Below are 57671 nucleotides of genomic sequence, written 5' to 3' on the forward strand. Positions count from 1 at the left end.
GGTCGGAATCCAAAGATTCCTCCTACTCGATTATCATTTATTATGGCATTTTTTTGCCAAAATATTGATACGGATTCAATTTAAATATTTTCTATAAAGGGATTTGAGATGATAAAGCTTGCTCAAATCCTTTTTTAAATACCATTAGTACAAATTGTTTCATACGAAATTGCTATATGGTATAACACATACAAAAGAAGATAAACCTCTCATATAGCTGCTATATTTATGTTCAATGACAGACAGCAAAATCTAAATCTGATAAAAGATATGACTTTATCTATTAATACAATTTTTGTTTATTCAAAATTCACCTTTAATCTCAACCAATGAATCAGTATGACATTAAATGCACATTTAATAGCGCTTACAATAAATTAATTTTACTGAAAAAACTATTCTAGTTTTGATAACTAGTTGACAAAGTTATATATATAATTTAATATCTCATTATTGACTTTAACATATGTCAAATAAAATTAAATCTAATCGTATTTATAAAACGATAACCTTTTTATTAGGATATGAATAGTAATTATATAAATACGCTAAAGTATGGAGGAATATAAAAAATGACTACATTTGAAAAAATTCAAGAATTAATCACTGAACAATTAGACTTAGAGGCTGATGAAGTAAAAGCGACTACAAATATCCGTGAAGATATTGATGCTGACTCTTTAGACTTATTCCAAATCATCAATGATATCGAAGATGAATTCGATATCGAAATTGAAGATGAAGAAAATATCAATACTGTTCAAGATTTAGTTGACTACGTAGAAGCAAATAAATAGTTTTTACTTAAAGATGAGTCAATTAAGAGAGGAAGTAATCCTTTAGTGAAAACAGATTTTTGGGAACGCATAGGTGTTGAATACCCAATTATTCAAGGCGCAATGGCTTGGGTTGCAGATGCGGATTTAGCATCAGCAGTTTCCAATGCTGGTGGACTTGGCGTAATTGGTACTGGACATGATTCTGTTGATGTTGTAAAAGCCAAAGTTGAAAAGATGCAAACCTTAACCGATAAACCATTTGCTGTAAATGTCATGTTATTAAATGAACATGTAGAAGAAGTAGTGGACTATATCTGTCAATCAGGTGTTAAAACCATCACAACTGGGGCTGGGTCTCCCGGGAAATATATGGATCGGTTCAACGCAGCCGGTATTTCAGTTATCCCTGTGGTCGCTTCTGTTGGTCTTGCAAAACGTATGGAACGTGAAGGCGTTCATGCAGTGATTGTTGAGGGGATGGAATCGGGTGGACATGTCGGTAGACAAACGACTATGGCTTTATTACCACAGGTGACCAAAACTTTAAATATCCCAGTCATTGCGGCGGGTGGTATTGGTGATGGTCGTGGCATGGCGGCAGCTCTAATGTTAGGTGCTGTCGGTATTCAAGTAGGTACACGTTTTGTAGTTGCAGATGAATCTAATGCGCATGATAATTTTAAAGAAAAAATTATTAAGGCGAAGGATATTGATACTGTACTGACAGGTGAATCTACTGGGCATCCAGTTCGTGTGTTACGAAACAAATTGACCAAAGAATATCTTAAAGTAGAAAAAGAAGAAGCGAGTAAAGCTAATCCAGATTGGGACAGACTTGAGGCACTTGGATCAGGTGCTTTACGTCGAGCTGTTGTTGAAGGAAATTTAGACACGGGTTCATTTATGGCCGGACAAATTGCCGGATTAGTAGATAAACGTGAAACAGTTTCAGAAATAATTCAATCATATATGACGGAATGTACAGAAACAATTGCTGCTCGAGCAAGTGAATGGCTTTAAAGCTGAGAAATAAAATTGACAATATGTGAGCAGTGGGATGGTATATGCATTTCACTGCTTTTCTATTAAGAGGAGAACAATATGACAATAGCTTTTTTATATGCTGGTCAAGGAGCACAATATACGGGTATGGGTCAAGACTTACTAAGTCATCATCCTGAGATTGCTTCTTATTTTGATCAAGCATCTGAAGTATTAGGGTACTCGATACAGGATCTATGCTTCCAAGAAGGTACGCAATTAAATCAAACTGAATATACACAACCCGCTATCTTAACCGTATCAAATGCTTTCACAGCTTTACTAAAAAAAGCAGGTATTAAAGCTGATTATCTAGCAGGATTAAGTTTAGGAGAATATACAGCGCTTGTTGAAGCTGGTGTATTATCTTTTGCAGATGCGGTAGATTTAGTGAGTCATCGTGGGCGTTTTATGCAAGAATCAGTTCCTATAGGTATTGGAAAAATGGTTGCTGTTATGAAAGCTGAACGGACGTTAATAGAAGATATCTGTCAACAAGTTCGTGAAGAATCTGGCTTATATGTAGCGCCAGCTAACTATAATACCCCTAAGCAAATCGTTATCGGTGGTGACGCTGATGCAGTAGACACAGCAGTTAGTCAGTTGACTAATGCAGGCGTGAAAAAAATGGTCGAATTAAATGTTTCTGGACCATTCCATACAGCTCTTCTAGCGGATGCAAGCGACCAACTAGCAGATTACTTAGAAAAATTTACCTTTAATGCACAAGTATTACCAGTTATTTCAAATACAACTGCTCGGCCACATGAAGACGGTTTAGTGAAAGACTTGTTAATTCAACAGGTGATGAAACCAGTTAAATGGTCTGATTCTATTGAATATCTAGTTGAAGAAGGGGTCGACACGGTCGTAGAAATCGGACCAGGTAAAACCTTATCATCTTTTATGAAGCAAATTAATAAGGATATTAAAGTTTACCGCGTTGAAGACGAAGAAACCCTGCAAGCTACTATTGCAGGATTGAAAGGATAGCTTTATGACAGTGAATACACAAGAATTAAAAAAGACAGTCTTAATTACAGGTGGTAGCCGCGGAATTGGGGCAAGTATTGCACATAAATTCGCAGATCAAGGCTACAATATTGTGATTGTTTCACGTTCAGGATCATCTGAAGATCATTTAAAAGCTTTAGAAAGTAAAGATATCACTGTAAAAGATTTTAAGGGTGATGTAACAGATGTAGATTTTGCAAAAGAAATTATGTCTTTCATCAAAACGAACTTCCAAACCATCGATGTATTAGTCAATAATGCGGGTATCACTCGCGATACATTGCTAATGCGAATGAAAGAAGCAGATTTCGATGCAGTAATCGATATAAACTTGAAAGGTACTTTCAACTTTATCCAAGCTGCAAGTAAGCTGATGATGAAGCAACGCCAAGGGGCAATTATTAATATTGCTTCTGTTATTGGGCAAATGGGCAATGTCGGTCAAGCTAATTATGCTGCTTCTAAAGCAGGAATCTTGGGCTTAACTAAAGCTGCCGCTCGTGAATTAGGTATGCGCGGTGTTACAGTAAACGCTATTGCACCTGGTTATATTGAAACAGAAATGACCGACGAAATTCCTGAAAAAGCGAAAGCAGAAATGTTAGAAAATATTCCCTTACAAAAACTTGGACAACCATCGGACATCGCAGAAGCAGTATACTTTTTAGCTACGCAAAGCTATATTACAGGTACTACGCTTGACGTTAACGGTGGATTGTATATGAATTAGGAGGCAACAAAAAATGACAAACAGAGTAGTCGTAACAGGTCTAGGTGCAATTACACCTATCGGAAATGACGCAAAAACATTCTGGACTAATTTAAAAGCTGGTGTACATGGCTTTGGTCCCATTACAAAATTTGACGCAAAAGACCTGAATGCAAAATTAGTAGCTGAAGTAAAAGACTTCAATCCAAAAGATTTTATGGACCGTAAGGAAACAAAACGTATGGACTTATATAGTCAATACGCGGTAGCTGCAGCGATTGAAGCTGTTGCTGATGCTGCGTTAGACATTGAAGCTTCTGATGTTGATAGAATTGGTGTTTACTTAGGTACTGGTATCGGTGGTATTCAAGAAATTGAAAAAGGTGTACTGAAAATGCAAGAAAAAGGGATTAAACGTGTAAATCCTTTATTTGTGCCGGTATCAATTTCAAATATGGGTGCTGCAAATATTTCTATGCATTTTGGTTTAAAAGGACCAGCTTTAACAATGGTTACGGCTTGTGCATCTGCTAATAACGCCATCGGTGAGGCTTTTCGTTATATCAAACATGGTTACGCAGATATCATGATTGCTGGTGGTGCAGAAGGTGCTATTAACGAGATTGGCTTGGGTGGATTTGATAACTTAACAGCAACAAGTGATTCAACCGATCCAGATCGTGCGTCCATTCCATTTGATCAGAATCGTAATGGTTTTGTAATGGGTGAAGGAGCAGGTATCTTGGTACTAGAATCATTAGAATCTGCTCACGCACGCGGTGCAAAAATATATGCTGAAATCGTTGGCTACGGTGCTACTTCTGATGCATATCACTTAACAGCGCCATCTGAAGATGGATCCGGTGCTGCAAAAGCTATGCTAAATGCGTTAGAAGAAGGAAATATTTCTAAAGAGGAAGTTTCTTATATCAATGCTCATGGAACAAGTACACCAGCTAATGATTCTTCTGAAACAGTTGCGATTAAACGGGCATTTGGAGAGGAATTGGCTTATAAGATTCCGGTTTCATCTACGAAATCATCCATTGGCCACTTATTAGGTGCCGCTGGGGCGGTTGAAGCTATTGCTAGTATTATGGCGATTAAAGATTCATTTATTCCAGCAACTTTGGGTTATAAGAATCCAGATCCTTTATGTGATTTAGATATTGTACCAAATGTTGGCCGCGAGCAAGAAGTAAATGTAGTTGTCAGCAATACATTAGGTTTTGGTGGACATAATACAGTAATTGCCTTTAAAAAGGTTGGTGAATAAAGGTGAATCATGAAGAGATTAAAGACTTGATCGATCAAATTGACCAGTCGTCTATTCAAGAGTTTTCATTTCAAACACAAGCGGACGCTTTATACATTTCTAAAATTAAAGAACGTCAAACTGTAACTGAAAAAGAATCAAATACAGGAGTTGACCAAGTTTCAACAAATGTGGAGCGTGTTAGTAGCGCTGATGAAGCGAAAGAAGTAGCCGGTCCCCAGGTAGCAACCATTGCTCAAGATGAAACTGTTACTAATAGTACACCAGTTGCAAAAGCTAAAACAATTGATAGCCCACTAGTTGGTGTCGTCTATCTAGCAAAAAATCCGGATCAACCACCCTATAAAAAGGTAGGCGATCATGTTGAAGCTGGTGAGACTGTTTGTATTGTTGAAGCAATGAAAGTAATGAACGAAATCCCAGCTGACATTTCTGGAACGATTATGAATGTCTTAGTAGAAGATGGTCAGGTTGTAGAATTCGGCCAACCGTTATTTGAAGTAAGTGAGTAATTTTCTAAAGGAGTATAGAAGCATGACTAAATATGCAGAACGTAAAGAACCTGTTTTAACAGCGATGCAGGTACAAGAAATTATCCCTAACCGTTTCCCGATTTCTTTTGTAGACCGTGTGGATGAAATCATCCCTGGTGAAAAAGTTGTGGCACGTAAAAATGTAACAATTAACGAAGAGTACTTCATTGGCCACTTCCCAGGGAATCCTGTAATGCCTGGTGTTTTACAAGTTGAAACAATGGCTCAAGTAGGATCAATTCCCTTATTATCACAACCCGATTTTAAAAATAAAATTGCTTATTTGGCTGGCTTAAATAATGTAAAATTTCGTAAAAATGTTGTACCTGGAGATGTACTTGAGATCACGGTTGAAATTGTGAAATTAAAAAAACGTATGGGTATCGGTAAAGGAACAATTCGTAATGAATACGGTGAAGTGTGCTCTGAAGCTGAGATGACCTTTATCATTTCTAACGTAGATAAAGTTGACTAGATTGTGGCATTCGCCTGAAACAAGGCGAATAGCATAGAATAAGAGGTATTTGATGATTAATAAAGTATTAATAGCGAATAGAGGCGAAATTGCGGTCCGTATTATTCGTACATGTATTGAAATGGGGATCGAAACAGTAGCTGTTTATTCATCTGCTGACAAGGATGCCCTACATGTGAAATTGGCTGACGAAGCAATCTGCATCGGAGGGCCAAAATCAGTCGATTCTTATTTGAATATGCAAGCCATTCTTTCGGCAGCTGTGGTAACAAACGTTCAAGCTATCCACCCTGGTTTTGGTTTCTTGGCTGAAAATAGTAAATTTGCGAAGCTTTGTGCAGAAATGAATATTGAATTTATCGGCCCAAGTCCTGAAGTAATTGACTTAATGGGTGATAAACAAAATGCCCGAAACACCATGAATGCCGCTAAAGTGCAAACAGTACCAGGTTCAGATGGCATTTTAGAAAGTCCTGAAGCAGGGATTGAAATTGCCAAAACAGTTGGTTATCCAGTATTACTTAAGGCGACCTCTGGCGGTGGTGGTAAGGGTATGCGGATGGTCCACGAAGAGAGTCATTTTGTAGATGCTTACTATGAAGCGTCACGTGAAGCGAAAAATGCTTTTGGTGATGATCGTTTGTATATGGAAAAAGTCATCTTTCCAGCCCATCATATTGAAGTTCAAGTATTAGGTGATAAGTTTGGGAATGTCATTCATTTAGGTGAACGTGAATGTTCGATACAACGTAACCATCAAAAAGTTATCGAAGAAACACCAAGTCCATTTATTACAGAAAAAACACGTGCTCAGGTGACGCAGGCAGCGGTTCGGGCAGCAGAACAATTGAATTATGAGTCTGCTGGGACGATTGAATTTCTAGTAGATGCGGACCAAAACTACTATTTCATGGAAATGAATACGCGTATTCAGGTTGAACACCCTATTACAGAAATGGTAACTGGGGTTGATATCGTAGCCCAACAGTTGCGCATCGCTTCTGGTTTACCTTTGGCATATGAACAAGAAGATATTACCTTTACTGGGCATGCGCTAGAATGTCGAATTAATGCTGAGATGCCAGAGAAAAACTTTATGCCATCTTCAGGTACTTTTGAATTTGCACATTTTCCAGCGGGTGGTTTAGGTATTCGAGTAGATTCTGGTGTTTATGCTGGTTATCAGCTGCCACCTTATTATGACTCGATGGTGGCTAAATTGATTACTCATGGAGATAATCGTCCGCAAGCAATTAATCGAATGCTACGAGCTGTGTCAGAGATGACAATCGACGGCGTAGCTACAAACCAGCAATTTCAATATGACCTACTATTTGATGAAGCTTTCTTAAAAGGAAATTATACGAATGATTACTTAGAAGCGAACTTCTTACCTGAATGGATAAAGCGTCATCAAGCATAGAATATCATGAAAGAAAGTAGATGAATTATGGCATTAAAACGCAGAAAAGCATATATTCCTATGCCAGAGGAAGACCATTCAAAATTATCTAAAGATCCAAATAATCAAGCTTTTGTGCCAGACGGTATGTGGCAAAAATGTCCTCAGTGTCACCAAACGATCTTAACAGATGACCTTGGAACCGAGAAGATATGTCCGTATTGTCAATATCACTTTAGAATTTCATCGAGTGAAAGACTGACTAATATTGTAGATAAGGGCACTTTCATTGAAATGTTCCAGTTGAAAGATGGTCGTAATGATGATCCGCTAGATTTTCCTGGCTATCTAGAGAAGAAGGAAAAAGCACGTGCTACAACTGGTTTAGATGATGCAGTATTAACCGGTGTTGGTAATATTTTCGGTTACCGGACTGCTATCGGTATCATGGATTCTTTCTTCATGATGGGGTCTATGGGTACAGGATTAGGTGACAAAATTAATGAATTGTTCAATTATGCAACTGAGCATCAACTACCAGTAGTCCTTTATACAGCCTCTGGTGGTGCACGAATGCAAGAAGGGACTTTGTCATTAATGCAGATGGCAAAAGTTTCCATAGCAGTTCAAAATCATAGTAAGGCGGGTTTGTTATATATCCCTGTTTTAACTGATCCTACAACGGGAGGCGTAACTGCTTCATTTGCTATGGAAGGAGATATTACAATCGCTGAACCAGGTGCCTTAATTGGTTTTGCAGGTAAGCGTGTAATTGAACAGACTATTAGACAACAACTACCGGAAGGGTTCCAAACGGCAGAGCATCAATTACAACATGGCTTTATCGATATGATTGTTGAACGCTGGCGCCAAAAAATTGTGCTTGCAGAACTATTGCAAATGCACGGCGTAGCAAAAGGAGGTGCTCGATTTGAAAGTTAGTATGAAACAATTATTAAAAATGGTCGAGCAACCAAATGCAGAAATAACACATAAAGTGCCCGCTGAAGTTGTGACAGCTTCACGTGATATTAATCGGTTAACAACATCAGAGCTAGCAAATAAGATTTGTGATATCTTTTATGAGATGCATGGTGATCGTCGTTTCGGTGATGATGGTGCTATCGTTGGTGGGGTTGGTCAAATGAACGGGCGAGCAGTTACAATCGTTGGTACTGAGAAAGGACATACTGTCCAAGAAAATATCAAACGAAATTTTGGCTCACCACATGCAGAGGGTTATCGAAAAGCAATCCGTTTATTTGAACAGGCAGAGAAATTTAACCGACCAGTTATTACCATTGTGAATACATCCGGTGCCTTTTGTGATGTTGAAGCAGAAGATCGAGGTATCGGTCAAGCAATTGCTGAATCTATGCAAACCATGGCAGGGCTATCTGTGCCTACAATTACCATTCTGATGGGAGAAGGAGGCTCTGGTGGTGCGTTAGCTTTAGCAGTTTCAAATAAGGTATGGATGATGGAAAATGCAATGTACTCAGTTCTTTCCCCAGAAGGATTTGCGACTATTTTATGGAAAGATCCTAGTCGCGTACCTGAAGCTAGTGAGTATATGAAATTTACAGCACCAGACTTGTTAGGGTTTAAAGTGATTGACCAAATTATCCCAGAGCATTATGGAAAAAAAGCGTTAGATCACGATGACCAAGCGCAATTGATTAAAGAGATGTTATTGAAAGAAATTGACCAACAATCAGCTATGTCAAAATCAGACTTATTAGCTGCAAAAGAAGCTAGGTTTAATCAGTTCTAATTGGATATAGTTTGTTATTTTTAAAAGAAGGAGGGACTTGAGGCGACCCCTTCTTTTTTTATTTAACAGATAAAAATATTCATCAATTCTCTATTATGATAAGATAAGCTAGAAAGAGAAGTCTTTAATAGGCTGATTCCCAATAAAATAATAAATAAGAGGACGTATAATGAAAAGACAAAGCCATGACTTTAACCGGTCATTTAAATTAGATATTGAAGAAAGCATTCAGTGTATAAAAGCAGGAGAGATGAGTGAGTCTCTAAAGTTGCTACTGATTGCGCGAAAAAAGAGAAAAAGTGTCGTTGATTTTAGAAATTATACCATCGGTGTATTATATGAAGAAGCGTTAGAAAATGACTTGGTAGATATTTTCTCATTACTGATTGAAGTTTACGGTGAAGGTGTATTGGCTGATCCAGATTTAATTGATGTAGAAGCTGAAGTTGATTGGAAGTCTTTCTATCAATTTATTCAAAAAGTGATCCAAGGGCAAGTGAAAGTAAACTTACCACAACATGGGTATTTATCGCCAATTATGCAAATCATCATTGTGCCAGAAATGATGAATAAGTTGGCACAATTTGAACTGTCTAATGACGAAGATGCAAGCAATGTTGAAGCCTTATATGGGTTACAAAAACTCTTTGATCAATTAGTGGCTAGGGATAAACCATTAACCATTCTTGAAAAAGCGCAAGTAAACCATTTATTGGAATTAAGTGATGATGTATCTATTGAAAAACTACTTGGATTATTAAATCGTGATCGAGATTTCGTATTTCAATCTGATATCTTACTGTATATTCTCCATCATTCTCCTCAAGATCAAGAAATTCGTTTAAAGAATATCTACGATGAAACGCGGACAATTTCACTGACTGATTTATTCGAAATCGAAAATCATCCGCATTTTTTAGCGTTAGTTTCCTATGTAGAAGAAGCATATATTCACGAACCATATCGGGTGGCTTATTTGATGGAGAACATATATGATATTTATACCGTTATGTATCCGTTTGTCGATGAATTAATACAAATTGACCCGGAAGATATGGTAGAAGCTATTGGACAATTGATGGAAAGCGGTGATCCACTATCAATTGATAATCAAGTTATTCAAGATATTTACCAATATTGGTTCTATGAGTATATGCAACATTTTGCGAGCTTTGAGTAATTTTCATAAGTGAGCGCTTTGTATCAAGCGATGATTGAGTGAAGGGGTGATAAGATGTTAAAAATAGCAATAGATGGCTCAGTAGATGGTCAATTTGGCCCAGCAGGAGTTGGTATTGTTTTAGTGCACAATGGTCAACAAAACCAATTAAAATTCCCTTTAACTGTGGAAATGGATAACCATGAAGCAGAATTTCGTGCTTTATTATATTTATTAAACGAACTTGAAAATCGTGATTTACAAAATGAATGGATACTTTGTCAAACTGATTCAAAGATAGTATTTGATGCTGTAAATAAACGATTCCATAAACGTGAACCTTATAAAAGTCTATTAAAAGATATATTAGAAAAACTAGATCATTTTTCTATGTTCACACTTAAGTGGGTACCTGATCAAGCAAATAAAGGTGCAGATAACTTAGCGCGCCAAGCAATGCACGAAGCTAAAAAAATGAAAAATACGTAAAGAGAATAGCCAGCATATGTATGCACATAATACCTTATCATTGGCCTTAACTCATACAAAAAACCAGAATGAAAGCATCTTATCAACTTTCATTCTGGTTTTTAATATAGTTATATAAGGTGCCTATTCTATATCAACTTTTTTAGGGCGAGGTTTACGCGCACCCCAATATTGGAACAAGTCTGTTCGGATCGCACCATTATATAATTTACGTTTTTTAGTAGCTTTTTCCCCGTAGTACTCTTCAAAGTTCAAGTCAGAAGTTAAGATATATTTACTCCAAGTTTTCATTGGGCGATAAAGATTTCCCATTTGTTTATATAACTGGTGAACGTAATCTTCATCGTTTAATCGTTCTCCATATGGTGGGTTAGCGACAATGACACCATATTCTTTCTTAGTAGTAAAGTCTGATAGTTGCATTTGTTTAAATACAATCTGGTCTGCCACACCAGCAGCTTCAGCATTGGCTTTGGCAATTTCTATCATGCGATGGTCGATATCAGCTCCCATGATATCTAATTGAATATCGTGACGAATGACTGCCTTAGCCGCCTCACGAGCTTTTGAAAATTCACGGTTATTAAAGATATCCCATGATTCAGAAACAAACTCGCGGTTGATACCTGGCGCAATGTTTTTCCCAATTAAGGCTGCCTCAATTGTGAAGGTACCTGAACCACATGTTGGATCATAGAATGGTTTATCAGGGAACCAATTTGTTAATTTCACTATGGCTGCAGCCATATTTTCTTTCAGTGGTGCGCCACCTTTTTCTGTACGGTAACCACGTTTAAATAGTGAAGAACCTGTTGTGTCAATGGTGATCAACGCCTCATCTTTATGAATACTCACTTCGATAGGATATTTAGCACCTGTTTCTGGTAGCATACCGCGTCTATGATAGTGGTCACTAAGTCTATTCACAATCGCTTTTTTCACAATTTTTTGAACATTAGGCACGGAATGTAATTTTGAATTCACAGATTTACCTGATACCGGAAATTCAGCGTCCATAGGTAAGATATCTTCCCACGGAATAGCCTTAGTGGATTCAAATAATTGATCGAACGTTATGGCTTTAAAATCGCCCATTACGATCTTAATACGGTCAGCGGTACGTAAGTTAATATTGGTACGCGCAATGTCATCAAGGGTTCCTTGAAAGCGAGCACGCCCATTTTCAACTTGTACTTCGTAACCCATGTCACGTAATTCTCTGCCGACTAAAGCTTCAATTCCTGCAGCAACAGTTGCGATAAGTGGATATGTTGTCATAATGTACTCCTTTTTTAGGTGGTTACTCTTCATTTCTTCTTCAAAGTTAGTTTACCACGAATTCGTCTCAATAAAAAAAGGTTGGAAAAGAATCCAACCTTTTGCCTGTTTGTAAATTTCGATAAGCCATGTTCTGTTCCCCGATATCACAGGTTTAATACCGGTTCGGTAATCATCTGTCTACTAAATCATTTAGTCTCTTATTCCGTTTATTTCCAGTCAAAGAGCGCCCCTACCAATGTTTGGGTTGCTCGCTCGAGGGGTTTACCGCGTTCCATTCAACTATTTTCATAGTTGACTCGTCTCTGTGGCACTTTCAAACTTACTTGCACATAGTCCAGTGACCTTAGTGGGTTCAGTTGCCGTCAAATGAATGCTTTAGCTTATTTTTTCGCTAAACACGAACACTACAAGCGTTTCAGCTTGTGCGAGCATGGACTTTCCTCAGGTATATGCATATACCCGCGATTACCTGAAATTTACAACTTCTAATGATAGCACGAAATTATATATTATACTAGTTATTTTCAAAAATAATCGTATGATCTTTTGCGTCTTCATCGTTATCATCACTAGTATCCGCTGTTGGACCAACTTTAGGGTTTTGGCCACCGAAAACAGCTTTTTCTAATTTAGACAAGCGACGTAAAATATCATAATTGGTCGTACCTTTTGTTTGGGGGATTGAGGTCGATTTTGAACGTTGATTTGTAGAAGCACGGCTACTATCGCTTGAACTAGCTGAGTGTTTAACACGTTCTAACTCATTTTTTAGTGAGGCAATTTCTTTTTCATATGACTCATAGTCACGAATAATTAAATCCAAGAATTCATCTACTTCTTCCGTGTTGAAACCACGAAGGGCAGGTTTAAATTCTTTCTGTAAAATATCTTTTGTCGTTAAGTTACGATCGGCCATTTAAATAACACCTCATCATTTATATTTCTAGATTCTATTATAGCACAGCTTTCACTATTTGTAATAAATGTAATATAATAATAGTTTAAAATTGTATCAAAATTTATAGTAGACTTTTATTGTTTATGTAGGCTAGCGAACACTGACTCGGTAGTTATTTTTATGTGTGTATATTATAATAAATGAAAAAGACGAAAGTAGGGAATTAGAAGATGCAAACCGTATACGCATTTCTTGAAGAAGCTTTGCAAAATAGTCATATTGACTTTCCATGGCGTCTATCCTATGTATCAGTATCCAAGCAGGTGGTTTTACAAACGTATCTACCAGTGGTAACGAGTGAAGATATTACTTTCTTAAATAAACATAATCAGCCATTGAATGGAATTGGTTACTTGGAGTTGAAATTTATTTTCACAACTGATTACAAGGAGATTGAAAGTGAGCACGAGACTTTTATTATCCAACCCAAAGATGCGCAATACTTCCAAAAAGGTCATCTAGAAATACTGGCACAGGAGATTAGCCATTTATTATATGAAGCTAGGTTACAAATTAAAGAACTTATTGCTGGTGAAAGAATGACGGTGGAGATGCAATGGCCTACTAAAGAAATCGACCAAATGATCGCTACAAGGAGAACGATTGGTCGTTATGATGAGACCTTATTACATTTAGGAGATGATACGAATGACATGGTATGAATTAACAATTGAAACAGATAATAAAAGTGAAAACTTGCTAACAGAAATTCTTTGGGGATTAGATTCAGCAGGAGTATCTATTAAAGATGAGCAAGATTATATTGATTGGTCAGATGATGGTTTCGGTTCTGTTAAAAATGATCAGCCAGCACCAGGTACATACGAAAATAATCCGGTTGTGCTAGGTTATTTCTCAGCTGATAAAAATATTGAAGATATCATCAATGAGATTAAAAAGTACCAAGCGAACTACAATCAAGAATTACCTGCTGACCAACAAATTGTCATTCATGACATTCGTTACAGTCCGTTAGAGGATAATGATTGGGAAACGGCTTGGCAAGCATACTATGAACCCATTCATGTGTCTCGTTTTATGGATATTGTGCCAATTTGGGAAAAAGATGATCAACCATTGGACCCACAGAAGACCACATTATTCTTAGATCCTGGTATGGCTTTTGGTACTGGTTCTCATGAAACAACTAAACTTGCCTTACGTTTATTAGAAATTGCCATGGCTGGTGGTGAAGATGTTATTGATGTTGGCACAGGATCAGGTATATTAGCTATTGCAGCAAAAAAATTAGGAGCCAACAAGGTTGATGCATATGATTATGATGGATCAATTTTAGATATCACACGTAATAATTTTGCCTTAAATGATGTAGAAGACGCTATTAAATTAGCACAAAATAATATCCTAAATGACATCAATACTCAAGTAGACATCATTACAGCAAATATCTTATTTGAGATTCTTGAACCGCTTATTCCGCAGGCTTATAACAACTTGAAATTGGATGGGCAATTAATCTTGTCAGGTATTTTTGAAGATAAGAAAGAGGATATGCTAAGTTTATTAGCGGATAATAATTTTACAGTAGATATTATCATGCATATGGGTGAGTGGTACGGTATTTTAGCTCACAAAGGGAAAGAATAATATGCAAAGATATTTTATTGATAACAAAACTGCACAAGTAGATGAACGAATTGAGATGGACAAAGAAGCGACACACCATATGTTAAATGTCATGCGGATGCAGATAGGTGACCAAGTGATCCTTGTTACTCAAACTGAACAGGTATTTATCGGTGAACTTATTGGCAATGAAGAAAAAAAAGCGATTCTTCGTCTAGTTGACTACCGAGTAGAAAATAAAGAAATCCCGATTGATACCACACTCTTTGTTGGACTGCCAAAAGGGGACAAACTTGAATTCATTGTACAAAAAGCAACCGAATTAGGCGCTCGACAAATCGTACCAGTTTCAATGCGCTATTCTGTGACTAAATGGGATCAAAAAAAAGCTGGCAAAAAAATAGCTCGTTTGCAGAAGATTGCAAAAGAAGCAGCCGAACAATCTCACCGAACCTTTGTACCCATAATTGAAGATCTTCATAGTGTGAGTATGGTAAAAAACAGACTTTCTGACTTTAATCAGGTTTGCATTGCCTATGAAGAAATCGCAAAAGAAGGTGAGAAAAGCAATTTAGCTCAGACCTATGCCACACTTAAACCTACAGACAAGATTGCCTTTATCACAGGCCCTGAAGGAGGCATTCATCCAGACGAAATTGCTAGCCTGACCGAAGACTTAAATCATGTACATTTATGTGGTTTGGGACCAAGAATTTTACGAACAGAAACGGCCCCCTTATATTTATTATCAACCTTATCTTTTGCAACTGAGTTGTTAGGATGGAATTAAAGGCTTGATAGGTTTTCTAAGCCATTTATGTGGTAATATAGTAATCACATACAACTCATATAATCTAGGAAAGTAGGTGGTAACATGCCGAATAAAAAGAATTATACAAAAGCTGAAGTATTAGCTTTATGTGCAACATACATGTCAGAATCGAAAGTTGACTACGTCAAAAAAGCAGCCGATTTCGCAGAACGCGCGCACATTGAGCAAATCAGAAAGTCAGGCGAACCTTACTTTGTCCATCCAGTTCAAGTAGCGAGTATTCTTGCTGAATTGAAAATGGATCCAGATACTGTAATTACGGGGTTCTTGCATGATGTTGTAGAAGATACCGGGATTTCTTTAGATGATATTGCCTACTTCTTTTCTCCAACAATTGCCACTCTAGTTGATGGCGTGACTAAATTAGGGAAGTTTAAATATAAGTCACATGAAGAACAATTAGCAGAGAATCACCGTAAAATGTTATTAGCTATGGCCAATGATTTACGGGTAATCATGGTGAAGTTAGCCGACCGCTTACATAATATGCGCACATTAAAGTGGCATAGACCAGAAAAACAAGTCATTATTTCAACAGAAACATTAGAAATCTATGCACCACTAGCAGATCGTTTAGGTATGAATCAAATTAAATGGGAACTTGAAGATACAGCTCTACGCTATATAGATCCAGAATCTTACTATTCAATTGTCCAATTGGTAGATTCTAAACGAGATGAGCGAGCTGAGTTTATTCAAACAACAATTGATGAATTAGAGGCTCAGGTTGAAGGTGCTATTACAGGCAAGTTTGAAATCTACGGGCGACCAAAACACATTTATTCTATTTATCGCAAAATGAAAGATCAAGATAAAGAATTTGACCAAATTTTTGATTTACAAGCTATTCGTGTTTTAGTGGAATCAGTCCGAGATTGCTATGCAGTGCTTGGGATTGTACATACCAACTGGAAACCGTTACCAGGGCGTTTTAAAGATTATATTGCTATGCCTAAGGCGAACATGTATCAATCTATTCATACAACAGTTGTTGGTAATCAGCCAAGTCCAGTAGAAGTGCAAATCAGAACCTACGAAATGCATGAGGTAGCTGAGTATGGGGTGGCGGCACACTGGGCATATAAAATGGGTAACCATGACAAGGTAGAAGCATCACCTGTAGATGCACAATTAGATTGGTTTAATCAAATCGCAGAATTAAAAGATGACTCTAATGATGCAACGGACTTTATGGAAAGTGTAAAAGAGGATATCTTCCAAGATAAAGTCTATGTATTTACCCCAACTGGCGATGTCACTGAATTACCAGCTGGCTCATATCCGTTAGACTTTGCTTATTCTATTCACTCAGAAGTGGGGAATAAAACAGTTGGAGCCAAAGTAAATGGTAAGATTGAACCCTTAAATTATCAACTGAAAAATGGGGATATTGTTGAAATTTTAACGTCACCTAATTCTGCAGGGCCGTCACGTGATTGGGTGAACCTTGTAAAAACATCACGTGCCCGCAATAGAATCAAACGTTTCTTTAAATTACAAGATCGAGATCAAGCAATAGAACAAGGCCGACATGCTCTTGAAGAAACACTTGAAAACCATGGTTTTAAGCTTAAAGAAGTTTATAAGAAGGACGACATCAATAAAACACTGGCGCGCTTTAATTTTTCAACTGAAGAAGACCTATTCGCAGCGATTGGATTCGGAGAATTATCTTCAACTGCAGTAGCCAACCGATTAACTGAACGAGAAAGACGGTTAAGGGCTGCAGAGAAGAATCGAGAATCTGTTGAAGAAACCTTAAAAGAGAGTGGCGAACAGAAAAAATTAAGCAAATCACAAAAGCAACCTAGTCATGTAAGACGTAAGGAATCTAAATCGAGCTCAGGTGTAATTGTTGAAGGATTAGACTCATTACTTGTACGCTTAGCGCATTGTTGTAATCCGGTACCTGGTGACGATATTGTTGGCTACATTACTAAAGGCAGAGGTGTTTCCGTACATCGTAGAGATTGCAAAAATGTAAAAGTTTCTGAAGATGAAAAAAATCGCCTAATTCCAGTTGAATGGGAGGATGCTAGTAAAAATGTGGATAACCAATATGAAGTGGAAATTGTGGTTGAAGGGGAAGACCGGTCTGGTTTCTTAAATGAAGTTTTACAGGTTATTACCCCAATAGCAGGATCCGTAACGAATATTAATGGTAATGTGAATCATGATGATAATTCTGTCAAAGTGAGGTTGCGTTTTGTTATTCAAAATGTCAATCAATTAGATAAGATAATCGATCGGGTGAAAAATATTCCGGATGTTTATTCAGTTGCTCGTGCAAAAGAATAAAATGGTTATGCAATGAAAGTTTTATGGAGGGTTTGAATGCGAATTGTCATACAAAGAGTTACTCAAGCTAACGTAGCGATTGATGATAAGATAATTGGCAAAATTGATAAAGGATTTGTAATTTTAGTTGGTGTTCATGATGATGATACGGCGGAAACTGTTACTTACATGGCCAGAAAAATTGCGAATATGCGTATTTTTGCCGATGAGGATGATAAATTGAATCTAAATATTGATCAAGTTTCTGGAGAAATTTTATCTATTTCTCAGTTCACACTTTATGCCCGAACAAAGAAAGGGAATCGACCATCTTTTATTGATGCCGCAAAACCTGACCACGGTAATAAAATCTATCAGTTATTAAATGAAACCTTGCGTGAAGACTTTGGTTTAAAAGTTGCTGAAGGTGAATTTGGTGCTGATATGCAGGTCTCTCTTATTAATGATGGACCTGTGACGATTATCTTAGATTCAGAAGAAACATAAAAAAATGAAGGTGAGACAAAAGTCGTTTAGAATTGACGTACTGAACCAAAAGGCGAACAATAATGAAATATTATTGGAGACATTTGGGAAGTATCGGACAACGCTGACTTTTGGCACCCAATTATAAATGTTCTTATATAGCAAAGAGAGGCTGAGACATTTTTGTCCCAGCCTCTTTTTTGATTATATCTATATCAATTATTGATAGTAAATCGTTAATGCATTATAAATTGAATCAGCAACTTGGTTCCAGTAGCCTTCTTGACTAAATACAGCGACATCACTAGGTGTAGACATATAACCAAGTTCAATTAGGACACCTTCTCCAGATAAATCACGGATGACTTGGAAGTCACCGAACTTAACCCCATTGGACTCTAATGCAGATTGTTCCATTAACTGTCCTTGAATTGCTTGAGCAACCGGAATAGAGTTATCACCATAATGGTATACAGTGGTTCCTGATGCCCCTGTCGTTTCAATGGCATCATAGTGGAAAGAAATCATCAAGTCAGCATTTGCTTGGTTTGCAATATAAGGAATATCAGATAAAAGAACATCTGAATCATCATCTCGAGTCATAATGACGTTTACCCCAGCTGCTTCAAGTCGTTTTTTAACGGTTAGGGCCGATTGAAGTGTAACTTCTTTTTCATATAGACCATCTGTTACTGCACCTGGATCAGTGCCCCCATGTCCAGGGTCTAAAACGATTGTTCGGCCAGCTAAACTACTAGTTGACTCAGCAGCTTTTGCAGCATCTGCCATAGCAGTAGAGTCGCTGTCAGATAACCAGTTAACGATATAGCCTTCAGTGCCATCTACTGAACGTACATGGTAGTATTCATTCTCTTGGCCAAGGTATGCAAACTGTTCGTTTAGCGCACCTTTAGCTAAGATATCAGAATCCTTATCAGCTTCACTTCGGATATTCACACCATCTGCTGTTGCTGTAACGGTGAAATCATAATCCGTTAAGAATTCATCATAAGTTGATTGCTCTTCTTCTGTGATGGTTGTATCCCCTTCGTAAGCAATTGTTCCTGGTGTGATATCGATTTCGGATTGTTTTACCCAACCGATTTCACCAGCAAGTTGAATCTGAGTCCAACCATCTGCTTGATGCAAAATTTGGTATTTCTCATTTTTATCAGTGGTCATTAAAATCGTAGCATCATCGGTATTGTCTTCATAAATATTCATTTCATCTTTTAAAGTTGTAGCAATAAAATCTGTTGCATCAATATCTTGGTTATCTGCTAGCCATGTAGGTATCCAACCGATTTCGTTGTTGTCTAATAACACGTAATACCAATTGTTTTCTTGGCTTAATATCCGGTATGGATTTTCACCTTCAATTTGTCCTTTAATATCGTATGTGATACCTGGCCCTTCCCGAAGGTTGACAATGGTGGTTGATAATTCTCGATAAGATGATTTATTGTATTGATATAATTGGAAAGAGGAGAGACCAACGATTCCAGAAATGAAAATAAGGTAAAGTAGATAGGCTACCTTATTTTGTTGGAAGTGGTTCTCAAAATGATCTGTCAATTTGTGTACACCTCTGTCATTTACCGGATTGTCCGGTAGATAAAGTTATATTTTTTCTAAAATTTGGCATTACTATCATTCAGTTTACCGTTCTTAGAATGAATGAACAACTACAAAATTTCACATCTTGACACTTTTTTTATTTTGATATAATATTAGAGCGAATAATCCGATGATAGAGCAAAAATAATTGTCGACATTTATAGAGAGAGCTAAGTGGTGAGAATGCTCAATGTCATTTATTTTTAAACACTCTGGAGGAGAATAGTGCAAAGCTATTCCGTCACGCACGTTACGCGTCGAGCGACAGCTAGAGCTGTTGAAATTAAGGTGGTACCACGATGTTCACTCGTCCTTATATTCTAGATAATGGAATGTAAGGGCGTTTTTATTTTTTATTTTAAAGGAGGGGTATTGTGATTCAACGACCAAAAGGGACTGCTGATATCTTACCTGAAGATATGAATCTATGGCATTATATTGAAGAGACTGCCAGAAGAGTATTAGACCAATACCGTTATTTCGAGATTCGTACACCCATGTTTGAAAGCTATGAGTTATTTTCCCGTGGTGTAGGAGAGACAACAGATGTAGTGTCTAAAGAAATGTATGACTTTTATGATAAAGGTGACCGCCATATCGCCTTGAAACCTGAGGGAACTGCACCGATAGTTCGGGCATATGTGGAAAATAAACTTTATGCACCAGAACAAGTGAAGCCTTATAAAGTTTATTATATGGGACCAATGTTCCGTTATGAAAGACCACAGAGCGGACGTTTACGCCAGTTTCATCAGATTGGGGTAGAGGTATTTGGTGAAGCAAGCGCTGCTAAAGATGTTGAAACGATTGCTTTGGCAATGGATTTATTTAAATCACTCAATATTCAACACATTAAATTAGTGATCAATTCGCTTGGAGATATAGATTCACGATTAGCGTATCGTCAAGCACTTATTGACTACTTAACACCATTTACAGATGAATTATCAGAAGATTCAAAAACACGTCTACATAAAAACCCGTTACGTGTGCTAGATTCTAAAGATAAGAAAGATATTGAGATTGTTGCTAATGCACCATCGATTCTAGATTACCTTTCTGAAGAATCGACAAAACGTTTTAATGAAGTACAATCTTTATTGACTGCTTTAGGTATTGAATTTGAAATAGATTCAAATATGGTTCGTGGTTTAGATTACTATCAAGATACTATTTTTGAAATCATGTCTGAAGACAAAGTATTCGGTGCCCAAACTACTATTTGTGGTGGTGGTAACTATGATGGCTTAGTTCAAGAAATTTCAGATGGTAAAGAGTCTGTACCTGGATTTGGTTTTGGGTTAGGTATTGAGCGTTTGATTTTATTGATGAAAGCTCAAGCGGTAGCAGTACCTGAAATGCATGCATTAGATGTCTATGTTGTGAATATCGGTGAAGGAACAGATGAAGCGGCTATGAAGATCATGCAGCATATTCGTCACGCAGGTTTCTCAGCAGACCGGAATTTCTCTGGTGCTAAACCTAAAAAACAATTTAAAGATGCTAATAAATTAGGAGCAGATTTAGTTGTGACCATTGGTAAATCCGAATTGGAAAATAATCAAATCACGATTAAGCACATGGCGTCTGGTAAAGAGGCTGCTTACCCGTTAGAAAGATTTGCCAACGATTTTACCGAAATTTATAAAGAATTAAATAAATAGATTTAAATTAAAAGGAGCTGCATATAATGCAACGAAGTGTGTATTGTGGAGATGTGTCTAATGAATTTATTGGACAAACTGTTACATTAAAAGGATGGGTACAAAAACGTCGTGACCTTGGGGGCGTAATCTTTGTTGATTTACGTGACCGTGAAGGTATCGTTCAAGCTGTATTTAATGTAGAAAACTTAGGTGACCAATTTTCGGAAGCTGAACGTTTACGTTCGGAATATGTAATTGAAGTTACCGGTGAAGTCGTATTACGTGGTGAAGGGTTAGCTAACCCGAAAATCAAAACTGGTGATATTGAAGTGATGGTTTCAGATTTAACAATCTTAAACATTTCAAAAACACCTCCATTCCCTGTGGAAGATGATATTGATGTAAATGACGAAATTCGTATGAAATATCGTTATGTTGACTTACGTCGTCCAAAAATGGCAAACAATATGAAATTACGTCATCAAGTGGTATCTACTATTCACCGCTACCTTGATGATCAAGAATTTATCGAGGTAGAAACACCATATTTAACAAAATCTACGCCTGAAGGTGCTCGTGATTATTTAGTACCATCACGTGTACACCCTGGTGAATTTTATGCTTTGCCACAATCACCACAATTATTTAAACAATTGTTGATGTCAGCTGGTATGGATCGCTACTATCAAGTAGTACGTTGCTTCCGTGACGAAGATCTACGTGGTGACCGTCAACCTGAATTTACACAAATTGACTTAGAAACTACATTCTTAACGCAGGAAGAAATCCGTGATTTAGTAGAAGGTATGTTAAAAACAGTCGTTAAACGTACGAAGAATATTGATATCACCGAAAACTTCCCAATCATTACTTATGACGATGCAATGGCTCGCTATGGGAATGATAAACCAGATACGCGTTTTGGTTTAGAATTAGTAGAGATATCAGATATCGTTGATCAATACGAATTTAAAGTATTCAATCAAGCAATTGAGAATGGTGGTATGGTTAAAGCCATCAATATTAAAGGTGCAGGGGATAACTATTCTCGTAAAGATTTAGATAATTTAACGCCATTTGCATCTACATACGGTGCTAAGGGTGTTGCTTGGATCAAAGTTACGGATGAAGGTTTATCAGGTCCTATTGGGAAATTCTTCAAAGACAACCCAGCACCATTAATGGAGCGCTTGCAAGCTGAAACTGGTGATATCTTAGTGTTCGTAGCTGATAAAGAATCAGTAGTGAACCAATCATTATCTGAAATTCGCCTGAAATTTGGTCGTGAATTAGACTTGATGGATAAAGATCAATTTAACTTCCTTTGGGTAACAAACTGGCCATTGCTTGAGTATGATGAAGATACAAAACGCTTTAACGCTATGCACCACCCATTCACTATGCCAAATGAAGAAGATATTGATAAGTTAGCTGAAAATCCAGAAGATGTATATGCTCAAGCATACGACATTGTATTAAATGGTTATGAAATCGGTGGTGGATCACTACGTATCTACCAAAAAGAAATGCAAATGCAAATGTTTAAAGCTTTAGGATTTACAGAGGAATCTGCCGCTTCACAATTTGGCTTCTTATTAAATGCATTAGACTACGGTTTCCCACCACATGGCGGATTAGCCTTAGGTTTAGACCGTTTAGTAATGTTATTAGCGGGCGAAGAAAATATTCGTGAAGTCATTGCTTTCCCTAAAAATGGACGCGCATTTGATCCGCTGACTGAAGCACCTAGCCAAGTATCAGAACAACAATTAGAAGAGTTATCATTATCAGTTACAACTATTGATTTTGACTAAAAAGCAGTGATGCTTTGAAAGCATAAACTTAAATTTTTCTAATACCACAATTTTGAAGAGTAAATATATGTCATATGGTAGAATATACTTAGACATATATTTACTTTTTTCATTTGGAGGAGGATTAAATTAATGAGTAAAAAATCATGGATACTAGCAATTGTAGCTGTCATTATTCTTGCACTAGGAGCTGTTGGAAATCAGTTGACCAGTCAAACAAATATGAATAATCTATTTGCCGAGGGTTCAAAAGCCTTCTCAACTTCACAAAATACCATTGAAGCTGGTGATGCTCATCGTCAAGTAGCTGTCCTTGAAGTTGATGGAACAATAATGGACAATGCTGGGGCTGGCTATTTTTCTGAGGGGATGGATTACCAAGGCATTCTAGAAGCAATCGAAGAAATTAAAGAAAATGATGAAGTTCAGGGATTATTACTAACCGTTAATTCACCAGGTGGTGGTGTGTATGAAAGTACAGAATTATATAATGCTTTACTGGATTTAAAAGAAAGTCGTGATTTTCCAATTTATGTTTCCATGGGCCAAATGGCCGCATCTGGCGGTTACATGATTTCTATGGTAGGGGATCAAATTTATACAGATAATGAAACGACAACAGGTTCCATTGGGGTCATCATGCAAGTACCAAACTTCTCAGGATTCATGGAAGAACATGGACTTTCTATGGATACTTATAAATCAGGTGCCATGAAAGATTTGGGTTCGTCTTATAGAGGCGCTTCTGATGCTGAGAAGGATGTGTTGAATAGTTTTATTCAAGAAAAATATAATCGATTTGTTGATATTGTGGCTAATGGTCGTGGCATGTCTACGGATGATGTTAAAAAATTAGCTGATGGCCGCATTTATACTGGTAGTCAAGCTGTAGAAAATGGCTTAGCTGACCAAATTGGTTATGAAAAAGATGCGTTAGCAGCGCTTAGAGCAGACCATAACTTAGAAACCGCTAGTGTTGTAGATTATACACCGACTTCTGCAACATCATGGATAACAAGCTTCACGTCACTATTAACGGATAAGCAGCTATTCACAGGACAAGCAGAAATGAATGCAGCTGATGAAATGACACAAATTTTAGAGGTTTTAGAAGATACCTCAACACCTCAATTCTACTATATGTATGGAGGTGAGTAAGATGTTTAAACGACGAGAAAAAACTAAAAAGCATCAGGAAAGCGTTGAATTACCGAAACTGAACGAACGTCTATATGAAGGGACTGTAGAAACAGATTTTAAGGAGAAACGCCGTAATCGTAAAGTGAAAACCTTGCAAGCTTCACCACAAGAACTTTTTTCGAACTATCGTCGTAATTTAGAAGCAGACATTACTTCAGGTTATGCACGTAATCTTTACGGCGGTTTCTGGATTCGTCTTGTTGCTTTTATAATTGATTTAGTCATTGTTTACGCTCTACGGTCTTTAGTTACAGGTGTATTAAATGCCGTTTCTTCAGGTATGTATAGTAATTTACCGGTAGCTATTACATACCTAGTTGATCAATTTGTATTCATTGCTTACTTTACCTTATCCACATACTGGACGAATGGCCAAACGATTGGTAAAGGTTTACTAGGCCTGCAAGTTGTCACTAACAAACAGAACAAGTTATCTTTTATGACTTGCTTAGTTCGAGAAGGATTAGGGAAAATTATTTTAACAACAATACCATTTTTAGGGTTGATGGTTGTTTTCTCAAATAAACGTCAGAATTTTATGGACTATTTTACAAATACAAATGTTATTTCATTGGGTCAATTTGCCATGTTATTTGAAGAGAATGCAATTTAAAGAAAAGGTAAGCGTCCTGATTAGTTGAATCAGGGCGTTTGTTCCTTAAGTCAGGTGTGCATGAATAACTTAAATTCACTCCAGAATGAAGGTGAGGCAAAAGTCGTTTAGGATTGCCGTACTGGACCAACAGCCGAACAATATCGAAATGTTATTGGTGCTTTTAGAAAGTCTCGGTCAATTTTGACTTTTGAAACCCGATTATATACATCTTTGACCGCTTCCAACCTTAGCGTCGGGCCTCGCAACCTTCATTTAATACTTGATTTATTCCTTTTATGCGTTATAATGATGTCAACATAAATGAAAAAACCTTTAACTTGCGTCCAGAGAGACGAAGAAGGCATCATACGTCCAGTTTTAACCAAATGGGGGAGAGACTACTTCTTTTTGCGTACGCAAGTTAGGAAGTAGTCTTTTTTTCTTACTTAGAGCAAAAATGGAGGTCATACTATGGTAAAAGTCATTATGAATGAAAAAGAGATTAGCCGCGCTTTGACACGTTTATCTCATGAAATTATCGAACGTTACAAAGGTATTGATCGTTTAGTACTGGTTGGGATTGAAACTAGAGGTGTGCCACTAGCTGAACGTTTAGCTACTAAAATAGAAGCAATCGAAGGGACTGTTCCTGTTGAAAAAATCAATATTGAAGGTTACCGTGATGACGCTAAAGAGATTATTGAAGTAGCAAAAGACGGTACAGATTTAACCGGTAAAAAAGTTATCTTAGTAGATGATGTATTGTATACAGGTCGTACAACGCGGGCAGCTTTGGATGCTTGTGTTGATTTAGGACGACCTGCTGAAATTTCTTTAGCTGTGCTAGTTGATCGTGGACACAGAGAATTCCCAATTCGCGCAGATTTTGTCGGAAAAAATATCCCAACTGCTAGCGAAGAAGAGGTTGTTGTCGCATTAAAAGAAGTTGATGAAAAAGATGAGGTTTTAATTAAATAACCATAGTGTATTACTTTAAGTGGGTCCGAGAGGCTACAAGTGATTTTACTATGTGAACTAATTTTTTGGGGATTAGTATATTCACTTAGTGAAGTGCTTGTGGACAGGGGTCTATGGGCATTTTTTTTATGAAAGTAGGTATATTGATGCGACATTTTTTATCTGTAGAGCAATTTACGAATGAAGAATTTATGATGCTAGTGAGACGTGCATCTGACTTTAAACATGGACGAGATCGTTTTAAAAGTGACCGAACGATCGTTAATATGTTCTATGAAAATTCAACGAGAACAAAAATGAGTTTTGAAATGGCTGAGCACAAAATTGGCATGCACCAAATGAACTTTGATGTAACGACATCATCAGTAAATAAAGGGGAGTCTTTGTATGATTCCGTATTAACCATGCAAGCAATTGGTGCAGATGTAGTGGTTATCCGTCATCCAGATCCTAACTATTCTGATCAATTGGTTAATTTAGATGTACAAGTGGTGAATGCGGGTTCAGGAACTGGCCAACATCCTTCACAGTCATTGCTCGATATCATGACAATCTATGAAGAATTCGGTGACTTTACTGATCTAAATGTCGCTATTATTGGAGATATCATGTATTCACGAGTAGCAGTATCTAACATGATGATGTTAAATCAACTAGGTGCGAATGTCATTTTTGCTGGTCCAGATCAATACTTCGATAAGCGCTACGAAAAATATGGTGAATGGATGTCAGTGGATGCTGCTGTAAAAGCAGCCGATGTGGTAATGATGCTTAGGGTTCAATTAGAACGTCATCCTAATGGTGATAAACCTTTTGAGAAAAAAGACTATCATGAGCGATTTGGGTTAACGCGTGAACGGTTCCAAACGATGAAAGATCATGCAATCATAATGCATCCAGCGCCCGTTAATCGGGACGTAGAGATTGCTGATGAATTAATAGAATGTAAGAAAAGTCGCATAGTTTCACAAATGTCGAATGGTGTTTTTGCGCGTATTGCTATTTTAGAATGGGTATTGAAAGGAAGATATGATGAGCTTAATAATCACAAATGGTAAACAAGTAACGAAAGAGAATCAATTAGTTGATATTCATTTAAAGATTGATGGGGAAAAAATTATAGCAGTAAGTGACAAATTAGATTTTGAAGTTGCAGACTCAGATCAGGTGATTGATGTTGACGGGAAACTTGTGACACCGGGATTAACAGATGTGCATGTGCATTTTCGCCAGCCAGGTTTTGAAGACAAAGAAACGATTTTAACTGGAAGTCAAGCAGCTGCGCGGGGTGGATTCACACGTGTCGCAGCTATGCCTAATTTAAATCCAGCTCCTGATACACCAGAAAAGTTATCAGCAATTCAAAAGCTGATTGACGAAGATGCAGTAATTGAGGTCTTACAATACGCACCGATTACAGCTGATTTAAAATCAGATGACTTGGTGGATATGGCCAAAATGCCAGAAGCATTTGCCTTTACCAATGATGGGTTTGGTGTGCAAACGGCTGGCACTATGTACTTAGCTATGAAAGAAGCTGCTCGCTTACATAAGCCCATCGTAGCCCATACTGAAGATGAGAGTCTATTATTCGGTGGTGTAATGCATGAGGGAATCAAGAATAAGGAACTTGGTTTACCAGGTATCTTAAATGCAACAGAATCTAGTCAAATTGCCCGTGATATTCATTTAGCAGAGGAAACAGGTGTTCATTACCATGTTTGTCACGTATCCACAAAGGCATCTGTCGCGGCCATTCGTGACGGTAAAGCACGAGGTGTTCATGTGACAGCAGAAGTCGCACCACATCATTTAATTCTAAATGAACTAGATATCCCAGCTGACGATGCTACTTATAAGATGAATCCACCTTTACGCGGTGAAGAGGATCAAGCAGCTTTATTAGAAGGTTTATTGGATGGAACCTTAGATATGGTCGCTACTGACCATGCACCGCACACTTTAGCTGAGAAGGCCAACGGTTTTATGGGTTCACCTTTTGGAATTGTTGGTATTGAAACAGCGTTTGCAGTGATGTACACGCATTTTGTGAAGACAGGTGTCATGTCTTTAGCCTTTTTACTTGAAAAGATGACTATAGCACCAACTGATGTATTCGACTTACCCTCAACTACATTATCAGTTGGGAGTTCAGCAGATATTGCAGTTTTTGATCTAGCACAGGCCTATACAATTGATCCAGCAGATTATTTATCAAAATCACAAGTGACACCTTTTAATGGTGAAGAAGTATATGGTATGTGTGTGTTGACTATCTATAAGGGAAATATTGTTTATCAACAATAATGCGTATCAAACGTTATTTAAGGAGGCTATTATGTCACGTTTAAGCGTCAAATTACCAGGTTTAGAATTAAAGAATCCAGTAATGCCAGCGTCTGGCTGTTTTGGTTATGGAGAAGACTTTGCAGACAAATATGATTTAAGCATTTTAGGTGCCTTAGTGGACAAATCAACAACTGTAGAAGTTAGAAAAGGAAATCCATATCCTCGTTACTACCACTCAGGAGAACGCATTCTAAATTCAGTTGGACTCAAAAACCCTGGAGTAGAAAGTGTTTTAGCAGAAAAATTACCTAATCTAGCACAATTTGATGTACCCATTATTCAAAGCATAGCTGGATCAACAGTTGAAGACTATGTTGAAGCTACTAAAGCTTTATCTAAAGCTGAGAATGTAAAGGCTATTGAACTAAATATCTCTTGTCCAAATGTTAAATTAGGTGGTCTACAATTTGGTACTGATCCAGAAGTAGCAGCAGATTTAACTAGACAGGTAAAAGCTGTAACGACTTTGCCTGTTTATGTAAAGTTAACGCCTAATGTAACAGATATTACGGTAATTGCAAAAGCGGTGGAGGCTGCGGGTGCTAATGCCCTTGTGATGATCAATACAATTACTGGTCAAACATTCGATCTCCAAACAAGACAACCTGTTTTAGGTGGATTAACTGGTGGCTTGTCTGGGTCTTCCTTGAAATATGTGGCCTTAAGAATGGTACGTCAGGTTGCACAAGTAGTAGATATTCCTATCATTGGTGTAGGCGGTATTGGAAATATTGATGATGTATTAGAAATGATAATTGCTGGAGCAACAGCTGTTCAAATAGGCTCTGCTAACTATGCCAATCCAATGATTTGTAAAGAAATTATTGAAGGGCTACCCGCACGTATGGATGAACTGAATATTAAAACTATTGAAACACTGATAGCTGAAATGAAAGTAATGATAAAAAAATAATTCTATGAATAGCTTTTTGAAGATACAAAAACGCGCATGATTTTTAACCTCATGCGCGTTTTGTGCATATATTCTAAAATTCATTGGTTATTTATTGTATTTCTTGACTTTTTGTAGAATTGAAAAACATGATGATTAATGTTGCAGTTTCTTCAATAGACCGGTCTGCCACATTGATTACAGGGCAATTCAATTCCTCATATAATTTATTCGCATATGCTAGTTCTTTTTCAATTCGAGCATCATTTGTATACAGACTCGCATCTTCAATACCATATGACCGCATACGTTCACGCCGGAATTTATTTAATACATTCACATCATTAGTTAAACCAATGATTTTGGATCTTTCAATCTCATAAATGATGTCTGGAATTCTAGACTCTGGCACGAGGGGTAAGTTAGCTACTTTATATCCCATATTTGCCAGATACATACTCAAAGGGGTTTTTGAAGTTCTAGATATACCAAGCAAGACAATATCAGCATCTATAAAACGTTTTGGTTGTTGACCATCATCATTGTTAACTGCAAACTCTAACGCCTCTATACGTTTGTAGTATTCATCGTCTAATTGGTGGCGAATACCAGGCTTTCCGGAAGGCTTCACATTTGTTTGATGCACAATTTGATCCATTAATTGGTCAAGGACATTTAAATAAAAAATCCCTGCCATTTCACAGTAATCTTCAGCAATTTGGTTGAGATCTTTATTGATAAAAGAAGCAACAATTCCTGCTTGTTCAATTTTTGCTTGTTTCAAAATTGGTAACAGCATATCATCATGCTGGATGAATGGATAATTGGTCACGTCAAAGTCGACGGCGGGAAATTGTACTGACACACTTTGGAAAATATCATTCACTAGAGATCCAACTGCATCTGAAATAAGGAAATACTTTGGCTTTTGTGGTATATCTTGACTCATCGTTTTGCCTCCAAAATGGTTTTATTATGTATATTCTACCACAGAAAAGTTGCAGATAGCATTTGAGTTAAATTGATTTGAATTCGAATAGCGATTATGTTAGTGTTATATTACGAATTCGAAATAAAAGATGATAATAGTATTTATATTATAGGAGCGACAAAAATGACAAACGATTTATTGGGTATTCATCATGTAACAGCGATTACTTCCAGCGCAGAGAAGAATTACCAATTCTATTCAGGCATCTTAGGTATGCGTTTAGTTAAGAAAACGGTTAACCAAGATGATATTCATACTTACCATACTTTCTTTGCAGATGATGAAGGGAATGCGGGGACAGATTTAACTTTTTTTGATTTCCCAGGTGTTCCAAGTGGTTATTATGGTACAAATTCAATTTCTCGTATTGGTTTGCGAGTACCGAATGATGAAGCTTTAGTTTATTATGAAGAGCGATTGAAATCATTTGACATTCAAACAGAAGAGATTCAAAAAGTTTATGATAAAAAAGTGCTCCGCTTCGAGGATTTTGACGGTCAAAGACTACAAATTTTCTCAGATGAAAATAATAAGGGGGTTCGGCTGGAAAACCATGGAAAAACGGTTCAGTACCAACTGATAAAGCAATTTATGGATTAGGGCCGATTGAAATTTCGGTATCTTATTTTGAGGACTTTGGAAAAATTCTTGAAGAAATTTATGGTATGAAAAAAATAGCAGATGATGGTAAACAGGCTTTATTTGAAGTCGGAGACGGTGGTAACGGTGGTCAAGTAATTTTACGTAAAGATTTAGTTACACCACCCGGGTTACAAGGCTATGGTGAAGTCCATCATGTTTCATTCCGTGTAGCTGATCATGATGCCATTCAACATTGGGTGAATAAATATCAACAAATTGGCTTACCAAGTTCGGGATTGGTCGATCGTTTCTTCTTTGAAGCCTTATATGCCAGAATTGGAGATATTCTAATTGAAATTTCTACAGACGGACCTGGATTTATGGGCGATGAGCCATATGAAACGCTTGGTGAGTCATTGTCCTTACCACCATTTTTAGAAGAAGAACGTGCGCATATCGAATCACAAATTCGCCATTTCGATACGACACAGCCCAATGATTATGGCTTCAAATCGTAATCAATACGTGTTAGAATAAGTGGGAATTGGAGTGATAACTATGAATTTTGTAGAGGATTCTATGCAAGCCCTACACGAAGCTGGTTTTAAATATACGAAAAAACGTGCTGATATGTTAAATGTCTTCGATGAAGAAGGTGCCTATTACCTTAGTGCAAAAGAGGTGCAACAACGATTAGAAAGCCTATACCCAGGTATTTCTTTCGATACTATTTATCGTAATCTAAAATTATTTGAAGACCACCATTTTTTAGAGACGTCAGAGATAAATGGTGAGATGGTATTTAGAAAGCATTGTGATCCACATTTAGGTCACCACCATCATTTTATTTGTACGAATTGTGGTAAAACGATCGCTATCAATTCATGTCCTATGACGTTCTTTGCAGACCAATTACCTGGCTGTGAAATTATAAGCCATACAATTGAAATACAAGGATTGTGTAGTGAATGTAAGTAATGTTGCTCCTTTTAAAAAGTTTAGGAGATATTTCCGCTCTTTATTATAAAGAAACCAAATTGAATTAATATAAAGTCCCCATTTAGCTTCTATTTCTACTGTAACAACGTGTAAAAAAATTCAATGATTATTCGATTAACCAATAAAATGACGTAGGGATAATTGACTTTATTTATTTAATGACGTATAATTCACTAGAACGTTTTTTCAAGTATGAAAGAACGATTTGTAGTAACGAGGGGAGGGAAATGTCATGTCAAAAACTGTAGTTCGTAAAAACGAATCACTTGACGACGCTCTTCGTCGCTTCAAACGTTCAGTTTCAAAATCTGGTACAATACAAGAAGCACGTAAACGTGAATTCTACGAAAAACCTTCAGTAAAACGTAAGAAGAAATCTGAAGCGGCTCGTAAACGTAAATTCTAATTGTTTACCTCACTTAAAAGAGACAGCTCATGGCGTTATTAGACCAACTAAATACCGATATGAAGGTAGCCATGAAAGCTAAAGATAAATGTAAGTTATCTGTTATCCGGATGTTAAAGACAGCAGTTCAAAATGCTGAAATTAACAAAGTAATACCTTGTCTGTGGATGAAGAAATTGAACTTTTGGCTCGCGAGTTGAAGCAAGGAAAAGAGTTGGAAGTAGGATTCCGTCAAGCAGATCATGTAGAATTAGCAGATAGCGCGGTTGCTGTAATTGCATTATCGAGAATATTTGCCAGCACAATTATCAGAATCTGAATTTGATGAAGGCGTTAATCAAGTTATTGATGAAGGTGGCGCAACATCTATGAAAGATTTTGGTAAAGTAATGCAAACTGCTGTGGCTAAATTTAAAGGCCGAGTTGAAGGTAATGCAATGCAAACAGTAGCCAAAAAATATTTAAGTTAATTTATTTGAATATAAAAAGGAAGTCATTTGACTTCCTTTTTTATTGGTCAAAAAATTGAGTTTTAATATTATAAATGAGAAATTCATTAAAATAAAATTAAAAAATAGCTTGAAATCACTTCTTTTTTTTGATAAATTGTATTTAGTAATTTGAAAGGGGTGACAACAATGCGTCAATTTAGAATATCCTCCATATATATGATGCATGCTGACGTATTTGTTGCGTCTCCATTTAATTCAAAACAAGAATTATTATCATTAGCTAAGTAGGATTCTTCTCTAGGAGAGTCCTTTTCCACGTGAAACGGGCTCTAGCTAATGAAACGGCGGCCTGTTGACGGTCGTCGTTTTTTTATTAGTTGAGGCCGAAAGCTATAAAGAATGGTAAAAATCTGGAACTTGAGTGGAAACTTTTTTCAAATCAATAAGATCTATAAAGATGAAGGAGCGATTTTGATGGATTTAGGACTAAAAGGTAAAGTAGCAGTCATAACCGGGGCAAGTAGAGGTATCGGATTTGAAACAGCAAAAACACTGGCTGAGGAGGGTGCACACGTTGTGATTACAGCCCGCCACGAGGAAAGATTAATTGAGGCACAAACAGCCATTAAAGAAGCTACGGGGGTTGAAGTAGATTACGCAGTAGCTGACGTTACAGATTTATCCGCTGTCCAAAAGGCAATTGCGGATACTGCATCCAAATACGGGACTATCGATATCTTAGTCAATAATGCGGGTGGCCACAGAGCGGGCTCATTTGAAGAAGTAGATAATGATGCCTGGCGATTTGATTTAGAAATCAAAATTATTGGTGTGGCGAATTTTACACGTGAAGTACTCCCCTATATGCGAAAGCAAGCGTCAGGGTCTATTATTAGTGTTTTATCAAATTCAGGAAAGACGCCAGGTCCAAAATCAGTTCCAACCTCACCAGCCCGCTCAGCAGGACTTGCCGTCATCAAGGAATTGAGTAAGGAGTACGGTGAATACAATATTCGTGCAAATGCGGTATGTATTGGTTATATCCGAAGTGAGCAGGTTGAAAATATGTGGCAAAATGACCCGGAAAAACCCACTTGGGAAGAGTTTTCAAAACAAAAAGCCAAGGATACGCATACGCCAATGGGCCGTGTTGGTGAAACAGCAGAAGCTGCTAAAGTGATTAGTTTTCTTGCTTCAGATGCTGCTTCTTATGTTAGTGGTACAGCAGTGAATATTGACGGTGGCGCATCTGACGCCATGTAAAATGGAGGATAACAGTTTATGATGGATCAAGAAATTATTTTCGCAAGTCAAGCACTTTATCAAGCAGATAATCATAAAATCCCCGTAAAATATGGGAAGTTCGGGATATTGAATGAGGAAGACGGATACCGTGTTCAACAAGCCGTTTTAGATTTACGAAAAGAGGCTGGTGAACAAGTTGCGGGATATAAAATTTCTTTGTCAGCAAAAATTCAACAGTCCTTCTTTAAGACTTCAACTCCTTTATATGGTGTCATGACAGATAAAGGCGTTTGGGGTTCGGATATAGATCTAAGCAAATTTATGGGGCCATTGTTAGAATTTGAAATGATATTCAAGGCTGAAGAAAGGATTTCGCCTGACGATTCTGTTGAGACGATCATGTCTAAATGTAAGGTGGCGACAGGATATGAAATTCCTGATTGCCGTTATGACAACTGGTACGGGAATATTTCAAAATTTGAATTGATTGCCGATGGCGCAGCCAATGCAGGTGTAGTAGCTGGTGAATATGTCAAACGAACTTATCAAGAAATTGATGACGTGATAGGGACAGTAACACTAGATGGTCAACCATACACTCAGGGTTCTTCAAAAGAGGTGATGGGTCACCCAGCATATTCAGTCCAATGGTTGGCACAAAAATTAGCTGAAATTGGTCAAGCTATTGAACCAGGCATGTTTGTAGCTTCAGGTGCCGTTAATATGCCTAAAGTCATTGAACCAGGTGTTTATGTTGGCCAATTTGAAGGTCTTCCCCCAGTAACCTTATTTGCAAAATAAACAAAAAAATATCGAAAAAAGCATTGGCTATTCCGAAATTTAGAAAAGCCGATGCTTTTTTATCTATTTGACTTATTGTGATTTAATAGCCTTTTTCTTTTGAAACAACATTGACGGCTAAGTCGCCCTTTTCTGCGTAAGCTTTTAAGTTAGCATGGAATATCTTATATGTTTCGATGGCAAAGTGTTCTACTTGACCAGTCATATGTGGTGTAACATCAATTTTTTCATGAGTCCAGAAAGGATGGTCTCTAGGCAGTGGTTCCTCATTAAAGACGTCTAAAGCAGCGTAAGCAATGCGGTCATTTTCTAGAGCATTAATCAGGTCTTCGTCGACCACAGCAGACCCACGACCAACGTTAATAAATAGTGGTTGATTCTCTTGACGATTAAAGAAATCGGTATTGAAAACAGCTTGTGTGGCGTCTGTTTCTGGTAAGACGTTGACGATGATATTGGCGTCAGTCACTTGCTTAAATCCGTCCGCTGTTTTCACTGTTTGATCAAAGTGGTCTACATTGCGACCTGACGTATTCACACCGACTGTTTCTAAACCGAATGCTTGGCCGATACGGGCTATTTCTTTCCCCACATTACCAGCACCAAAAATCAACATTTTTTTCTCAGGTAATGACATATGTTTTGCATATGCCCAGTGCTTTTCTTGTTCACGCGCTTTATAAATGTGTAAACTGCGATAGTAATTTAAAATATAACCAAATACCGTTTCAGCTATTGGTGTTGCATGGATACCGCTCATGTTAGTAATTTGAATATTTTGATCAGTAACAATCTCTTTAGGTAATTGATTAATTCCAGCAAATTGGACTTGAATCCAGCGTAGGCTATCATAACCATTCATTTTATATTTCTCGGCTAAATCAGCGTTCCAACCATATTGAATTTCAATGTTGGGATAGTCTACGTCTGTTAATTCGTCTGCTCGTTTCACTTGATAATTACTCGCAATATCTTGAATATCTTTAAATTGCCAATCTTTTACTAGATTAGCGATGGCTATAATTTTTTGCAATTTTTATGCCTCCATAAAGCGTTTTCTCCATTATATCATTGATCCATTCACTTTCGAAAGTAAATGTCCTTTTCGAAAAAGGACAAAGCATTTGATAATGTATGGTCTGTTATTCGTATTTATCTTACATTTTTGCTATAATTTACTTAATACGAAAAGGAGGAAGTTTTCATTTGACAGAATCTACAATTAGCAAAAGTGTAGCCTTGATGGATCCAGCGTTAGCTGTACAACTTTTTGGTACTGAGGACCGTAATCTTTCTTTGATTGAACAAGCTTTTGAGGTTCAAATATTTGCTAGGGATGAGCATATTGAAGTGAGTGGACCTGAAGCGAGTGTTATACAAACAATTGATTTATTAACCGAATTACAAGTTATTCTACAATCGGGCATTACAATTGGTGAACGTGATGTGATTACTGCTATTAAGATGGCGAGAAATGGAACACTGAACCATTTCGTGAGTTTATATGAAGAAGAAATTGGTCGAACATTTGAAGGAAAAGCCATTCGCACAAAATCTGTAGGTCAACGTCAATATTTACATGCTGTCAATAAACATGCCATAACGTTTGGAATTGGACCAGCTGGTACTGGGAAAACTTTCTTAGCAGTGATGATGGCCGTTCAGGCACTCAAACAAGGACGAGTGAAACGCATTGTATTGACACGCCCAGCGGTTGAGGCGGGAGAAAGTTTGGGATTTTTACCAGGGGACTTGAAAGAAAAGGTAGATCCGTACTTACGTCCAATTTATGATGCTTTGTATACGATTTATGGTCGTGAACATACGGAGCGTTTATTAGAGCGTGGAGTGATTGAAATAGCACCATTAGCTTATATGCGTGGGCGTACTTTAGAAGATGCTTTTGTTATCTTAGATGAAGCACAAAATACCACCGTTGCTCAAATGAAGATGTTCTTAACCCGTCTTGGATTCGGCTCTAAGATGATTGTCAATGGTGATAAAACACAAATCGATTTACCAAGAGGTGCTAAATCTGGTTTGATTGATGCTGAACGATACTTAAGAGGTATTAAAGATATAGACTTTGTTCACTTTACTGCAACTGATGTTGTGCGTCATCCTGTAGTATCAGCAATTATTGATGCTTATGCGAATGAAGATAGTGAAGGTCAAGGCTAGGAGAAAAAAGGTGAAGATATGTTAGATTTAATTTATGAAGATAAAACAAAGGAAGTTTCTGCTGAAGATGAAAAAATGTTACATGAATTGCTAGAGTTTGCAGCTGATTATTTAGAATTAACAGGAGAAATTGATTTATCATTAACTATTGTGAATGATGCAGAAATTCATGAAATCAATAGAACTTACCGTAATATTGACAGTCCAACCGATGTGATTTCTTTTGCGATTGAAGATCTTGGTGAAGATGAACTATCAATTGTTGGTCTACCAGAAGACATGCCACGAGAACTGGGGGATCTTTTCATTTCAATTGATAAAACCCGAGCACAAGCTGAGGAATATGGACACTCTTTTGAACGCGAGTTAGGTTTTTTAGCTATCCATGGCTTTTTACATTTGAATGGATATGACCATATGAATGAAACGGATGAGAAGGAAATGTTTAGTCTACAGAAAGAAATTTTAGATGCTTATGGACTTAAAAGAGCGTAAGCAAACACCAGAATTGCCCAAGGTGGATAAAAATCATAATTTTTTTGAATCTATGGGCTATGCTTTGAGTGGTATTCGATTTGCATTTGTTCATGAGCGTAACATTCGATATCAACTACTAGGCTTAGTATTAGTGATGTTAGCAGCCTATTATTTCAATTTGTCTATTGAGAAATGGTTAATTCTCATATTAACGTGTGCTATTGTCATTTGTATGGAGATTACCAACACCATAGCTGAGTGGATTATTGATTTAGTTACCGACCAACAATATCATCCAATTGCTAAAAATGTGAAAGATGTAGCCGCTGGAGGTGTCTTAATTTCTTCTATGATGGCCGTCATTGTTGGTTTACTCATTTTTGTTCCTGAAATTTTACTTTTTTTCCATTAATACTGAATAAGGGAGACTATTTTTGAATATAGAAGATTTTAATATAAACGATTTTGATAATATTGAGGACTTAGAAAAGTTACTAGAAGATGATGGTGCCCAGGCAGAAGATAATTTTGATGGTTATAAATCCGGTTTTGTAGCAATCGTTGGTCGTCCTAATGTTGGAAAGTCAACATTTTTAAACCGTGTTGTTGGTCAAAAAGTAGCGATCATGTCTGATAAAGCTCAGACGACACGTAATAAGATTCAAGCTGTTTACACTTCAGAAGAAGCACAGATTGTCTTTATTGACACACCTGGTATTCATAAACCACATAATGAGTTAGGTGAATTTATGAATAAGTCTGCTTACCAATCTCTTGAGGAAGTAGATGTTATCTTAATGCTTGTAAATGCTGAAGAACCCATTGGACCTGGTGATAAATTTGTCTTTGAAAAAATTAAAAATTATAAAACACGCAAGTTTTTAGGGATAAATAAAATTGATAAAGTTTCACCAGATACTTTAGCTGATTTTATAGAAACGATTCCAAACCCAGATAGTTTTGATGGCATTATTCCTTTATCTGCTTTAAACGGAAATAATGTTGGAACCCTAATGGATACCTTGGTGAATCTTTTACCAACAGGACCACAGTATTATCCATCTGATTTTATTACAGACCACCCAGAATATTTTGTGGTATCTGAATTAATTCGTGAACAGATTCTATTAAATACCTATGAAGAAATTCCACATTCGGTAGCTGTTCAAGTTGATTCTATGCAAAAAGATGAATTAGACCGCGTCCATGTATATGCCACTATCATAGTTGATCAAAAAAGCCAAAAAGGCATCATTATCGGCAAAGGTGGTAAAATGATCAAGAAAATAGGTGTTGATGCGCGCAAAGAAATTGAAAATCTATTAGGTTCAAAAATATATTTGGAACTATGGGTGAAGATCATAAAGAACTGGCGTAATAATAAATCAAACTTAGGTGATTTAGGTTATAACTATAAAAATTACAAAGGCTAATCCACAAACGAAGTAGGTATATGCAAATGTGTATGAAAAGGAGGGCAAGACCATGCGGAAGGATCATTATGCGCGATTCGATGGGATTGTCCTTTTTACGCGTAAGTATAAAGAAAATGATTTACTAATTAAGATATTTACAAAAGAATACGGAAAGCGTATGTTTTTTGTTAAAAATATTCAACGACAAAATAATAGTCTAAAAGAGATTGCCTTTCCATATATGCGCGCCTCTTTTGTTGGGACTATAAATGATCAAGGCTTTTCCTTCTTGAATGATACTGGCAATATTCAATTTCCTAAGACGACGATTGATGATATCCAAGCCAATGCTTATGCTGCTTATATGACAGGATTAACGGATGCTGCTTTTGAAGATTTTATTCAAGAAGACAAGGTTTTTGATTTGTTGTGGCAAGGTTTAGGTAAAATTGAAGCAGGTGTTGATCCGTCTGTTGTGGCGAATATATTTGAAATTCAGTTGCTACCTAAATTTGGTGTAGCACCGAATTTTCTATATTGTGCAATATGTGGCCAGGACAGTGGAAGATTTGATTATTCTATGGCATATGCTGGGGTATTATGTGCGGATCATTTTCATATGGATGAACGCCGTTTGCATTGGTCACCTAGAGCTAGTCATTTTATTCGAATGTTCAGCCAAATTTCCTACGATAGGTTAGGAGAAGTGAACTTACAGGTTAGTACCAAAGCTGAAATTAGACAGGCTTTAGATGACCTATATGAGGAGTACGTTGGCATTCATTTGAAGAGTAGACACTTTATTAGTCAGTTAGAAACTTTTATCAATCCACTTGACGATAAAAGAGAAAAAAAGTATGATAATAGCTGAATATAAGAAGTGCAATGAAAATACTAAGTAACTAGAGGTAGATTCTAAAGCGAGGTCGGATGGTGAAAGCGGCCGAATTGAACTCATGTGAAGGCATATTGGAGCACTTAGCAATAAAGCGCTAATGAGTTTATGCATTAGAAGTAGGGTGGAACCGCGATATAATCGTCCCTATGTGTTTGTTTTTCAAATACATAGGGGCTTTTTTGTGTCTTCTGATGTATTTGACCACTAAAGATTAAGAATGAGGAAGTGAACATCTTGGCAACGAATCATAAAACATTTCAAGATATTATTTTAACTTTACAAAATTACTGGGCAGAGCAAGGCTGCTTAGTTTTAAATGCCTATGATACTGAAAAAGGTGCGGGTACTATGTCACCTTATACCTTCTTGCGAGCAATCGGACCTGAACCGTGGAATGCTTGTTACGTAGAGCCATCTCGTCGTCCAGCTGACGGTCGTTATGGTGAAAATCCAAACCGTTTATACCAACATCACCAATTCCAAGTCGTGATGAAGCCAAATCCAGAAAATATTCAAGAGCTTTATATTGAAAGCCTAAAACAATTAGGTATTGATCCATTAAAACATGATATTCGTTTTGTAGAAGATAACTGGGAAAATCCTTCATTAGGTTGTGCTGGTTTGGGTTGGGAAGTTTGGTTAGACGGGATGGAAGTTACCCAATTTACTTATTTCCAACAAGTTGGTGGATTGGAATGTAAGCCTGTAACATCTGAATTAACTTACGGTTTAGAACGTTTAGCTTCTTACATCCAAGAGGTTGACTCAGTTTATGATATTGAATGGGTTGAAGGGGTCAAATATGGTGAAATTTTTGGCCAAGCTGAGTATGAGCACTCAGTTTATTCATTTGAAGAATCAGATGTAGATATGTTGTTCTCTGCCTTCAATAAATATGAAACTGAAGCGCTAAAACAGATCGATAATGAATTAGTTCACCCGGCTTATGACTACATTTTAAAATGCTCACATACATTTAACTTATTGGATGCACGTGGGGTCATCTCTGTTACTGACCGTGCTGCTTATCTAGCACGTATCCGTAATATGGCGCGTCGCGTAGCTAAAATGTTTGTGAAAAAACGTGCTGATTTGGGTTACCCATTATTAGACCGCGAAACAGCAGAAGCGTTATTGAAGGAGGCAAAATAATGAGCCAACATAAATTTTTATTTGAAATTGGTTTAGAAGAGGTACCTGCCCAATACGTGCGTAATGCCGTTAACCAATTAAAAGCTTTAGTTGAAAACTTTTTAACAGAAAACCGTTTAACTTTTGAAAATGTTGAAACATTTGCGACCCCACGTCGTTTAACAGTTCGTGTGAATGGTCTAGCAGATAAACAAACAGATTTTTCTGAAGTTGCTAAGGGACCAGCTAAACGTATTGCCCAAGATGAAGAAGGTAACTGGACCAAAGCTGCGCAAGGTTTTGCTCGCGGAAAAGGCGCATCTGTTGAAGATATTTACTTTGAGGAAGTAAAAGGGGAAGAGTATGTTTTCATTGAAATATCTAACCCAGGAAGTCCTGCAGCAGATATTTTACAAAATATTGTAACTGTTATTGATCATATGTCATTTCCTGTTTCTATGCACTGGGCTTCATATGATGTCAAATATATTCGCCCAATTCACTGGATGGTAGCATTACTGGATGATCAAGTCTTACCATTAACTTTCTTAAATTTAACAGCTTCAAATGTTTCTCGTGGACATCGCTATTTAGGTGACCAAGCTGTAACGATTGCTGATGCAGATGCTTATGAAGCAGCATTAGCAAAAGAGTTTGTCATTGTTAATCAAGATGAACGAAAAGCATTGATTGAACAACAAATCAACCAATTAGCGAGTGAAAATGACTATCAAATTGATATTGATGAAGATTTACTTGAAGAAGTTACACAGATTGTTGAATATCCAACAGCCTTTATTGGTAATTTCGATGAGAAATACCTAGAATTACCAGATGAAGTACTTATTACTTCAATGAAGAACCATCAACGTTACTTCTATGTTAAAGATCAAGCTGGTAACTTGTTACCTTTATTCCTAGCAGTTCGTAATGGAAATGCTGAATATCTGGATAATGTTCGAAAAGGGAATCAAAAAGTGCTAACTGCTCGTTTAGAAGATGGCTTCTTCTTTGTAAATGAAGATAAAACTAAAACCATTCAAGACTTCCAGGATCGTTTGGCTAAGGTGACTTTCCACGCTGAAATTGGTACATTACAAGAAAAAATGACACGTACAGGTCAAATTGCGCAATACCTTGCTGAAAAATGGTCAGATGAATTTGCCGATGCACAAGCGGAAGATATTATACGTACTGCTGAAATCTATAAATTTGATTTAGTAACAGGTATTGTAGATGAATTCTCTGAATTACAGGGTGTTATGGGTGAAAAATATGCCTTAGAATTTGGTGAAACTCCTGCTGTTGCTACCGCTATTCGTGAACATTATATGCCTATTTCTGCAGATGGAGAATTACCAGCTAGCCAATTAGGAAAATTATTTGCAGTCTCAGATAAATTAGATTCTGTTATCTCATTCTTTAATATCAACCGTATTCCTTCTGGATCAAACGATCCGTTTGCTTTACGTCGTCAAACTTCTGGAATTGTGCGCATTCTAATCGAAAATGAGTTAACTTTTGACTGGAAAACTGATATTATAAGTATCTTGCAAACTGTTTATGATATTCAAGATCAAGATCGTCTACTTCAATTACAAACGGCATTGAGTCAATTTGTAAATGACCGTTTGAAAGCGATATTGAATGATCAAGAAATTCGTTATGATATTGCGGATGCTGTCTTACAAAGTCGTTCAAATGATATTTTAACGAAATTAGCAGCAAGTAAGGTCTTACAAGAAGCAAGTAGTAAATCTTCATTTAAAGAAACACTCGAAGCGTGGAATCGTATCTTGAATTTAGGTAAGAAAGCCCGCGAATTAAACGTGGAGAATGCTATAATAGATGAGAGCCGTTTTGAAACTGAATCTGAAGTAGCATTATTTAATAGTGCTAAAGGCTTAGAGATGACAAATGACATGCAAGACAACTATAATCAACTTGAGGCCTTAACACCAATAATCACTGAATTTTTTGATCACAATATGGTGTTTGCAGAAGAACAAACGGTGCAAAATAACCGTTTGGCAATTTTGAGTTTGATTGCACAAGCGATTTTAATACTTGCTGATACAAACCGTATTAACACTAAATAAGTATAGTAATCGTAATTGAAAGGAGGGGGGAACATATGTCAACATTTTTTGATTATGCTAAAATCTGGGTAAAAGCAGGTAAGGGTGGCGACGGTATGGTTGCCTTTTTACGAGAAAAATATCGTCCAGATGGTGGTCCAGCTGGAGGAGATGGTGGCCGTGGTGGTGACGTTATCTTCAAAGTAGATGAAGGATTGAGAACTTTGATGGACTTCCGCTACAACCGTCACTTCAAAGCGAAACCAGGCGAAAATGGTATGCCTAAAGGAATGTATGGACGTGGTGCAGAAGATATGTATGTCGCTGTACCCCCTGGAACAGTAGTTAAAAACTTTGACACTGGTCAAATTATTGGTGATTTAGTAAAAGATGGTGAAGAACTTGTTGTTGCTCACGGAGGTCGTGGTGGTCGTGGGAATATGAAATTCGCCACTCATAACAATCCTGCACCGGAAATCGCGGAGAATGGTGAACCAGGAGAGGAAATTACCCTGCAACTAGAATTAAAATTAATTGCTGATGCAGGATTAGTAGGTTTCCCTTCAGTTGGGAAATCAACGTTATTATCTGTTGTGACGGCAGCAACACCAAAAATAGGGGACTATCACTTTACAACAATTACGCCCAACTTAGGTGTAGTGAATACACGTTCAAACGAATCATTCGTACTAGCGGATTTACCAGGTTTAATTGAGGGAGCAGCTGACGGTATAGGGCTAGGTTTCCAATTTTTACGTCATGTTGAACGAACTAAGGTAATTTTACATGTAATTGATATGGGTGGTTTTGAAAATCGAGATCCTTTTGAGGATTACGTTGCTATTAATAAGGAACTACATCATTATGATGATCAACTAATGTCACGACCAACGATTATCGTAGCGAACAAGATGGATATTCCTGAAGCTGAATTATATATTGAAGAGTTTAAGGAGAAACTTGCAAGCTATTTTGCTGAAAATTATCCAGATTTAGCACTGCCAGAGATATTCCCAATCTCTGCTTATACTAGAGAAGGATTGGAACCTTTAATGGACCATACTGCCGAATTGATTCGCTTGGAAGAAGAGCGGATTGCTGAAGAAGGTAAACAAGCTTCTACAGAAACAGTTGTTTATGAAATGCCTGAAGATGAAGAACCGCCATTCTATGTAGGACGAGAATCAGATGGTACTTTCTATCTATATGGGGATAAAATTGAGAAATTATTTAAAATGGCTAATTTGGAATATGATGAGTCAGCATTACGATTTGCTCGTCAATTGAAGAATATGGGTGTTGATAAAGCCTTGGCTGCACGTGGTGCTAAGCAAGGGGATATTATCCGAATATTGGATTACGAGTTTGAATTCCAAGAATAGATTTTCTAGGCATTGAAACAGGAGCGCACATTGAACAGGGAAACTTGGATTTAATGTGCGCTCTTGGTTTTTACGAATTTATAAATAGAAATGAGCGAAAGAAAGTGGAGATAACTTTTTTAGGAACAGGTGCTGGCGTACCGAGTAGAAGTCGGAATGTAACTAGTATCATGTTAAAATTATTAGACGAGAGTAATGAAATGTGGATGTTTGATTGTGGCGAAGCAACCCAGCATCAAATCATGAAAACCACGTTAAAACCCCGAAAAGTCACTAAAATTTTTATTACGCATCTACATGGCGACCATATTTTTGGTTTACCAGGTTTTCTATCTTCAAGAAGTCATCAAGGCGGAGAATCAGCGGTCACGATATACGGACCTAAAGGGATAAAAGCATATATAGAAAATTTTCTTCAGGTTACCCGTACTAGCTTAGGCTATGATTTAATCATTCATGAGTTAGCAGATGAAGGTATTGTTTTTCAAAATGACCAATATCAAGTCATTTACAAGACTTTAGACCACGCTATCCAGTCATATGGTTATAGGGTAATTGAAGCAGATCAGGTAGGTGAATTATTGATTGATAAAGCAAGAGCAGCCGGTGTACCAAATGGTCCGTTATTAGGTCAATTAAAACAAGGAAAAACCATCACACTAGATGATGGACGACAGTTGAATGGTCAGGATTTCATTGGACCAGATATAAAAGGTCGTATTATTACTATTTTAGGAGATACGCGTTATCATCGTAATGCTGTTGCACTAGCGAAAGATGCGGATATATTAGTTCATGAAGCTACTTTTGCAGAAGGTGAGGAACGTATGGCGCGTAATTACTATCATTCAACTGCCAAGCAAGCGGGTCTAGTAGCCAAGGAGGCGAATGTTAAACAATTACTATTAACGCATATCTCAGCAAGATATGTAGGGAAGACATCACAACAATTAGAAGCAGACGCTAAAAAGATATTTCATAATAGTCACATTGTAAAAGATTTTGATTCAATTAATCTAGGTAAGTAGCGAAATTTATAGGAGTGATGAAAATGTCTCAAACATATACAGTCATTACAGGTGCATCTTCAGGAATCGGTCAAGCTTTTGCCTACAAGATGGCTAGCAAAGGTAGAAATATCATTATCAATGGTCGTAATAAAAAGCGACTAAATGAAACAAAAAAGCATGCTCTTGAACTAGGTGCCGGTCAAGTGTTAGCCTATACGGCGGATTTAGTTACGGGAGATGAAGCTGAAAATTTCGCCAAATACTGTTTTGATAAAGGTCAGATTGAAAACTTCGTACATTGTTTAGGTTTCGGTGATTTTTCAACGATTGAAGACCAAGATTATACTCAAATTGCCAAGTTAACGCATACAAACTTACTATTGACTATGTTTCTTTCAAAACGCTTTGCAGCTGGAATGTTAGACCAAGATACTAAAACAAATAATATTACTTTAATTTCTTCAGTAGCTGGTTTAATCCAAACACCTAAGTCAGCCGTTTATGCAGCTAGTAAAGCAGGTGTTCATGCCTTTGCCAATGGACTAAGACAAGATTTATGGTCGACTAAGATTAAGGTTACTTGCATTCTACCAGGACCGGTTGACACAGCTTTCTTTGATATCGCAGATAAAGATGGGTCATATTTTGAAAATGTCCAAACTTTTGCTACAACACCAGAGATTGTGGCGGACAAAATGGCAACCGCAATCGAACGTGGCCAGTTTGAGCTAGTTGTACCATTCTACTATGATATCATGAATCGCTTGATGCGATTGGCACCAAACGTAGCTTATCGTTTAATACATTTAACTTTTAAAAAAGGTCAGTTTAGAGACTGATTTTTCTACAGTATTTAGAAATGAGGACCAATTTTGTTGCAATCAGTTTATGAATGGATAGAACCTGAATATTTAACGAAAGAGGATGACCAATCTACAGCCTTTATCCAACAACTAGCTGAAGACTTATCCTTACCCAAAATGGTTGTACAAGTTATTTATGATAAAGGCTATCAAACGACAGCAGCTATCCGAGCTTTTATTGCTAAAGAGCCCATATTTCACGATCCATTCCTGTTAAAAGATATGGATAAGGCCGTTTCAAGACTCCAGCAAGCCGTTGAAAACTATGAAGAAATTTTAATTTATGGGGATTATGATGCAGATGGGATTACATCAACAACTATTCTCTATGAGACACTAGAGATGCTTGGGGCGAATGTATCTTTTTATTTACCTAATCGATTTGAAGATGGATATGGGCCAAACAAAGATGTCTATGCCTATTACATCAAGAAAGGCACCCAATTAATACTCACTTGTGATAATGGTGTCGCTGGTCATGAGGCAGTTGCTTATGCTAAAGAGCAAGGGATTGATGTGATTATCACAGACCATCATGAAATTGGCGATAGCTTGCCGGATGCTTATGCCATCGTCCACCCACGTCACCCAGAAGGGCAATATCCTTTTGGTGATCTAGCGGGGGCTGGTGTGGCCTTAAAATTGGCTACAGCGCTACTTGGTGAAACACCTAGTGATTTACTAGATGTTGCTGCGATTGGAACAGTTGCTGACTCAGTCTCATTAACTGATGAAAACCGGGTCATTGTTTCGTCTGGTATAGACCAAATGAAGCATACTGAACGGTTAGGATTACAAATGTTCTTTGAAAAAGAAAATATTCAACCTGACCAAATCGATGAACAAACAATTAGTTTTATTCTGGGGCCTAGATTAAATGCATTAGGTCGTCTAGGTGATCCAAATCCTGGAGTACAATTTTTAACTTCATTTGATGACCAAGAAGTAGCAGAATTGGTTGAACTATTAGATTCAGAGAATAACGCTCGTAAAGCAATTGTAGATGAGATGGTGAAAGAAGCTGAAGCTCTCGTTGATGGCGAAAATCATTTACCACAGATGATTATTTTAGGTCAGGAAGGTTGGCACGAAGGGGTGCTTGGTATTGTAGCTAGTCGTTTGGTTGAAAAGTACCATCGCCCAACTATTTTATTAAGTAAGAATAGCGAAAAGGGTACTTATAAAGGGTCTGGACGTTCCGTTGAAGGAATTGACCTTTTCCAAGTATTACAAGCTGGAAAAGATTATACAGATAAATTTGGTGGTCATGAAATGGCTGCCGGGATGACAGTTCCTATTGATCAATTTGAAGATTGGAAAACAACTTTACTTGATCGAATGATTGAATTTGCATCGGTATTTAATCAGAAAACACCCTTAAGAATTGATGGGGTTATTGATATTTCTGATATTACCCTTGAAAATATTAAGGCACTTGATCCGATAAAGCCATTTGGAACCGATAATAGACAGCCTTTATTTCTAATGAGAGATATTCAATTATCACAAATTCAGTTAATTGGAAAAGATAAAAATACCTTAAAGCTAATGGTAACAGACGGTGATGTCAAAATAAGTATGATTGCTTTCAAGTCGGGTGACTTAGCGAAACAACTAGTAGCGAATGAACCAATTGATGTGGTATTTAGTTTGTCTGTTAATGCATGGAATGGTAATCAATCACCACAAGCACAAATCAAAGATATTCGTCAAGCAAGTAAGAGTATTTTTGATTTACGGAATTTGCGCGAGCGTAATCAAATTATGTCGATAGAAAATGCCATTTATGTTTTTGAAAATGAGCCATTTTTCCAAGCTTATAAGGATGATATTCCTTTCACCAGTGAGGCAATTATGACTAGTGATATTGGTCAAATTATAGAAAAGGGCACGACCCTTGTTGCTTATAAAAGCTTAGTAATTTTTGATATTCCAAAAGACTTATCAGCTATAAAAGACTTGATAATTAGTAAGGCGATTGATAATATTTATGTCTATGCATACTCCTCTATTAATGCTTATTTGGTAGGAAAACCAACACGTCAAGAATTCGCTCAATTATATAAATATTTACAAGGGCATGGGACTGTACCACTTGCAGGTAATGAGCAAGTACTGGCAGACTACTTTAAAATTTCCAAGGTAAAACTAGAATTAATGGTGAAAGTTCTAGAAGAAGCTGAGCTAGTCAAATGGCATAATACAGATTTAGTGACCATACCGGTCAGTGAGAAAGTTGACTTACTAGCCACTAAAACTATGGCTGATTGGGCGTCCCAAATCAATAATGAACGATTATTGCGGTATAATGATGTTACTATGATTAAAGATTATTTCTATTCAGGAGGAAAATAATGGATTTTAAACAATATATTGCAGATGTACAGGACTTCCCAGAGAAAGATATTTTATTTAGAGATATTACACCTCTGATGGGGAATGGTCCAGCTTTCCACGAAGCAATCGATGAAATTGTGGCATTTGCACGAGAAAAAGATGTTGATGTCGTTGTCGGACCAGAAGCTCGTGGTTTTATTGTAGGTTGTCCGGTTGCTTATGCATTAAACATCGGTTTTGTACCAGCTCGTAAGAAAGGCAAACTACCTCGTGAAATCGAATCTATTGATTACGGTTTAGAGTACGGAAAGTCAACTTTACAAATCCATAAAGATGCTATCAAACCAGGTGACAAAGTCCTTATCGCTGATGATTTATTAGCTACGGGAGGCACAATCGAAGCATGTGTTTCGTTAATCGAGAAATTGGGTGGCGAAGTAGTTGGCGCTGCCTTCTTAGTTGAATTAGATGAATTTAAGGCTAGAGAAAAAATTGCTGGAACAGATGTCTTTTCATTGATGCATTATTAATTCTAAAAAAAACATGACTAACCCTCGTCAGTTAAGTAGACTAGACAGTAGGGCGTCATGTTTTTTTGATATAGGGTATTATGGACGTGTGCTCGAGGCAGTTTCTTTATATATAGGGCAAACAAAATGTGCACACTATATAGCTATACTGAGTTTAGTATGTATGTTCTCTAAATAGACTAATAACGCGACCCAAAATTTGAACATCTGTTAAAATGATCGGTTCTAAACTATGATTTTCAGGTTGCAGGCGAATATATCCATCTTCTTTAAAGAAACGTTTACAGGTAGCTTCCCCTTCATCTGTCATTGCAATAACGATATCGCCGTTTTTAGCAGTTGATTCTTGCCGAACAATCACATAATCCCCGTCTAAGATACCGGCTTCAATCATCGAATCGCCACGAATTTTTAACATAAATAATGATTCGGACTGATTTTGCAGAGTAGGTGGAATTGGAAAATAATCTTCAATTTCTTCAATTGCTGTAATTGGCTGACCAGCTGTTACTGTACCGATCATTGGGATACCTTGGTTAGATACACCTAACAATGTCAACCCTTTGTCAGTAATCTCCATGGCACGAGGTTTTGTCGCATTACGTAGAAGATAACCTTGTTTCTCTAATTGTGATAAATGGCCATGTACGGTTGATGTTGAGGATAAATTTACTGCTTCACAGATTTCTCTTACAGTGGGAGGGAATCCTTGACTTTGTATATTAGAATAAATACATTTAAGTATTTGCAGATGACGTTCTTTCATTAGCTGTACTCCTTTTGATATAGGTTATGAGTTCTAACTATTCGCTTTTATTTGAATCTAGTATAGCACGTATGTTCGGTCAATACAAACGTACATTCGATAAACTAAACAAAAAACCATATAACATTGAATAATAAATTGTTTGCTATAATGAAGGTGATGATGAAACGCTTTTATAATTTAGACAAAGGGTGACAAACATGAGTGATAAGGGCTTTTTATTTATATTCAATAAGTCAGCCGGAAAGAAGAAAAAAGCTGATATTAATGCATTAATACAAGAGCGAGCGTCTATATTTGGTATAGATAAAGATAATATATTTTTAGTTTATTCAACTTCAAAAACATCTAGTCAATTTTTAATCGACCGTTTTGCCAAAAAATACGCTGACGGTGTAGTGATCGCTTGTGGTGGAGATGGCACTGTACACTCAATTGGGAATATAGTTATCGATACAAATTTTACTTTTGCTATTTTACCTTTTGGTACGGGAAATGACTTTTACGGAAGTTTATATGGTAAGCGATCAATTAAAGATCAAGTTGATCAAATTTTTAAAGGGGCAACTAGTGCGACTGATGCTATCTTTATTCCTGAGTTAGATTTATATGTCATGAATATTTTGAGTGTTGGCTTAGATGCAAATGTCGTGTACCAGGCTAATCATTTCAAGAAAAAGAACAAAATATTTCAAAAATATGTCTATATGGCTTCTATTCCTAAGGCATTAACAAATGGTACAGCTTTTGATATTATATTAAAAGCCCGGTTAGCGGGAGTGGATCAGCAAATTGAACCTGGCCCTTATATACTTGCCGCTTTGTGTAATGGAATCATGTACGGTGGTGGTTTTAAGGTGAATCTTAATGGTCAAATGGATGATGGATTGCTAGAATTGGTCTATGCGCAAACGCTTCCAACACGCAAAATATGGGGCTTAATATATAAATTTTTCTCAGGAAACCATGGTGGTGTTAAAGAGTTGCATCATCTAACTTGTGATGAAGTAGTATATATAAGTGAGAACGGATTGCCAATGAACTTAAACTGTGATGGCGAGATCTATCAGTTGCCTGTATTTACTTGCCAAGTAAAAAAACATGCTTATAAACGTATTCGTTAGTATAAATATCTAAAAAGGTCGAACGAGTATACGCTAGGTTGGTTAGCCATATGGCTGGTAAAGAATAGCTTTTCGTTCGACCTCTTTATATAGAAATGTTAGTTCAATTTGGCTGGTGTTACAAATATAGTCTTTTGTTCAAAATAATTTACAAAACCAGGTTTACTACCATTTGGTTTTTTTACATGTTTTACTTGTGTGTAATCAACAGGTACATTATTAGATTGCCTGTATTTTGAATATGCAGCCGCTAATTGTGCAGCTTGAGTAATTTCAGCCTCACTAGGATTACTAGATTCTAAAATAACGTGTGAACCGGGAATATCCTTTGTGTGGAACCAATAGTGGTTTTTGTTGGCTTGACGCATGGTCAATTGATCATTTTGTTTGTTATTACGTCCAACTAAAATACGATTCCCTTCTTGAGTTTGGAATTCCCGAGGCTTAGCTGAAGCATTATTTGATCTCTTTTTCTTATCTTGCTTTTGTTTTTTTAGATAACCTTGATCAATTAATTCTTCCCGAATATCTGCTAATTCATTTGGTTCAGCAAAATTTAATTGTGTTTGAATAGATTCTAGATATTGGATTTCAGCTTCAGCAACTTGTTTTTGTTTCTCAATATGATTAATCGCATTACGCAACTTATTATATTTGTGATAATATTTCTGTGCATTTTGCGATGGCGATAGGGCGGGATCTAAGCTGATTGTAATCGGTTGGTCATTATCGTGGTAGTTCGCTAAGGTAACCTCTGTTTGACCTTTTTCAATCTGGTATAAAAAGGTGGTCAATAATTCACCTTTTAATTGGAAGATATCTGCTTTAGACGACTTTTCTATATCTTGATTTAGATTGGCCAAACGTTTGTGTTGGTGCTTAAGATTCTTATCTACTGCTTGAATAATCGCATTACCAACTTGGCGCACATAGTCATGCTTACTTTTTTCTGCATAGTATGCTGTTAATAGTTCACTTAAATTATGATATTGGTGTTTCTCACCAGAAATAGTAGCATAAGGGAACGCTAAAAAGTGTTGCTTATTCTCTTGTATCACTAGTGTTGGCGTAGGATGGTCAAATCTGATACAGAAATCTCGAATGACTTCATATGGTTTACGACTATCTATTTCAATTAGGTGTGCTAATTCAATAGCCGAATCACGACCCAACCCCATCAATTGACTCTGTAAGAACTTTGTTGTCATTAAAGATTTATCCGCTTCAAAATTTTCGCCAACTTTAAAAGGATTCACTTGATTTTGATGTGGAGGAAGTTGATAAGTTGCACCAGGTAAGATTGTTCTAAAAGTATTTTGATACATTGGCACATGTTTAATCGCATCGATAATCTTCTTATCTTTGTCTAATAAAAAGATATTGGAATGACGTCCCATGATTTCGACAATTAATTGTTGTTGACTAGCGTCACCTAACTCATCTCTTCTAGTTAAATTAAAAATGATTATTCTATCATTATCATACTGTTCAATACCTTCAATAATATTTCCTTCAACATATTTCCGTAATACCATAGTAAAGTTTGGTGGTGTTTCAGGATTATTATAGGCTTGCTCTGTTATTTGTATACGCCCGAAACTCGGATGGGCTGAAATTAATAATTTGTGGTTTTTGCGGTTAGCACGGATAGTTAATACCAGTTCCATCTCATAAGGTTGTTGGATTTTATGAATCCGACCACCTGCTAACGTTGTGTTTAATTCTTTAATTAGTGCATGGGTAAACATACCGTCAAAAGACATGTAAGCACCACCTTCCTAACACACTATTATAAGGGTTTTTATTTCTTTTGGCAAAAAAGTGGATCATTTTAACATATCGAATCCAAAATGAATTATCCTTTTTCCTGATATTATGCTTGTCTTTTTTCTCATGATTTGCTAATATTTGATTAACAAGATATCAAAGATGAAGGGAGCCACTCAAATGTTAACTACTGTGCAAACAATGAAAAACTGGCAAAGCCACATAAATTAGTTGTATCTGCACGAGTGCGCATAGATACAACTTCAGTTTTCTGGACTGTATTTATGTGGAGAACATATTTGAGCCTTTCAAAATAACCCCCACATAGACATGTAGTAATGATTACTAGAATCAACTATGTGGGAACTTAACGTCCTACAGTTTAGAGTGGGGCGTTTTTTTGTATAGATTAGGAGGAGAAACATGAAGAAAATTTCAAGTATTGCTTCGGGGTTAGTCGTTGCACTTTTTGCATTATATTTAGCAATGCCGACGCTTATTGCTAAAAGAGAGGGATTAGAAATTCCCACAAAAGAAGCAGGTGAGTCTCAATTAGTAGTTACTGAAGAGGATATCACTGTTGGCTTATTGCAGTTTATCCAACACCCATCATTAGATCAAATTAGAGAAGGGTTTTATGATGGTATGGCTGAGCGAGGTTATGTAGAAGGTGAAAACATCACCATTGATTATCAAAATGGTCAGGGAAATCAATCCGATTTAGCCATGATTTCTGATGCTTTTATAGCTGAAGATGCAGATATTTTAGTTGGTATTGCTACTCCAGCTGCACAAGCTTTAGCTAATGCTTCTAATGGAGACCGCCCTGTAATTCTTTCTGCAGTATCAGATCCCTCTAATAATGGTTTCATTGCTTCTGATGAAGAACCTGGTGCTAATATTACTGGAGTAACAGATACAGCGCCAGTTGCAGAGCAGTTTGATCTAATGCAGGAAATTTTACCTGATATAGAGAGTGTAGGTATTATATATAATTCATCTGAGTCAAACGTTACAAGAACAGTCAATGACGCAAAAACGGAAGCAGAAAGCAGAGGATTAACAGTTATTGAAGCAACGATTACCTCAACCAATGATTTAGCTTCCGTGGCTGAACAATTGGCTGGTCAGGTAGATGCTATTTGGGTGCCAAATGACAACACAATCGCGAGTGCCATGGATACATTAATACAGGTAACTGATGCAAAGGACATTCCTATAATACCTGTAGTTGATGCTATGGTTGCTGATGGTGGTTTAGCGACTGTTGGCATTAATCAATATCAATTTGGGTTAGATACGGCAACAGTCGTTGCTGATGTGATTGAGGGTGCAAATACTGAAACGTATCCAATTATTTATAATGATAAAACGGATACTTATATTAATACAACAAAGGCAGCTGATTTAGGTATTGAGTTACCAAAAGAAGTCGTTAGTGATGCAATTGATGTCAATAGTGAAGCGTATGCTGAATTAGTTGGTGAATAAGGAGGGGATAAAATGGATATGATGATTAGTGCTATTTCTCAGGGAACAATCTGGGCGGTGATGGGTCTGGGCATTTATATCACGTTTAGAATTTTAAATGCACCTGATATGACAACTGAAGGTTCTTTTGTACTTGGAGGTGCGATTGGTGCGCAAATGCTTTACTTTAATATCGATCCTTTCACAACCCTACTGATATCTTTTTTAGCTGGTATGGCAGCGGGAGCGATTACAGGATTTTTAGTCACACGTGTCAGTATAAATCCTTTGTTAGCCGGAATCATTACAATGACAGGTATTTATTCAATTAACTTGAAAATCATGGGTAAGGCTAATATGTCTTTATCTACAGTCACTACATTAAAGTCAGCTATTGCAAATTTATCCTTGCCACGAAATGTTGATACTATTGTGATTGGCTTAGTGATTATTGCTACGATCATCCTTTTATTAACTTATTTCTTTAAAACTGAAATGGGTCAAGCGCTAATTGCGACTGGTGATAATATACAAATGGCTAAGTCTTTAGGTATTGAAACTTCTGAAATGACAATGTTGGGCTATATGTTAGCAAATGGTTTGATCGCAATCTCAGGATATATTGTATCTACAGACAATGGATATGCAGATATTCAAATGGGAGTTGGTACGGTTGTGATTGGCTTAGCTTCTATCATTATTGGAGAAGTTTTATTCCGTAATGTTAAATTAGGAGTTCGTTTTATGACAATTTTAATTGGTTCAATAATCTATCGTTTACTTTTAACAATCGTGTTAATGTTGAACTTTGAAGCAAATGACTTCCGTTTATTCTCAGCAATAATTGTGGCTTTATGTTTAGCCATTCCTACTATCCAAAACAGACTAGCAGATTATCGTGAATATAGAAAGGTGACTAAATCATGACGACTTTATTAGAGATTTATCAAGCTAGAAAAATATTTAATAAACGAACGCCAGATGCCTTCGCAGCTTTAGATGACTTATCTCTTAAAGTTGAAAAAGGGGATTTCATTACAATTGTCGGGGGAAATGGTGCTGGAAAATCAACCTTATTAAATGCAATTGCAGGCACCTTTTTACTAGACTCAGGTAACATTACGTTAAATGGAAAAGATATTACACGTCTTGCAGAGGAAGAGCGTGCGAAATCAGTTTCTCGTGTTTTTCAAAACCAATCTATGGGTACAGCGCCACGGATGACTGTTGAAGAAAATCTCTCCTTAGCTTTGAAACGTGGGCAAAAGAGAGGGTTTAAACTAGCTATTAAAGAGGAGAACCGAAAGCAATTCCAACAAGCGTTGAGTCAACTACACCTGGGCTTAGAAAATCGTTTGGATACAGAAATAGGGCTCCTTTCTGGTGGGCAAAGACAAGCCATTGCGTTATTGATGGCAACCCTCACAAGACCAGAAATTCTATTATTAGATGAGCACACAGCTGCTTTAGATGCTAAGACTTCTAAACGTATTTTAGAAATCTCTTCTGATCAAGTGAAAGATCATAATTTAACCGCTTTAATGATTACACATAATTTACAAGATGCTTTGTTATATGGCAATCGAATGATTTTATTACATCACGGCAAAATTATTAAAGATTTCAGTAAGGCAGAAAAAGATGCGTTAACAGCTGGAGATTTATATCAAATGATGGCTGATTTGGCTGAATCAGACTATATGGAACGATAAAGTACTTAAAAATAAAGAGCCATGAACAATGCTTGTCAAATTGACAGCGTGCCTGTTCATGGCTCTTTTTATATAAAAACGACTTAGATATACTTAAGTTGCGTCATTAACAAACTTATGCTAATTTAGCCAAACGGTCCGGTTGGAAACCGTAGAAAGCTTCTTCATTTTCCGCAACAATTACAGGAACAGCTTGGAAGCCCATGTCTTTAACTTTCGCTAATGCTTCTTCAGACTCTGTTATATCGATCGTTTGAAAATCAATTTCTTTTTCAGTTAAATATTTTTTTGTGAAATTGCATTGCATGCAATTTGGTTTAGTATATACAGTTACCATTATATTTCCTCCTAAAAATTCCATATATTGTTATGGGTTTTCTTATAAGCACAATATATAGAGTTTATGAGCAAGAGTCAAGTTGTTTAACTGAAATTATTTGTCCAGACTTTTATGACTGGTTCAAAAGCTTGATGTGTCAAATTTTCTACATAATGCAAAAATAATATTTATTTTTTTAGTGCAAATATAGTACTTCGTAAGGTATATTTATCAAACGCACAAAATATAACTTTATCAGAAATTTGAAGTCTTGTCACTTATATTTTGTAAATAAAATAGACAAATGTATAATAATGAAATGAAACAGTTTTTTTTGGGAGGAATAAAGTAATAAAGAAAGCAGCTCTAGGTTTAGCTACTGCAATACTGTTAGCAGCTTGTGGTAATACCAATACTTTAAATGATAAGGTGTTAAATATGCAATCTACGGATGAGATTCAATCTGTAGACACGGCTTTTGCAGCCTCTAATATTGCTACAATCACTGCTAATATGAATTTTTACAATGGTTTATATACTTATGATTTAGATAATCAGCTAATTGCTGCAGATGCAGAAAATGTACCAGAAGTGTCGGAAGATGGTTTAGTGTATACCATAAAGATAAAAGAAACGGCAAAGTGGTCTAATGGAGATGCGGTAACAGCTGAAGATTACGTTTACGCTTGGCGACGGATGGTTGATCCGAATCTGGGTGCACCTTACGCTTATATGTTTGATGGTATTATTAAAAATGCCAGTGAAATTATGGCAGGAGATATGGCAATAAATGACTTAGGTGTTCGAGCGATAGATGATCATACGCTAGAAATTAGTTTAGAAAACCCAAGTACTTATTTTACTGATTTATTAACTATACCTGCCTACTATCCCCAAAACAAAGAGGTAGTTGAAGCAGCAGGTGATCAATATGGCTCTACAAGTGATAGCGCAGTTTATAATGGTCCTTTTGTGTTAACGAATTGGGATACTGCTAGTGGTAACACCTGGACCTTTGAGAAAAATGAACAATACTGGGATGCTGATAATGTTCATCTTGACACTGTAAATTTCCAATATCTTCCAGAAACTGCAACTGCTTTAAACTTGTATGATTCAGGTGAATTAGATGTGATAGAGTTAACCGGTAATTTTGCAGTTCAAAATCAAAGTAATAAAGATTTCCAAACCTATCCGACGCCTCGAACGAATTATATTGAAGTCAACCACGAAACGCCAGGATTGGACAATTTGAATATTCGACAAGCACTTTACCAAGCCATTGACCGTGAAGCTTTTGTAGATAACATACTACAGAATGGTTCGATCGCAACTAACGGATTTGTGTCACGTGAAGTAGCATGGAATCCGGATACAGCTGTTGATTTTAGGGATGATGCTATAATCGAAACAGATTATGACTTGAAAGAAGCTCAAGAAAATTGGGAAGAAGGCCTTGCTGAAAGTAATTTAGAAACTTTATCCTTGGATATGGTTGCTGCCGACGATGAAGAAAGTCAGTTATTTGCAGAATATATTCAATCTCAATTAACAGAACATCTTCCTTGAATT

General features: G+C 36.9%; 54 protein-coding genes, 1 other RNA gene and 2 pseudogenes. 48 read left to right on the forward strand and 9 right to left on the reverse strand.

Translation table 11 applies throughout. The features are described 5' to 3' along the window. The first annotated feature begins 572 nt into the window (after nt 1–572). The 12 genes from HMPREF3116_RS03585 (at nt 573) to HMPREF3116_RS03640 (ending at nt 10651) form a co-directional block, all read left to right on the forward strand. Entirely contained in the window at nt 573–797 is a 225-nt protein-coding gene (locus tag HMPREF3116_RS03585; protein ID WP_070467831.1) for an acyl carrier protein, read from the forward strand. Nucleotides 798–842: 45 nt separating this feature from the next. Next, nucleotides 843–1799, forward strand: a complete 957-nt coding sequence (fabK, locus tag HMPREF3116_RS03590) for an enoyl-[acyl-carrier-protein] reductase FabK (protein WP_070467832.1) — start codon at nt 843–845, stop codon at nt 1797–1799. A gap of 81 nt (nt 1800–1880) precedes the next feature. Continuing rightward, nucleotides 1881–2813, forward strand: coding sequence for an ACP S-malonyltransferase (gene fabD / locus HMPREF3116_RS03595; protein ID WP_070467833.1), 933 nt, complete (start codon nt 1881–1883; stop codon nt 2811–2813). A gap of 4 nt (nt 2814–2817) precedes the next feature. Continuing rightward, nucleotides 2818–3564 (forward strand): 3-oxoacyl-[acyl-carrier-protein] reductase, encoded by a 747-nt coding sequence (fabG, locus tag HMPREF3116_RS03600; RefSeq protein WP_070467834.1) that lies wholly within the window; start codon nt 2818–2820, stop codon nt 3562–3564. A gap of 13 nt (nt 3565–3577) precedes the next feature. Further along, nucleotides 3578–4819, forward strand: coding sequence for a beta-ketoacyl-ACP synthase II (fabF, locus tag HMPREF3116_RS03605; protein ID WP_070467835.1), 1242 nt, complete (start codon nt 3578–3580; stop codon nt 4817–4819). A 2-nt stretch (nt 4820–4821) separates the two neighbouring features. Next, nucleotides 4822–5331: an acetyl-CoA carboxylase biotin carboxyl carrier protein gene (gene accB / locus HMPREF3116_RS03610; protein ID WP_070467836.1), complete on the forward strand. Its 510-nt coding sequence runs from the start codon at nt 4822–4824 to the stop codon at nt 5329–5331. A gap of 22 nt (nt 5332–5353) precedes the next feature. Next, complete coding sequence (gene fabZ, locus HMPREF3116_RS03615; RefSeq protein ID WP_070467837.1) at nt 5354–5827, forward strand: 3-hydroxyacyl-ACP dehydratase FabZ; 474 nt, start codon at nt 5354–5356, stop codon at nt 5825–5827. Nucleotides 5828–5879: 52 nt separating this feature from the next. Next, on the forward strand, nt 5880–7250 hold the full coding sequence (accC, locus tag HMPREF3116_RS03620; RefSeq protein WP_070467838.1) for an acetyl-CoA carboxylase biotin carboxylase subunit: 1371 nt from the start codon (nt 5880–5882) through the stop codon (nt 7248–7250). Between the two features lie 27 nt (nt 7251–7277). Further along, nucleotides 7278–8171, forward strand: coding sequence for an acetyl-CoA carboxylase, carboxyltransferase subunit beta (gene accD, locus HMPREF3116_RS03625; protein WP_070467839.1), 894 nt, complete (start codon nt 7278–7280; stop codon nt 8169–8171). Between the two features lie 19 nt (nt 8172–8190). Beyond that, a complete protein-coding gene (gene accA / locus HMPREF3116_RS03630; protein ID WP_070467889.1) occupies nt 8191–9003 on the forward strand; it encodes an acetyl-CoA carboxylase carboxyltransferase subunit alpha in 813 nt (270 codons plus the stop codon). A 169-nt stretch (nt 9004–9172) separates the two neighbouring features. Beyond that, nucleotides 9173–10183 carry a hypothetical protein gene (locus tag HMPREF3116_RS03635; RefSeq protein WP_070467840.1) on the forward strand — a complete coding sequence of 337 codons (1011 nt, stop codon included), beginning with the start codon at nt 9173–9175 and terminating at the stop codon, nt 10181–10183. Nucleotides 10184–10237: 54 nt separating this feature from the next. Continuing rightward, nucleotides 10238–10651 (forward strand): ribonuclease HI family protein, encoded by a 414-nt coding sequence (locus HMPREF3116_RS03640; RefSeq protein ID WP_070467841.1) that lies wholly within the window; start codon nt 10238–10240, stop codon nt 10649–10651. Between the two features lie 123 nt (nt 10652–10774). On the opposite strand, the gene HMPREF3116_RS03645 is transcribed toward HMPREF3116_RS03640, so the two are convergent. The 3 genes from HMPREF3116_RS03645 to gpsB all read right to left on the reverse strand — a co-directional run bounded on the left by HMPREF3116_RS03645 (nt 10775) and on the right by gpsB (nt 12848). After that, nucleotides 10775–11929: a THUMP domain-containing class I SAM-dependent RNA methyltransferase gene (locus HMPREF3116_RS03645; protein ID WP_070467842.1), complete on the reverse strand. Its 1155-nt coding sequence runs from the start codon at nt 11927–11929 to the stop codon at nt 10775–10777. Nucleotides 11930–12046: 117 nt separating this feature from the next. Continuing rightward, nucleotides 12047–12409, reverse strand: an RNA gene (gene rnpB, locus HMPREF3116_RS03650) — RNase P RNA component class B. Between the two features lie 37 nt (nt 12410–12446). Continuing rightward, a complete protein-coding gene (gene gpsB, locus HMPREF3116_RS03655; RefSeq protein ID WP_070467843.1) occupies nt 12447–12848 on the reverse strand; it encodes a cell division regulator GpsB in 402 nt (133 codons plus the stop codon). Nucleotides 12849–13060: 212 nt separating this feature from the next. Here gpsB and HMPREF3116_RS03660 point away from each other — a divergent pair, with 212 nt between their 5' ends. The 5 genes from HMPREF3116_RS03660 (at nt 13061) to dtd (ending at nt 18093) form a co-directional block, all read left to right on the forward strand. Beyond that, the gene (locus HMPREF3116_RS03660; RefSeq protein WP_070467844.1) at nt 13061–13552 is read left to right on the forward strand and encodes a hypothetical protein; all 492 of its coding nucleotides are present in this window, start codon (nt 13061–13063) and stop codon (nt 13550–13552) included. Then, nucleotides 13539–14498: a 50S ribosomal protein L11 methyltransferase gene (gene prmA, locus HMPREF3116_RS03665; RefSeq protein ID WP_070467845.1), complete on the forward strand. Its 960-nt coding sequence runs from the start codon at nt 13539–13541 to the stop codon at nt 14496–14498. The genes HMPREF3116_RS03660 and prmA overlap by 14 nt, the downstream gene beginning before the upstream one ends. A 1-nt stretch (nt 14499) precedes the next feature. Continuing rightward, entirely contained in the window at nt 14500–15267 is a 768-nt protein-coding gene (locus HMPREF3116_RS03670) for a 16S rRNA (uracil(1498)-N(3))-methyltransferase (RefSeq protein ID WP_070467846.1), read from the forward strand. Nucleotides 15268–15351: 84 nt separating this feature from the next. Further along, on the forward strand, nt 15352–17607 hold the full coding sequence (locus tag HMPREF3116_RS03675; protein WP_070467847.1) for a RelA/SpoT family protein: 2256 nt from the start codon (nt 15352–15354) through the stop codon (nt 17605–17607). Nucleotides 17608–17643: 36 nt separating this feature from the next. After that, a complete protein-coding gene (gene dtd, locus HMPREF3116_RS03680; protein ID WP_070467848.1) occupies nt 17644–18093 on the forward strand; it encodes a D-aminoacyl-tRNA deacylase in 450 nt (149 codons plus the stop codon). 198 nt (nt 18094–18291) lie between these two features. On the opposite strand, the gene HMPREF3116_RS03685 is transcribed toward dtd, so the two are convergent. Beyond that, nucleotides 18292–19647, reverse strand: a complete 1356-nt coding sequence (locus tag HMPREF3116_RS03685; protein ID WP_070467849.1) for an N-acetylmuramoyl-L-alanine amidase family protein — start codon at nt 19645–19647, stop codon at nt 18292–18294. 413 nt (nt 19648–20060) lie between these two features. Here HMPREF3116_RS03685 and hisS point away from each other — a divergent pair, with 413 nt between their 5' ends. From hisS to HMPREF3116_RS03725, 8 genes are all read left to right on the forward strand, one after another. Beyond that, complete coding sequence (gene hisS, locus HMPREF3116_RS03690; protein WP_168125785.1) at nt 20061–21353, forward strand: histidine--tRNA ligase; 1293 nt, start codon at nt 20061–20063, stop codon at nt 21351–21353. Between the two features lie 23 nt (nt 21354–21376). Beyond that, the gene (gene aspS, locus HMPREF3116_RS03695; RefSeq protein ID WP_180960955.1) at nt 21377–23149 is read left to right on the forward strand and encodes an aspartate--tRNA ligase; all 1773 of its coding nucleotides are present in this window, start codon (nt 21377–21379) and stop codon (nt 23147–23149) included. Between the two features lie 132 nt (nt 23150–23281). Further along, the gene (sppA, locus tag HMPREF3116_RS03700; RefSeq protein ID WP_070467852.1) at nt 23282–24307 is read left to right on the forward strand and encodes a signal peptide peptidase SppA; all 1026 of its coding nucleotides are present in this window, start codon (nt 23282–23284) and stop codon (nt 24305–24307) included. A 1-nt stretch (nt 24308) separates the two neighbouring features. Beyond that, nucleotides 24309–24962 carry an RDD family protein gene (locus HMPREF3116_RS03705; RefSeq protein ID WP_070467853.1) on the forward strand — a complete coding sequence of 218 codons (654 nt, stop codon included), beginning with the start codon at nt 24309–24311 and terminating at the stop codon, nt 24960–24962. A 453-nt stretch (nt 24963–25415) separates the two neighbouring features. After that, the gene (gene pyrR, locus HMPREF3116_RS03710; protein WP_070467854.1) at nt 25416–25922 is read left to right on the forward strand and encodes a bifunctional pyr operon transcriptional regulator/uracil phosphoribosyltransferase PyrR; all 507 of its coding nucleotides are present in this window, start codon (nt 25416–25418) and stop codon (nt 25920–25922) included. A 146-nt stretch (nt 25923–26068) separates the two neighbouring features. Next, a complete protein-coding gene (locus HMPREF3116_RS03715; protein ID WP_083272752.1) occupies nt 26069–26980 on the forward strand; it encodes an aspartate carbamoyltransferase catalytic subunit in 912 nt (303 codons plus the stop codon). Then, entirely contained in the window at nt 26955–28229 is a 1275-nt protein-coding gene (locus HMPREF3116_RS03720; RefSeq protein ID WP_070467856.1) for a dihydroorotase, read from the forward strand. Before HMPREF3116_RS03715 ends, HMPREF3116_RS03720 begins: the two co-directional genes overlap by 26 nt. 31 nt (nt 28230–28260) lie before the next feature. Next, nucleotides 28261–29184 carry a dihydroorotate dehydrogenase gene (locus tag HMPREF3116_RS03725; RefSeq protein ID WP_070467857.1) on the forward strand — a complete coding sequence of 308 codons (924 nt, stop codon included), beginning with the start codon at nt 28261–28263 and terminating at the stop codon, nt 29182–29184. 91 nt (nt 29185–29275) lie between these two features. On the opposite strand, the gene HMPREF3116_RS03730 is transcribed toward HMPREF3116_RS03725, so the two are convergent. Then, complete coding sequence (locus HMPREF3116_RS03730; protein ID WP_070467858.1) at nt 29276–30112, reverse strand: pyruvate, water dikinase regulatory protein; 837 nt, start codon at nt 30110–30112, stop codon at nt 29276–29278. Between the two features lie 165 nt (nt 30113–30277). Here HMPREF3116_RS03730 and HMPREF3116_RS03735 point away from each other — a divergent pair. The 6 genes and pseudogenes from HMPREF3116_RS03735 (at nt 30278) to HMPREF3116_RS03760 (ending at nt 34639) form a co-directional block, all read left to right on the forward strand. Continuing rightward, nucleotides 30278–31254 (forward strand): annotated as a pseudogene (locus HMPREF3116_RS03735) (ring-cleaving dioxygenase). Nucleotides 31255–31294: 40 nt separating this feature from the next. Continuing rightward, nucleotides 31295–31714, forward strand: a complete 420-nt coding sequence (locus HMPREF3116_RS03740; RefSeq protein ID WP_070467859.1) for a Fur family transcriptional regulator — start codon at nt 31295–31297, stop codon at nt 31712–31714. Nucleotides 31715–31967: 253 nt separating this feature from the next. Continuing rightward, the gene (gene rpsU / locus HMPREF3116_RS03745) at nt 31968–32141 is read left to right on the forward strand and encodes a 30S ribosomal protein S21 (RefSeq protein WP_003142732.1); all 174 of its coding nucleotides are present in this window, start codon (nt 31968–31970) and stop codon (nt 32139–32141) included. Between the two features lie 29 nt (nt 32142–32170). Next, nucleotides 32171–32611: pseudogene (locus HMPREF3116_RS03750) on the forward strand (GatB/YqeY domain-containing protein). 456 nt (nt 32612–33067) lie between these two features. Then, entirely contained in the window at nt 33068–33856 is a 789-nt protein-coding gene (locus tag HMPREF3116_RS03755) for an SDR family NAD(P)-dependent oxidoreductase (RefSeq protein ID WP_070467860.1), read from the forward strand. A gap of 18 nt (nt 33857–33874) precedes the next feature. Then, nucleotides 33875–34639: a 2-keto-4-pentenoate hydratase gene (locus HMPREF3116_RS03760; protein WP_070467861.1), complete on the forward strand. Its 765-nt coding sequence runs from the start codon at nt 33875–33877 to the stop codon at nt 34637–34639. A gap of 82 nt (nt 34640–34721) precedes the next feature. Here the strand turns inward: HMPREF3116_RS03760 and HMPREF3116_RS03765 are convergent, their stop codons facing one another. Further along, the gene (locus HMPREF3116_RS03765) at nt 34722–35672 is read right to left on the reverse strand and encodes a phosphoglycerate dehydrogenase (protein WP_070467862.1); all 951 of its coding nucleotides are present in this window, start codon (nt 35670–35672) and stop codon (nt 34722–34724) included. Nucleotides 35673–35845: 173 nt separating this feature from the next. Between HMPREF3116_RS03765 and HMPREF3116_RS03770 the strand changes: the two genes are divergently transcribed. The 12 genes from HMPREF3116_RS03770 to HMPREF3116_RS03825 all read left to right on the forward strand — a co-directional run bounded on the left by HMPREF3116_RS03770 (nt 35846) and on the right by HMPREF3116_RS03825 (nt 48941). After that, a complete protein-coding gene (locus tag HMPREF3116_RS03770; protein ID WP_070467863.1) occupies nt 35846–36820 on the forward strand; it encodes a PhoH family protein in 975 nt (324 codons plus the stop codon). 18 nt (nt 36821–36838) lie between these two features. Further along, nucleotides 36839–37315 (forward strand): rRNA maturation RNase YbeY, encoded by a 477-nt coding sequence (ybeY, locus tag HMPREF3116_RS03775; RefSeq protein WP_070467864.1) that lies wholly within the window; start codon nt 36839–36841, stop codon nt 37313–37315. Next, complete coding sequence (locus tag HMPREF3116_RS03780) at nt 37290–37709, forward strand: diacylglycerol kinase family protein (RefSeq protein ID WP_070467865.1); 420 nt, start codon at nt 37290–37292, stop codon at nt 37707–37709. The genes ybeY and HMPREF3116_RS03780 overlap by 26 nt, the downstream gene beginning before the upstream one ends. Before the next feature lie 22 nt (nt 37710–37731). After that, nucleotides 37732–38730, forward strand: coding sequence for a GTPase Era (gene era / locus HMPREF3116_RS03785; RefSeq protein ID WP_083272748.1), 999 nt, complete (start codon nt 37732–37734; stop codon nt 38728–38730). Between the two features lie 52 nt (nt 38731–38782). After that, nucleotides 38783–39583 (forward strand): DNA repair protein RecO, encoded by an 801-nt coding sequence (recO, locus tag HMPREF3116_RS03790; RefSeq protein WP_070467866.1) that lies wholly within the window; start codon nt 38783–38785, stop codon nt 39581–39583. 261 nt (nt 39584–39844) lie between these two features. After that, nucleotides 39845–40762, forward strand: coding sequence for a glycine--tRNA ligase subunit alpha (glyQ, locus tag HMPREF3116_RS03795; protein ID WP_070467867.1), 918 nt, complete (start codon nt 39845–39847; stop codon nt 40760–40762). Then, nucleotides 40762–42840, forward strand: coding sequence for a glycine--tRNA ligase subunit beta (glyS, locus tag HMPREF3116_RS03800; RefSeq protein WP_070467868.1), 2079 nt, complete (start codon nt 40762–40764; stop codon nt 42838–42840). The genes glyQ and glyS overlap by 1 nt, the downstream gene beginning before the upstream one ends. Before the next feature lie 35 nt (nt 42841–42875). Continuing rightward, nucleotides 42876–44201: a GTPase ObgE gene (obgE, locus tag HMPREF3116_RS03805; RefSeq protein WP_070467869.1), complete on the forward strand. Its 1326-nt coding sequence runs from the start codon at nt 42876–42878 to the stop codon at nt 44199–44201. A 104-nt stretch (nt 44202–44305) separates the two neighbouring features. Then, nucleotides 44306–45229: a ribonuclease Z gene (gene rnz / locus HMPREF3116_RS03810; protein WP_070467870.1), complete on the forward strand. Its 924-nt coding sequence runs from the start codon at nt 44306–44308 to the stop codon at nt 45227–45229. A gap of 23 nt (nt 45230–45252) precedes the next feature. Beyond that, a complete protein-coding gene (locus tag HMPREF3116_RS03815; protein WP_070467871.1) occupies nt 45253–46050 on the forward strand; it encodes an SDR family NAD(P)-dependent oxidoreductase in 798 nt (265 codons plus the stop codon). 33 nt (nt 46051–46083) lie between these two features. Then, on the forward strand, nt 46084–48429 hold the full coding sequence (recJ, locus tag HMPREF3116_RS03820; RefSeq protein ID WP_083272749.1) for a single-stranded-DNA-specific exonuclease RecJ: 2346 nt from the start codon (nt 46084–46086) through the stop codon (nt 48427–48429). Continuing rightward, nucleotides 48429–48941 (forward strand): adenine phosphoribosyltransferase, encoded by a 513-nt coding sequence (locus HMPREF3116_RS03825; protein WP_070467872.1) that lies wholly within the window; start codon nt 48429–48431, stop codon nt 48939–48941. Before recJ ends, HMPREF3116_RS03825 begins: the two co-directional genes overlap by 1 nt. A gap of 154 nt (nt 48942–49095) precedes the next feature. On the opposite strand, the gene lexA is transcribed toward HMPREF3116_RS03825, so the two are convergent. Further along, nucleotides 49096–49707, reverse strand: a complete 612-nt coding sequence (gene lexA / locus HMPREF3116_RS03830; protein ID WP_070467873.1) for a transcriptional repressor LexA — start codon at nt 49705–49707, stop codon at nt 49096–49098. Nucleotides 49708–49907: 200 nt separating this feature from the next. Here lexA and HMPREF3116_RS03835 point away from each other — a divergent pair, with 200 nt between their 5' ends. Beyond that, nucleotides 49908–50831: a diacylglycerol/lipid kinase family protein gene (locus HMPREF3116_RS03835; protein ID WP_070467874.1), complete on the forward strand. Its 924-nt coding sequence runs from the start codon at nt 49908–49910 to the stop codon at nt 50829–50831. A 98-nt stretch (nt 50832–50929) separates the two neighbouring features. Here the strand turns inward: HMPREF3116_RS03835 and HMPREF3116_RS03840 are convergent, their stop codons facing one another. Beyond that, the gene (locus HMPREF3116_RS03840; RefSeq protein ID WP_070467875.1) at nt 50930–52594 is read right to left on the reverse strand and encodes an NFACT RNA binding domain-containing protein; all 1665 of its coding nucleotides are present in this window, start codon (nt 52592–52594) and stop codon (nt 50930–50932) included. 427 nt (nt 52595–53021) lie between these two features. On the opposite strand from HMPREF3116_RS03840, the gene trpX reads away from it, so the two are divergent. Genes trpX through HMPREF3116_RS03855 form a run of 3 tightly spaced genes read left to right on the forward strand, consistent with a single transcriptional unit; the run spans nt 53022 to nt 55780 of the window. Further along, nucleotides 53022–54089 (forward strand): tryptophan ABC transporter substrate-binding protein, encoded by a 1068-nt coding sequence (trpX, locus tag HMPREF3116_RS03845; RefSeq protein ID WP_070467876.1) that lies wholly within the window; start codon nt 53022–53024, stop codon nt 54087–54089. Nucleotides 54090–54101: 12 nt separating this feature from the next. Further along, entirely contained in the window at nt 54102–54995 is an 894-nt protein-coding gene (locus HMPREF3116_RS03850; protein WP_070467877.1) for an ABC transporter permease, read from the forward strand. Further along, nucleotides 54992–55780 carry an ABC transporter ATP-binding protein gene (locus HMPREF3116_RS03855; protein WP_070467878.1) on the forward strand — a complete coding sequence of 263 codons (789 nt, stop codon included), beginning with the start codon at nt 54992–54994 and terminating at the stop codon, nt 55778–55780. The genes HMPREF3116_RS03850 and HMPREF3116_RS03855 overlap by 4 nt, the downstream gene beginning before the upstream one ends. Nucleotides 55781–55895: 115 nt before the next feature. On the opposite strand, the gene nrdH is transcribed toward HMPREF3116_RS03855, so the two are convergent. Next, nucleotides 55896–56117, reverse strand: a complete 222-nt coding sequence (gene nrdH / locus HMPREF3116_RS03860; RefSeq protein WP_070467879.1) for a glutaredoxin-like protein NrdH — start codon at nt 56115–56117, stop codon at nt 55896–55898. A 420-nt stretch (nt 56118–56537) separates the two neighbouring features. Between nrdH and HMPREF3116_RS03865 the strand changes: the two genes are divergently transcribed. Then, nucleotides 56538–57668 carry a peptide ABC transporter substrate-binding protein gene (locus tag HMPREF3116_RS03865; RefSeq protein WP_083272750.1) on the forward strand — a complete coding sequence of 377 codons (1131 nt, stop codon included), beginning with the start codon at nt 56538–56540 and terminating at the stop codon, nt 57666–57668. The last annotated feature ends 3 nt before the right edge of the window (nt 57669–57671 follow it).

It is taken from the genome of Aerococcus sp. HMSC10H05 (genome assembly GCF_001806975.1).
Classification (GTDB): domain Bacteria; phylum Bacillota; class Bacilli; order Lactobacillales; family Aerococcaceae; genus Aerococcus; species Aerococcus viridans_B.

Coding starts and splice junctions, on each gene's coding strand:
- HMPREF3116_RS03635 (WP_070467840.1), top strand. CDS start 9,173: ATGAAAAGACAAAGCCATGACTTTAACCGGTCATTTAAATTAGATATT.
- HMPREF3116_RS03585 (WP_070467831.1), top strand. CDS start 573: ATGACTACATTTGAAAAAATTCAAGAATTAATCACTGAACAATTAGAC.
- ybeY (WP_070467864.1), top strand. CDS start 36,839: ATGTTAGATTTAATTTATGAAGATAAAACAAAGGAAGTTTCTGCTGAA.
- HMPREF3116_RS03815 (WP_070467871.1), top strand. CDS start 45,253: ATGTCTCAAACATATACAGTCATTACAGGTGCATCTTCAGGAATCGGT.
- sppA (WP_070467852.1), top strand. CDS start 23,282: ATGAGTAAAAAATCATGGATACTAGCAATTGTAGCTGTCATTATTCTT.
- HMPREF3116_RS03725 (WP_070467857.1), top strand. CDS start 28,261: ATGTCACGTTTAAGCGTCAAATTACCAGGTTTAGAATTAAAGAATCCA.
- HMPREF3116_RS03825 (WP_070467872.1), top strand. CDS start 48,429: ATGGATTTTAAACAATATATTGCAGATGTACAGGACTTCCCAGAGAAA.
- accA (WP_070467889.1), top strand. CDS start 8,191: ATGGTCGAGCAACCAAATGCAGAAATAACACATAAAGTGCCCGCTGAA.
- HMPREF3116_RS03670 (WP_070467846.1), top strand. CDS start 14,500: ATGCAAAGATATTTTATTGATAACAAAACTGCACAAGTAGATGAACGA.
- HMPREF3116_RS03855 (WP_070467878.1), top strand. CDS start 54,992: ATGACGACTTTATTAGAGATTTATCAAGCTAGAAAAATATTTAATAAA.
- glyS (WP_070467868.1), top strand. CDS start 40,762: ATGAGCCAACATAAATTTTTATTTGAAATTGGTTTAGAAGAGGTACCT.
- HMPREF3116_RS03675 (WP_070467847.1), top strand. CDS start 15,352: ATGCCGAATAAAAAGAATTATACAAAAGCTGAAGTATTAGCTTTATGT.
- HMPREF3116_RS03840 (WP_070467875.1), bottom strand. CDS start 52,594: ATGTCTTTTGACGGTATGTTTACCCATGCACTAATTAAAGAATTAAAC.
- obgE (WP_070467869.1), top strand. CDS start 42,876: ATGTCAACATTTTTTGATTATGCTAAAATCTGGGTAAAAGCAGGTAAG.
- HMPREF3116_RS03640 (WP_070467841.1), top strand. CDS start 10,238: ATGTTAAAAATAGCAATAGATGGCTCAGTAGATGGTCAATTTGGCCCA.
- HMPREF3116_RS03645 (WP_070467842.1), bottom strand. CDS start 11,929: ATGACAACATATCCACTTATCGCAACTGTTGCTGCAGGAATTGAAGCT.
- fabF (WP_070467835.1), top strand. CDS start 3,578: ATGACAAACAGAGTAGTCGTAACAGGTCTAGGTGCAATTACACCTATC.
- HMPREF3116_RS03720 (WP_070467856.1), top strand. CDS start 26,955: ATGAGCTTAATAATCACAAATGGTAAACAAGTAACGAAAGAGAATCAA.
- nrdH (WP_070467879.1), bottom strand. CDS start 56,117: ATGGTAACTGTATATACTAAACCAAATTGCATGCAATGCAATTTCACA.
- lexA (WP_070467873.1), bottom strand. CDS start 49,707: ATGAAAGAACGTCATCTGCAAATACTTAAATGTATTTATTCTAATATA.
- HMPREF3116_RS03760 (WP_070467861.1), top strand. CDS start 33,875: ATGATGGATCAAGAAATTATTTTCGCAAGTCAAGCACTTTATCAAGCA.
- HMPREF3116_RS03660 (WP_070467844.1), top strand. CDS start 13,061: ATGCAAACCGTATACGCATTTCTTGAAGAAGCTTTGCAAAATAGTCAT.
- fabD (WP_070467833.1), top strand. CDS start 1,881: ATGACAATAGCTTTTTTATATGCTGGTCAAGGAGCACAATATACGGGT.
- rpsU (WP_003142732.1), top strand. CDS start 31,968: ATGTCAAAAACTGTAGTTCGTAAAAACGAATCACTTGACGACGCTCTT.
- pyrR (WP_070467854.1), top strand. CDS start 25,416: ATGGTAAAAGTCATTATGAATGAAAAAGAGATTAGCCGCGCTTTGACA.
- gpsB (WP_070467843.1), bottom strand. CDS start 12,848: ATGGCCGATCGTAACTTAACGACAAAAGATATTTTACAGAAAGAATTT.
- accD (WP_070467839.1), top strand. CDS start 7,278: ATGGCATTAAAACGCAGAAAAGCATATATTCCTATGCCAGAGGAAGAC.
- dtd (WP_070467848.1), top strand. CDS start 17,644: ATGCGAATTGTCATACAAAGAGTTACTCAAGCTAACGTAGCGATTGAT.
- HMPREF3116_RS03850 (WP_070467877.1), top strand. CDS start 54,102: ATGGATATGATGATTAGTGCTATTTCTCAGGGAACAATCTGGGCGGTG.
- HMPREF3116_RS03755 (WP_070467860.1), top strand. CDS start 33,068: ATGGATTTAGGACTAAAAGGTAAAGTAGCAGTCATAACCGGGGCAAGT.
- trpX (WP_070467876.1), top strand. CDS start 53,022: ATGAAGAAAATTTCAAGTATTGCTTCGGGGTTAGTCGTTGCACTTTTT.
- HMPREF3116_RS03835 (WP_070467874.1), top strand. CDS start 49,908: ATGAGTGATAAGGGCTTTTTATTTATATTCAATAAGTCAGCCGGAAAG.
- fabG (WP_070467834.1), top strand. CDS start 2,818: ATGACAGTGAATACACAAGAATTAAAAAAGACAGTCTTAATTACAGGT.
- HMPREF3116_RS03865 (WP_083272750.1), top strand. CDS start 56,538: ATGCAATCTACGGATGAGATTCAATCTGTAGACACGGCTTTTGCAGCC.
- accC (WP_070467838.1), top strand. CDS start 5,880: ATGATTAATAAAGTATTAATAGCGAATAGAGGCGAAATTGCGGTCCGT.
- HMPREF3116_RS03780 (WP_070467865.1), top strand. CDS start 37,290: ATGCTTATGGACTTAAAAGAGCGTAAGCAAACACCAGAATTGCCCAAG.
- recO (WP_070467866.1), top strand. CDS start 38,783: ATGCGGAAGGATCATTATGCGCGATTCGATGGGATTGTCCTTTTTACG.
- HMPREF3116_RS03740 (WP_070467859.1), top strand. CDS start 31,295: ATGAATTTTGTAGAGGATTCTATGCAAGCCCTACACGAAGCTGGTTTT.
- prmA (WP_070467845.1), top strand. CDS start 13,539: ATGACATGGTATGAATTAACAATTGAAACAGATAATAAAAGTGAAAAC.
- HMPREF3116_RS03705 (WP_070467853.1), top strand. CDS start 24,309: ATGTTTAAACGACGAGAAAAAACTAAAAAGCATCAGGAAAGCGTTGAA.
- HMPREF3116_RS03730 (WP_070467858.1), bottom strand. CDS start 30,112: ATGAGTCAAGATATACCACAAAAGCCAAAGTATTTCCTTATTTCAGAT.
- HMPREF3116_RS03715 (WP_083272752.1), top strand. CDS start 26,069: ATGCGACATTTTTTATCTGTAGAGCAATTTACGAATGAAGAATTTATG.
- fabZ (WP_070467837.1), top strand. CDS start 5,354: ATGACTAAATATGCAGAACGTAAAGAACCTGTTTTAACAGCGATGCAG.